Origin of the sequence: Sphingomonas sp. GM_Shp_1, assembly GCF_026540895.1 — a bacterium.
Taxonomy (GTDB): Bacteria; Pseudomonadota; Alphaproteobacteria; order Sphingomonadales; family Sphingomonadaceae; genus Sphingomonas.
In genome coordinates, this window is the sequence record NZ_JALNUR010000027.1 from 1 (window position 1) to 41,316 (window position 41,316).

44 protein-coding genes and 2 tRNA genes are annotated in these 41,316 nt (G+C 67.5%); 8 read left to right on the plus strand and 38 right to left on the minus strand.

What is annotated here, in order from left to right:
- Nucleotides 1-10: 10 nt before the first annotated feature.
- Entirely contained in the window at nucleotides 11-994 is a 984-nt protein-coding gene (locus tag OXQ33_RS13115; protein WP_267435143.1) for an NADP-dependent oxidoreductase, read from the minus strand.
- 103 nt (nucleotides 995-1,097) lie between these two features.
- A complete protein-coding gene (locus tag OXQ33_RS13120; protein WP_267435144.1) occupies nucleotides 1,098-2,351 on the minus strand; it encodes a DUF2171 domain-containing protein in 1,254 nt (417 codons plus the stop codon).
- Between the two features lie 249 nt (nucleotides 2,352-2,600).
- Here OXQ33_RS13120 and OXQ33_RS13125 point away from each other — a divergent pair.
- The 3 genes from OXQ33_RS13125 to OXQ33_RS13135 all read left to right on the plus strand — a co-directional run bounded on the left by OXQ33_RS13125 (nucleotide 2,601) and on the right by OXQ33_RS13135 (nucleotide 4,263).
- Nucleotides 2,601-2,676: transfer RNA gene (locus tag OXQ33_RS13125), tRNA-Ala, on the plus strand.
- A gap of 97 nt (nucleotides 2,677-2,773) precedes the next feature.
- Nucleotides 2,774-3,532: an NUDIX domain-containing protein gene (locus OXQ33_RS13130; RefSeq protein WP_267435145.1), complete on the plus strand. Its 759-nt coding sequence runs from the start codon at nucleotides 2,774-2,776 to the stop codon at nucleotides 3,530-3,532.
- Nucleotides 3,533-3,561: 29 nt separating this feature from the next.
- Nucleotides 3,562-4,263 (plus strand): extensin family protein, encoded by a 702-nt coding sequence (locus tag OXQ33_RS13135; RefSeq protein ID WP_267435146.1) that lies wholly within the window; start codon nucleotides 3,562-3,564, stop codon nucleotides 4,261-4,263.
- Nucleotides 4,264-4,282: 19 nt separating this feature from the next.
- On the opposite strand, the gene OXQ33_RS13140 is transcribed toward OXQ33_RS13135, so the two are convergent.
- The 4 genes from OXQ33_RS13140 to OXQ33_RS13155 form a co-directional block, all read right to left on the minus strand.
- Nucleotides 4,283-4,840 carry a hypothetical protein gene (locus tag OXQ33_RS13140; protein ID WP_267435147.1) on the minus strand — a complete coding sequence of 186 codons (558 nt, stop codon included), beginning with the start codon at nucleotides 4,838-4,840 and terminating at the stop codon, nucleotides 4,283-4,285.
- A gap of 285 nt (nucleotides 4,841-5,125) precedes the next feature.
- On the minus strand, nucleotides 5,126-5,392 hold the full coding sequence (locus OXQ33_RS13145) for a hypothetical protein (protein ID WP_267435148.1): 267 nt from the start codon (nucleotides 5,390-5,392) through the stop codon (nucleotides 5,126-5,128).
- 65 nt (nucleotides 5,393-5,457) lie between these two features.
- Nucleotides 5,458-6,237 carry a transglutaminase family protein gene (locus OXQ33_RS13150; RefSeq protein ID WP_267435149.1) on the minus strand — a complete coding sequence of 260 codons (780 nt, stop codon included), beginning with the start codon at nucleotides 6,235-6,237 and terminating at the stop codon, nucleotides 5,458-5,460.
- A gap of 77 nt (nucleotides 6,238-6,314) precedes the next feature.
- Entirely contained in the window at nucleotides 6,315-7,061 is a 747-nt protein-coding gene (locus tag OXQ33_RS13155; RefSeq protein ID WP_267435150.1) for a Bax inhibitor-1/YccA family protein, read from the minus strand.
- 123 nt (nucleotides 7,062-7,184) lie between these two features.
- Here OXQ33_RS13155 and thpR point away from each other — a divergent pair, with 123 nt between their 5' ends.
- The 3 genes from thpR to OXQ33_RS13170 are packed head-to-tail and all read left to right on the plus strand — an operon-like array spanning nucleotide 7,185 to nucleotide 9,031.
- Nucleotides 7,185-7,736, plus strand: coding sequence for an RNA 2',3'-cyclic phosphodiesterase (thpR, locus tag OXQ33_RS13160; protein WP_267435151.1), 552 nt, complete (start codon nucleotides 7,185-7,187; stop codon nucleotides 7,734-7,736).
- 44 nt (nucleotides 7,737-7,780) lie between these two features.
- Nucleotides 7,781-8,317: a superoxide dismutase family protein gene (locus OXQ33_RS13165; protein ID WP_267435152.1), complete on the plus strand. Its 537-nt coding sequence runs from the start codon at nucleotides 7,781-7,783 to the stop codon at nucleotides 8,315-8,317.
- Between the two features lie 51 nt (nucleotides 8,318-8,368).
- Nucleotides 8,369-9,031, plus strand: a complete 663-nt coding sequence (locus OXQ33_RS13170) for an HAD-IA family hydrolase (RefSeq protein ID WP_267435153.1) — start codon at nucleotides 8,369-8,371, stop codon at nucleotides 9,029-9,031.
- 286 nt (nucleotides 9,032-9,317) lie between these two features.
- Here the strand turns inward: OXQ33_RS13170 and OXQ33_RS13175 are convergent, their stop codons facing one another.
- The 22 genes from OXQ33_RS13175 to OXQ33_RS13280 form a co-directional block, all read right to left on the minus strand.
- Complete coding sequence (locus tag OXQ33_RS13175) at nucleotides 9,318-9,671, minus strand: iron-sulfur cluster assembly accessory protein (protein ID WP_267435154.1); 354 nt, start codon at nucleotides 9,669-9,671, stop codon at nucleotides 9,318-9,320.
- Nucleotides 9,672-9,673: 2 nt separating this feature from the next.
- The gene (locus OXQ33_RS13180; RefSeq protein WP_267435155.1) at nucleotides 9,674-10,132 is read right to left on the minus strand and encodes an SUF system Fe-S cluster assembly protein; all 459 of its coding nucleotides are present in this window, start codon (nucleotides 10,130-10,132) and stop codon (nucleotides 9,674-9,676) included.
- A complete protein-coding gene (locus tag OXQ33_RS13185) occupies nucleotides 10,129-11,334 on the minus strand; it encodes a cysteine desulfurase (RefSeq protein WP_267435156.1) in 1,206 nt (401 codons plus the stop codon). Before OXQ33_RS13185 ends, OXQ33_RS13180 begins: the two co-directional genes overlap by 4 nt.
- Nucleotides 11,335-11,479: 145 nt before the next feature.
- The gene (locus tag OXQ33_RS13190; RefSeq protein WP_267435157.1) at nucleotides 11,480-12,559 is read right to left on the minus strand and encodes a SufD family Fe-S cluster assembly protein; all 1,080 of its coding nucleotides are present in this window, start codon (nucleotides 12,557-12,559) and stop codon (nucleotides 11,480-11,482) included.
- Complete coding sequence (gene sufC, locus OXQ33_RS13195) at nucleotides 12,556-13,308, minus strand: Fe-S cluster assembly ATPase SufC (RefSeq protein ID WP_267435158.1); 753 nt, start codon at nucleotides 13,306-13,308, stop codon at nucleotides 12,556-12,558. The genes OXQ33_RS13190 and sufC overlap by 4 nt, the downstream gene beginning before the upstream one ends.
- A gap of 2 nt (nucleotides 13,309-13,310) precedes the next feature.
- Nucleotides 13,311-13,814, minus strand: a complete 504-nt coding sequence (locus tag OXQ33_RS13200) for a GNAT family N-acetyltransferase (protein WP_267435159.1) — start codon at nucleotides 13,812-13,814, stop codon at nucleotides 13,311-13,313.
- A complete protein-coding gene (gene sufB / locus OXQ33_RS13205; RefSeq protein ID WP_267435160.1) occupies nucleotides 13,811-15,274 on the minus strand; it encodes a Fe-S cluster assembly protein SufB in 1,464 nt (487 codons plus the stop codon). The genes OXQ33_RS13200 and sufB overlap by 4 nt, the downstream gene beginning before the upstream one ends.
- Nucleotides 15,274-15,729, minus strand: coding sequence for an SUF system Fe-S cluster assembly regulator (locus tag OXQ33_RS13210; protein WP_267435161.1), 456 nt, complete (start codon nucleotides 15,727-15,729; stop codon nucleotides 15,274-15,276). The genes sufB and OXQ33_RS13210 overlap by 1 nt, the downstream gene beginning before the upstream one ends.
- Before the next feature lie 262 nt (nucleotides 15,730-15,991).
- On the minus strand, nucleotides 15,992-17,038 hold the full coding sequence (locus OXQ33_RS13215) for a Glu/Leu/Phe/Val dehydrogenase family protein (RefSeq protein ID WP_061781159.1): 1,047 nt from the start codon (nucleotides 17,036-17,038) through the stop codon (nucleotides 15,992-15,994).
- Nucleotides 17,039-17,169: 131 nt separating this feature from the next.
- Nucleotides 17,170-17,246, minus strand: a tRNA-His gene (locus OXQ33_RS13220).
- A gap of 48 nt (nucleotides 17,247-17,294) precedes the next feature.
- Nucleotides 17,295-18,005, minus strand: coding sequence for a type II secretion system protein N (locus tag OXQ33_RS13225; RefSeq protein WP_267435162.1), 711 nt, complete (start codon nucleotides 18,003-18,005; stop codon nucleotides 17,295-17,297).
- Nucleotides 18,006-18,016: 11 nt separating this feature from the next.
- The gene (gene gspM, locus OXQ33_RS13230) at nucleotides 18,017-18,490 is read right to left on the minus strand and encodes a type II secretion system protein GspM (RefSeq protein WP_267435163.1); all 474 of its coding nucleotides are present in this window, start codon (nucleotides 18,488-18,490) and stop codon (nucleotides 18,017-18,019) included.
- Complete coding sequence (gene gspL, locus OXQ33_RS13235) at nucleotides 18,487-19,569, minus strand: type II secretion system protein GspL (protein WP_267435164.1); 1,083 nt, start codon at nucleotides 19,567-19,569, stop codon at nucleotides 18,487-18,489. The genes gspM and gspL overlap by 4 nt, the downstream gene beginning before the upstream one ends.
- Entirely contained in the window at nucleotides 19,569-20,558 is a 990-nt protein-coding gene (gspK, locus tag OXQ33_RS13240; RefSeq protein WP_267435165.1) for a type II secretion system minor pseudopilin GspK, read from the minus strand. Before gspK ends, gspL begins: the two co-directional genes overlap by 1 nt.
- Entirely contained in the window at nucleotides 20,551-21,327 is a 777-nt protein-coding gene (gspJ, locus tag OXQ33_RS13245) for a type II secretion system minor pseudopilin GspJ (RefSeq protein ID WP_267435166.1), read from the minus strand. Before gspJ ends, gspK begins: the two co-directional genes overlap by 8 nt.
- Before the next feature lie 53 nt (nucleotides 21,328-21,380).
- Nucleotides 21,381-21,734, minus strand: coding sequence for a type II secretion system minor pseudopilin GspI (gspI, locus tag OXQ33_RS13250; protein ID WP_267435167.1), 354 nt, complete (start codon nucleotides 21,732-21,734; stop codon nucleotides 21,381-21,383).
- Between the two features lie 160 nt (nucleotides 21,735-21,894).
- Complete coding sequence (locus OXQ33_RS13255; protein ID WP_346015354.1) at nucleotides 21,895-22,488, minus strand: GspH/FimT family pseudopilin; 594 nt, start codon at nucleotides 22,486-22,488, stop codon at nucleotides 21,895-21,897.
- Nucleotides 22,485-22,940, minus strand: coding sequence for a type II secretion system major pseudopilin GspG (gene gspG, locus OXQ33_RS13260; RefSeq protein ID WP_267435168.1), 456 nt, complete (start codon nucleotides 22,938-22,940; stop codon nucleotides 22,485-22,487). Before gspG ends, OXQ33_RS13255 begins: the two co-directional genes overlap by 4 nt.
- Before the next feature lie 12 nt (nucleotides 22,941-22,952).
- Nucleotides 22,953-24,176, minus strand: coding sequence for a type II secretion system inner membrane protein GspF (gene gspF / locus OXQ33_RS13265; RefSeq protein ID WP_267435170.1), 1,224 nt, complete (start codon nucleotides 24,174-24,176; stop codon nucleotides 22,953-22,955).
- A gap of 324 nt (nucleotides 24,177-24,500) precedes the next feature.
- Nucleotides 24,501-25,988 (minus strand): type II secretion system ATPase GspE, encoded by a 1,488-nt coding sequence (gene gspE / locus OXQ33_RS13270; protein ID WP_267435171.1) that lies wholly within the window; start codon nucleotides 25,986-25,988, stop codon nucleotides 24,501-24,503.
- 118 nt (nucleotides 25,989-26,106) lie between these two features.
- A complete protein-coding gene (gspD, locus tag OXQ33_RS13275; RefSeq protein WP_267435173.1) occupies nucleotides 26,107-28,335 on the minus strand; it encodes a type II secretion system secretin GspD in 2,229 nt (742 codons plus the stop codon).
- Complete coding sequence (locus OXQ33_RS13280; RefSeq protein WP_267435174.1) at nucleotides 28,332-29,174, minus strand: type II secretion system protein N; 843 nt, start codon at nucleotides 29,172-29,174, stop codon at nucleotides 28,332-28,334. The genes gspD and OXQ33_RS13280 overlap by 4 nt, the downstream gene beginning before the upstream one ends.
- 94 nt (nucleotides 29,175-29,268) lie before the next feature.
- Between OXQ33_RS13280 and OXQ33_RS13285 the strand changes: the two genes are divergently transcribed.
- Entirely contained in the window at nucleotides 29,269-29,952 is a 684-nt protein-coding gene (locus tag OXQ33_RS13285) for a 2OG-Fe(II) oxygenase (protein ID WP_267435175.1), read from the plus strand.
- A 249-nt stretch (nucleotides 29,953-30,201) separates the two neighbouring features.
- On the opposite strand, the gene OXQ33_RS13290 is transcribed toward OXQ33_RS13285, so the two are convergent.
- The 9 genes from OXQ33_RS13290 to OXQ33_RS13330 form a co-directional block, all read right to left on the minus strand.
- Nucleotides 30,202-33,042: a TonB-dependent receptor gene (locus tag OXQ33_RS13290; protein ID WP_267435176.1), complete on the minus strand. Its 2,841-nt coding sequence runs from the start codon at nucleotides 33,040-33,042 to the stop codon at nucleotides 30,202-30,204.
- A gap of 112 nt (nucleotides 33,043-33,154) precedes the next feature.
- Nucleotides 33,155-34,801, minus strand: a complete 1,647-nt coding sequence (locus OXQ33_RS13295) for a hypothetical protein (protein ID WP_267435177.1) — start codon at nucleotides 34,799-34,801, stop codon at nucleotides 33,155-33,157.
- A gap of 590 nt (nucleotides 34,802-35,391) precedes the next feature.
- Nucleotides 35,392-35,553 carry a hypothetical protein gene (locus tag OXQ33_RS13300; protein ID WP_267435178.1) on the minus strand — a complete coding sequence of 54 codons (162 nt, stop codon included), beginning with the start codon at nucleotides 35,551-35,553 and terminating at the stop codon, nucleotides 35,392-35,394.
- 93 nt (nucleotides 35,554-35,646) lie between these two features.
- Nucleotides 35,647-36,015, minus strand: a complete 369-nt coding sequence (locus tag OXQ33_RS13305; RefSeq protein ID WP_267435179.1) for a DUF4440 domain-containing protein — start codon at nucleotides 36,013-36,015, stop codon at nucleotides 35,647-35,649.
- A gap of 34 nt (nucleotides 36,016-36,049) precedes the next feature.
- The gene (locus OXQ33_RS13310; protein WP_267435180.1) at nucleotides 36,050-36,214 is read right to left on the minus strand and encodes a hypothetical protein; all 165 of its coding nucleotides are present in this window, start codon (nucleotides 36,212-36,214) and stop codon (nucleotides 36,050-36,052) included.
- A 104-nt stretch (nucleotides 36,215-36,318) separates the two neighbouring features.
- Nucleotides 36,319-36,558 (minus strand): hypothetical protein, encoded by a 240-nt coding sequence (locus OXQ33_RS13315; protein ID WP_267435181.1) that lies wholly within the window; start codon nucleotides 36,556-36,558, stop codon nucleotides 36,319-36,321.
- Between the two features lie 42 nt (nucleotides 36,559-36,600).
- Complete coding sequence (locus OXQ33_RS13320) at nucleotides 36,601-36,783, minus strand: hypothetical protein (RefSeq protein ID WP_267435182.1); 183 nt, start codon at nucleotides 36,781-36,783, stop codon at nucleotides 36,601-36,603.
- A gap of 23 nt (nucleotides 36,784-36,806) precedes the next feature.
- Nucleotides 36,807-37,307: a metallophosphoesterase family protein gene (locus OXQ33_RS13325; protein ID WP_267435183.1), complete on the minus strand. Its 501-nt coding sequence runs from the start codon at nucleotides 37,305-37,307 to the stop codon at nucleotides 36,807-36,809.
- Nucleotides 37,304-38,395, minus strand: a complete 1,092-nt coding sequence (locus OXQ33_RS13330) for a spore photoproduct lyase family protein (protein WP_267435184.1) — start codon at nucleotides 38,393-38,395, stop codon at nucleotides 37,304-37,306. Before OXQ33_RS13330 ends, OXQ33_RS13325 begins: the two co-directional genes overlap by 4 nt.
- 103 nt (nucleotides 38,396-38,498) lie before the next feature.
- Here OXQ33_RS13330 and OXQ33_RS13335 point away from each other — a divergent pair, with 103 nt between their 5' ends.
- The gene (locus OXQ33_RS13335) at nucleotides 38,499-39,368 is read left to right on the plus strand and encodes a type 1 glutamine amidotransferase (protein ID WP_267435185.1); all 870 of its coding nucleotides are present in this window, start codon (nucleotides 38,499-38,501) and stop codon (nucleotides 39,366-39,368) included.
- Between the two features lie 7 nt (nucleotides 39,369-39,375).
- Here the strand turns inward: OXQ33_RS13335 and OXQ33_RS13340 are convergent, their stop codons facing one another.
- Nucleotides 39,376-41,283: a BCCT family transporter gene (locus OXQ33_RS13340; protein WP_267435186.1), complete on the minus strand. Its 1,908-nt coding sequence runs from the start codon at nucleotides 41,281-41,283 to the stop codon at nucleotides 39,376-39,378.
- Nucleotides 41,284-41,316 lie beyond the last annotated feature (33 nt).

Here is a 41,316-nt window from a genome sequence, read left to right on the forward strand (position 1 = left end):
TCCATAGCCCTTACAGCTTCACCAGCATCTTGCCCTTATTACCGCCCGAGAACAGCGCCAGAAACGCTTCCGGCATCCGGTCCAGCCCTTCGAAGACCGTCTCCTCCCGCTGCAATTTCCCCTCGCCCAGCATCGCGGCCATGTCGCGATAGAAGCCCTGGTGATCCTTGAAGTCGGAGACGATGAACCCCTGGATCCGCACGCGATTGCCGATCAGGCGGGCGAGATATTTCAGGCTGGTCGGCTTGGCGTCGTTATAGACGTCGATCATCCCGCAAATGGCGAAGCGCGCACCCGGCCGCGCATGGGCCAGCGCGGCGTCGAGATGGTCGCCGCCGACATTGTCGAAATAGACGTCGATTCCGTCCGGGGCCGCTTCGCCCAGCGCCTCGACCACCGGCTTGCCCGCCTTATAGTCGATGACCACGTCGGCCCCCAGCGAGCGCACCCATTCGCCCTTGTCCGCGCCGCCCGCCGACCCGATGACCGTCATCCCTTTGGCCTTGGCGATCTGGACCACGGTCGATCCGACCGCGCCCGCCGCCGCCGACACGAACACCGTGTCGCCCGGCTTTGCCTCGGCGATGCGAAGCAGGCCGTAATAGGCGGTCATGCCCGGCATGCCGAACTGGCCCAGAAAGGCCTGGGGATCGACCGGCAGATCGGGCAGCGGCTGGACTTGCGACGCCGGGATCACCGCCTCGTCGCGCCAGCCCGCCATATGGCTGACCAACGTGCCGACCGCGAGGCCGTCCGAGCGGCTTTCCACCACCTCGCCGATCGCGCCGCCCTGCATCGGTTCGCCTAGTTGGAACGGCGGGACATAGCTTTTCACGTCGTTCATCCGCCCGCGCATATAGGGATCGACCGACAACCAGCGGTTCGCCACCCGCACCTGTCCGTCTGCCAGTTCGGGCAGCGCCTGCTCGATCAACGCGAAATCCTGTGGCTTCGGCATCCCCTGCGGGCGGTTTGCCAGCGTCCAAGCTTTCATGATCCTATCCTTTTCATCGTCTGTGGCGGACATGGGAGAGGGCCCGGGTGAAGTCCACCCGAGCCCTCCAAGAAAAGTCACCGGTTGGTGACGTTTTTCTTTATCAGTAACCCCGATTGGTGTCCGAGGTGCTGCCCGTGGTCGTGCCGCTCGTGCTGGTCGACGCCGTCGAACCGCCGGTGGTCGAGGTCGTACCCGTACCGCTCTGGCCGGTGGTGCCGGTCGTGCCCTGGCCGGTCTGGCCGTAGCTGCTCGACTGACCATAGGCGTTCGACTGGCCGTAGCGGTTCGATCCGGTCTCGCTGGTGCGATCGCCGAACATGGCGCGGGCATTTTCCTCTTCGCGCCAATGACTCTTGGCCTCTTCGGCGGTCTTGGTCAGCGTGACCTTGTCCTCGACCGACTTCAGCCAGCGCGACGGGATCGAGTGGTGCTGGCCGTCCGCATCGCGGTCGCTCTTGGTCAGCAGGATGCGATCGCCGCGCACCTTGTCGACCGTGCCGACATGCGCGCCGTCCGAACCCAGCACTTCCTGATGCTCGGTCACCTTGGACAACAGGCCGCGCTGGCCCTCGCGCTCGGTGCGCCAGCTGCTGAACTCGTTCTCGAACTTGGTGCGGTTCTCGCTGCGATACTCGTCATAATCGCGATCGAGCGCGGCGATCTGGCCCGAGCGCCAGCTATTATAGTCGTGATCCTGCGCGGCATAGTAGCGCTCGTCGAAGCGGGCATCGGCCTCGCGGCGGCGCTCCGCATCCTCATCGCCGAACCACGAGCGGACCTCGTCCCCTGCGCGAGCGAAGAAGCCGCGATCCTCGTAGTCATAGCCCTGCGGCTGGCGACCATAGTCGCGGCCCGACTGCTGGCGGCCATGATCGCCGCGACCCTGGCGATCGTCCCGGCCATAGCGATCGCCGGTATAGCCATAGCCGCGCGAGGAATCGCCGTAACCGCGTGTCGTGTCGCTATAGCCCGAGGGTCGATAGCCTTCGCGGCCATAGTCGCGCTGGCCACCGCGGTAGCTGTCACGGCCATAGGAGCCGTAGTCGCCCGATCCCGAACGCCCTTCGCCATAGCGGCCTTCGTTCTGGCGACCGCCGAAATCCTGGCGCGAACCGCGATAGCTGTCGTCCCGATCATAGCCCTGGCGGCCATAGCCCTGATGGCCATAGTCGCGCGCGCCGTAACCGCGGCGGCTGTCGTTGCGGCTGTCATCGCGATCGTCGTCGAATGCGCCCGCCGCTTCGTAATCGCGCGCGCTGGAATAGGTGTAGTCCCGCCCCGAGCCGTAATCCCGGCCATAGTCGAAGTCGCGACCGCCACGATTGGCGTCGCGGGAATAGCGATCGTAAGCCATCCTAAACCCTCCTGAAAATCGGTCCTGCGGGGGCCGACGCCGCTCGTCCGGCGGGCCGTGCCATCCGATGGTTTCAATGAGGAAGATCAAGACATTGTTCCGTGGCCGCGGCGCTCCGCACGACGGAATGCCCGATGCGAAAGGCCGAAAGCGGCGGAAAAATTTTCGCGGCCCGCCGCTTTGGAGTGTTGCGTCGCCCCGGATCACCGGCTAATGGCGTCGCTCCCGACCACGGTCGGGATATGGGGCGGGGCTGTAGCTCAGATGGGAGAGCGCTGCAATCGCACTGCAGAGGTCAGGGGTTCGATTCCCCTCAGCTCCACCACCCCTTTCACCGGAACGATATGCCGGTGCTTTTCTCCTCCCATCGCTGACGCCGTCCGGTCCTTGCCCGATCCCGCATGCCATGCGTTGACGCCGCGATGATCCCCGATCCCATTCCTGCCGCCACCCTGATCCTGATGCGCGAAGGGGCGGCGCGCGACGCCCTTCCCGAAATTCTGCTGGTCGAACGCGGCGCGGCGCTGGCCTTTCTGGGCGGGGCGATGGTCTTTCCCGGTGGTCGGGTCGATCCCGGCGACCATGCGATGGTGCCCGCCGGTGCCACCGATCCGGACGACAGCGCCGCGCGCATCGCCGCCATTCGCGAGACGATCGAGGAAGTCGGTCTGGCGGTCGGTCTGATGCCGCATCCCGATGAAACCGCCGTGGCGGACTTGCGCGCCGACATGCTGCGCGGCCAGTCCTTCGCGGCGGCGTTGGCCGAACGGCGCCTGCGGATCGACGAAGCCGCGCTGACGCCCTTCGCCCGCTGGTGTCCCGAACATGTCCCCGTGCGCCGGTTCGATGCACGCTTCTATATGGCGGAGGTGCCGCGCCACGCCTCCACCCCCATCATCGACGGGGGCGAAACCGCCGCCGCGCGGTGGATGACGGCGCGGGCCGTCCTGTCGGCGGCGGACCGGGGGGATATCCATATCATCTTCCCGACCCGTCGGACGCTGGAACGATTGGCCCAGTATCGGGATTTCCCCTCTGCCATGGCCGATGCCCGCGCCTGGCCGGTCCGGCGGATCGTCCCTTTCCAAGCGGAGCGTGACGGCGTGCCATCGATCTGCATTCCCGACGATATGGGCTATCCGATCACCTCGGAACCCGTCACCGCCGCCAGACGCGGGTGATGCGCGCGCTCCGGCGATGGACGACCGTCATGGTCCTGATCGCCGGAGCGGCGATGCTGGCGCTGCTGATCTGGACGCTGGTGCGGCAGCGGCCGCAGGACGTGCCCTGGGCTCCGCTCGATCTCGGCCAGCCGGTGGGGCTGTTCACGGGACGCAAGCTGACCGCGCTGACCCAGTACCGGGCGGCGTGCCTGGCGCTGCTCGACAAGGCGGGGATCGCCTATACCGCCTTGCCCCCGCGCTCGACGGGCGGACAGTGCGGCTATGACGATGGGGTGCGCTTCGCAACCGGCGGCGCGCGGTCGGTCGGTTATCGCCCCGCCTCGCTCGGCGTCTCCTGCCCGGTCGCCGCCTCGCTCGCCTTATGGGAATGGAACAGCGTCCAGCCCGCCGCCCGCGCGCTATTGGGGGCGGAGGTCGTCGCGATCGATCATTTGGGCAGCTATAATTGCCGCCGCATCAACGGGCGCAGTTCCAGCGACTGGAGCGAGCATGCGCGCGCCAATGCGGTCGATATCGCGGGGTTCCGCCTGAGCGACGGTCGCCGGATCAGCGTGTTGCGCGACTGGCGCGACCAGGGAAAGGCCGGGCAGTTCCTGCGCCGGGTCCGCGACGAGGCATGCGATCTGTTCGCGACCACCCTCTCACCCGACTATAACGCCGCCCATGCCGACCATTTCCATCTCGACCAGGCCTATCGCGGGTCGATGGGCTGGCGCGCCTGTCGCTGACCGGCGCGCGCTTCGGCGATCAGCTGGCCAGCGAAGTGCCGTTGGTGTCCACCTTCTCCACCCAATGCGGGAAAAAGGCGGGCTGGCGGCTCGACCAGCCTGCCGCGGTCGCCGCCGCCTCGCTGATCGACTGGAGCAGCTTGCGCCGCAATTCGGGATGCAGATGCGGCAGCGCCGCCGCCGAACAGAAGACCGCCGGCAGCCACGGCCGCACCTCGGCCCCGATCAGCCGCTCGTACAGGAAGCGAAAGGCGGAGAAGCTGGTCAGCCGCCCCTGCCCCAGATCGAACGCCGCGATCGTCACGAAGGGGGCCATGAACGGCTCCAGCGATTCCAGGCCGCTATCGACCGGGATCAGGTGCCGGATTTCGGGCAGGTTGCGGTACAGCCGGGCCTGGGCGCGGATGCTCGCCGCCTCGACCACGTCGCGCGACCAGCGGGCCATCGCATCCTCGCGGTCCAGCCCGATGTCGAGCGACCGGCGGATGTAACGCTGGGTCGCCGCCGCGAAGCCCGCAAATTCCTTCATCTCGGCCAATGTCATCGTGCCTTCGGCCGGTCTGTTCCTCGATCCCATATCCTTTACCCCGCCCATCGAAACTGCCCGATCATCATGCGCCGATTTGGTTAACGCAACGCTGAACGGGCCGAAGACAAACGACCATGAAATCCGCCGCGCCGCAACATTGATTGCGACGAACGGTGTTCTGGGCCATCATTTTCCGGATATTGTCCGCAGACGGGACAGAAAGAGTCGTTCGGCGACATCTGGGTTTCCGCATCGATCGCGCGGCCCGGAATGCATCGCAACGAACCCATCGGGCGAGGCGGCGCGGTCACGCCTCCCCACCCGGATCGGCGATTATTCCTTGTAACCCGACGACTCCGCCGGACCGTCGCGGCCGGGCTGGGTGATCGAGGGCGGATCGCTGGCGTCCATCGATTCGTCGAGGCTTTCGTCGAGCTGCGCCTCGACATCCTCGGGGTTCTTCTTCAAGTCGCCGGTGATCTCCGGGTCCTGTCCGGCGTCCTGTTCGGGCGGACGCGGACGGTTGCCCTGCTCGGCCTGTTCGCCGCCCGGCGCCACCGACACGCTGTCCAGCGCGCGGTCGTCGATGCTGTCGTTCATGTCACTTCCCCATCACGAGTGGACAGGATCAACGAGCCAGCCCGCGCAACCGTTCCTGCCCCGCCTCAGTCGAGACGGCGAACGCTGACCCGCTGATCGCAAAGCTGCGCCTCGCCGAAGACGGTCATGAAGGCGATGTCGGTGGCATCGCGCCCGACACACACCCGCGCGATCTCGTCCGCACGCGCCATGCCGGTCGCATCGACCAGATGCCAGCTTCCCTCCAGCCACAGCTCGGCGACGGCATGGAAGTCCGGCGGATCGACGCCGGGCGCATAGGCCGAGACGCAGCGCGCCGGGATCTCCGCCGCCCGCGCCAGGGCGACCAGCAGATGGGCATAGTCGCGGCACACCCCGATGCGCATTCCGAAGGTATCGAGCGCGCTCGTCACCCCGCTGGAACTGCCCGACCGATAATCGAGGCGGGTCGACACCCAGTCGAGCAGCGCGGTCGCCATCGCGCCGCCCGACAGGCCGGCAAAGCGGCGTCGCACGAACCCCTCCAGCCGGTCGGACTCGCAATAGCGGCTGGGCAACAGATAGGGGACGAGATTACCGGTCAGCGCACGCGCCGGGGTCGCCTGCATCCCCTCCAGCCGCAGCACCGGCCGGTCGATCGCCACCACCGCCTCGTACCGCGCGATCAGGGCATGGTCCGCCCGTACCCAGCATCGCTGTCCGATCCCGTCCTCGCCGGGCACCGCCGTCACGCCATGATCGGTCCGGATGGTCAGCGCCTGATGCTCCAGCCGCTGGTCGGCCATCGCCGCCACCTCGACCTGCAACAGGATGTCCGCCGGTTCGCGAAGGCCATAGTCCAGCGTCACTTCTATCGACAGGCGCATGGGCCGTGTTCCTTCCACGAAAAAAGGGCCCGGCGGACACTCCGCCGGGCCCCATGTCTAAACCCGTTATCCGACGATTAGTCGCGGCTGGAGCCGAACAGACGCAGGATGAACAGGAACATGTTGATGAAGTCGAGGTACAGGCTGAGCGCCGACATGATGACCACCCGGTCCTGCATCGACGTGCCGCGCACCTGATAATACATCTCCTTGGTCCGCTGCGTGTCATAGGCGGTGAGGCCAGCGAACAGCAGCACGCCGACGAAGCTGATGACCAGCGCCATCGTGCCCGACTGGAGGAAGACGTTGATCAGGCTGGCGACGATCAGGCCGACCAGACCGACGATCAGGAAGGTGCCGAACGCCGACAGGTCGCGCTTGGTGGTGTAGCCATAGAGGCTCAGCGCCGCGAAGCCCGCCGCGGTGGCGAAGAACGCGCCCGCGATCGACGAACCGCTATAGACCAGGAAGATGGTCGACAGCGACAGGCCCATGACGACCGCAAACGCCCAGAAGAGCAGCTGCATCGTCGAGGTCTTCATGCGGTTGACGCCCATGCTCAGCGCGAACACGAAGCCGAGCGGCGCGAACATGATGACATATTTCAGCGGACCGCCGTTCAGGAAGACGTTCGCGGCCATGCTGTCCCGCCCGCCCCATGCGAAGAGCAGCGCGACGATACCCGTCAGCAGCACGCCCGACGTCATGTAGTTATAGACGGACAGCATGTACGAACGCAGACCCGCGTCATAGGCGGTCGAGCCCGTGGTGGCGGTGGTACCGAACGGCGCGGCGCTCGGCCGTGGATCAGACCAGTTTGCCATGGTGAAACATTGCTCCTTTGCCCGGCCATATGCCGGTTATGGGAAATATCGCTCTGTTGGGGACTCATTTCAAGCGGGAGAGGTTCCCGTGACGGCCACAGAATGCGATAGACATGTTTTGTCATGGTCCGCCTGTTCGTCGCCCTTCGCCCGCCCCCCGCCATTCGCGACAGGCTGGCCGATGCCATGGACGGCGTACCCCATGCCCGTTGGCAGGATGACGACCAGCTTCACTTGACCCTGCGCTTCATCGGCGAGGTGGATCGCCCGGTGGCGGAGGATATCGTCGCCGCGCTGGGACAGGTCCACGCCCCCGCGCCGGTGGTCCGGATCGCCGGGGTGGGCGCCTTCGACCAGCGCGGGCGGGTCGATACCCTATGGGCCGGGGTCAGCCCGCACGACGCGCTCGCCCATCTGCATCGCAAGGTGGACCAGGCCTGTGTGCGTGTCGGCCTGCCGCCCGAAGCGCGCGCCTATCGCCCGCATATCACGCTGGCCCGCCTGCCCCGATCCGCCGGGACCGCGCCCGAGATCGAGGGGTGGCGCGCCGTCCATGCCGGTCTGTCGAGCGACCCTTTCGCGATGGAGCATATCCTGCTCTATCAAAGCCACCTCGGCCATGGCGGCGCATCCTATGAACCGGTGATGCGTTGGCCGCTGGATACCGGCGGGTGACAAGCCGGGCCTTATTCGTTTCGTTCGATCAGGGAGCTTCCGACATGAAATATCTCGCACTCACGACCGCTGCGATCGTCGCGCTGGGCCTCGCGGCCTGCGACCAGGCCAAGATGGAAACGGGCTCCCCCGTCCCCGGCGGCCCGAGTGCGACCGCGAGCCTGCGTACCGGCACCGGCGTCGAGGCCGGTCGTGCGACCGCGACCGAGGTGGCGGGCGGGCTTCGCATCACGCTGGACGCGATGAACGTGCCGGCGGGCATGCACGGCGTCCATATCCACACGGTCGGCCGCTGCAACGCGCCGGACTTCACGACGGCGGGCGGCCATTGGAACCCCACCCAGCGCCAGCATGGCAGCATGAATCCGCAAGGGCCGCATGAGGGCGACATGCCCAACATGACCGTCGGCAATGACGGTCGCGGGACGCTGGGCGTCGTGTTGCCGGGGGCGACCATGGCGGGGCTGCTCGATGCGGACGGCTCGGCGATCGTGATCCACGCCGCCGCCGATGACCTGAAGACCGACCCCAGCGGCAATAGCGGCGGCCGCATCGCCTGCGGCGTGTTCCAGGCCAACTAAGCCCCTTGCCCCGCCGCCGATCGGGTGGCGGGGCCCCGATCCGGAGCATCGATGACCCACGCCTTGCCGACCCGCGCCTTTGGCGGCTTCCTGTTCGACATGGACGGAACGATCCTGAGTTCCATCGCCTCCGCCGAACGCGCCTGGACCCGCTGGGCCGAGCGGCATGGACTGGATGTCGAGGCGTTCCTGCCCACCATCCACGGCGTCCAGTCGGTCGAGACGATCCGGCGGCTGAACCTGCCTGGCGTCGACCCGGTGGCGGAGGCGCATGCGCTGACCGAGGCGGAGATGCTGGACGTCGACGATGTGGTGCCGATCGGGGGCGCGGGCGAATTCCTGGCGGCGCTGCCGGCTGATCGCTGGGCGATCGTGACCTCGGCGCCCAAGCGGCTGGCGGAGGTGCGGCTGAAGGCGGCGGGTCTGCCGCTACCGGGCGTGTTCGTGACGGCGGAGGACGCGGAGCGGAGCAAGCCCGCCCCCGACGGATTCCTGCTGGGCGCCGAACGTCTGGGCGTGGCACCGGAAGATTGCCTGGCGTTCGAGGATGCCCCCGCCGGAATCGCGGCGGCCGGGGCGGCGGGGATGACGGTGGTCGTCATCACCGAGACGCATCGGGGCATGATGGATACCACCCATGCGATGGTCGCCGACTATCGCGATCTGGCGGTGGAGTGGGATGGTGCGAGTTTGAAGCTGGACCACCGGGTTTAAATCATGGCCGTACCCCGGCGGAGGCCGGGGTCCAGTTGCGGTGCGGTTCCGTTGGCGGGGGATCGCTGCCTCCCACGCGCCGAGGACCCGCAATCTCGACCAACAAGAAACTGGACCCCGGCCTTCGCCGGGGAGCAGGAGTTGGGAGGCACCTTACCCCCCGACCTCCGTTCAGCCTGAGCGAAGTCGAAGGGCACGGGATTCCGGGCCGAGGTTGGGGACATGCACTTCGACTTCGCTCCGTGCGAACGGAGGCAAAGCGTGGGGCAAGGAACGCCCCCTCACCTCAAACCGTGAAGCTCTCTCCGCACCCGCACGCGCCCTTGGCGTTGGGGTTCTGGAACACGAACCCGGCGGTGAAGTCGTCCTCGACCCAGTCCATGGTCGACCCGATCAGATACAGGATCGACCCGCCATCGACGAACAAAGTCCCACCCGGCGTATCGATCTTCTCGTCGAACGCCTTGGCCTCGGTCACGTAATCCACCGAATAGGCCAGCCCCGAACAGCCCCGGCGCGGGGTCGACAGCTTGACCCCGATCGCCCCTTCGGGCGCGCGGCCCATCAGGTCGGCAATCCGCGCCTCGGCCGAAGGTGTCAGGTTCAGCGCGGCGGGACGCGGACGCAGGGTGGTCGCCATGGTCAGAGCATCCCCAGTTCGAGCTTGGCCTCATCCGACATCTTCTGCGGGTCCCAGGGCGGGTCCCAGATCAGGTTGACGTCGGCCGTCGCGATCCCAGGCACCGCCGAGACGCGCAATTCGACCTCGCCCGGCATCGACTCGGCGACCGGGCAATGCGGGGTGGTCAGCGTCATGGTGACGACGGCATGGCCGCCCTCGGTCACTTCCACGCCATAGATCAGCCCCAGGTCATAGATATTGACCGGGATTTCGGGGTCGTAGATTTCCTTCAGCGCGTCGATGATCCCGTCATAGAGCGCGCCGCCCGGCTGGGTCGGATCGTCACTGGTCGGCTTTTGCGAGAGGAAGCCCGACAGGTAATCGCGCTGCCGTTCCACTGGAGCCTCGACGACATCCTGCACGCGCGCCTTGGGCGGCGACGCGACGCTGTCCACTTGCTCGACCTTGAAATCGCTCATCCGAAAATCCTCGTGACCCGCCGGACGCCATCCACCAGCGCCGCGACGTCATCGGGTCCGTTATACACGCCGAAACTCGCCCGCGCGGTGGCGGGCAGGCCGAGTGCGTCCATCAGCGGCTGGGCGCAGTGATGGCCTGCGCGGATCGCCACCCGGCTCTCGTCCAATATGGTGCCGATATCGTGGGGATGAACCCCCTCGACCGCGAAACTGACGATTCCCGCCGAGTCTTCCGGGCCGAGCAGTCGCACCGAGTTGATCGCCGACAGCCCTTCGCGCGCCTGCGCCACCAGCGCCGCCTCATGCGCATGGATCGCGTCCAGGCCAATGCCGGTCACATAGTCGATGGCGGCATGGAGCCCCAGCGCACCGACGATATGCGGCGTCCCCGCCTCGAACCGGCCGGGCGGCGGGGCGTAGGTGGTCTTCTCGAACGTCACCCGGTCGATCATCGACCCGCCACCCTGATAGGGCGGCATCGCCTCCAGCAGTTCGGGCCGCGCCCACAGCACGCCGATGCCGGTCGGGCCGTAGAGCTTGTGCCCGGAAAAGACGTAGAAGTCGCAATCCAGCGCCTTCACATCGACCGCGATGCGCGGCACCGCCTGGCACCCGTCGAGCAGGATCTTCGCCCCCACCCGATGCGCCAGATCGGCCGCGCGCCGCCCGTCGAGGACCGAGCCCAGCACGTTCGACACATGGCCCAGCGACACCAGCTTGTGCGCCGGGGTCAGCATGCGCTCCATCGCGTCCAAGTCGATGCGGTGATCGGCGGTCAGCGGCAGCACGTCGATCGCGACGCCCAGCCGCTCAGCGACCATCTGCCACGGCACGATGTTGGAGTGGTGTTCCAGCATCGACAACAGGATGCGATCGCCCGCCTTGAGGTTCGTCGCGGCCCAGCATTGCGCGACCAGGTTGATCCCCTCGGTCGCGCCGCGCGTGAAGACGATCTCGTTCGCGGACCCCGCGCCGATGAAATGCGCGGTCGCTTCCCGCGCCTTTTCATAGGCGACCGTCATGTCAGCCGAGCGCTGATAAACGCCGCGATGCACGGTGGCATAGCTGGTGTCATAGGCGCGGGTAATCGCGTCGATCACGCTTTGCGGCTTTTGCGCAGTCGCGGCGGTGTCGAGATAGGCCCAGCCTTCCGGGATCGCCGGAAAATCCGACACGCGGTCGAGAGGAAACGCCGTCACCATCAAATCCTCCCCATCTTCGATGGGGAGGGGGACCGCCGCGAAGCGGTGGTGGAGGGGCAAGCCCCTCCGGCCCCTCCACCCCTCGGCTGACGCCGAGCGGTCCCCCTCCCCGCGCTACGCGCAGGGAGGAATTGGGTGGTCAGACTCAAAGCGCCGCCTCCAGCCAGGCATCCGCATCCGCCGCAAAGGCCTCGCGCACCACTTCGTTGCCGATCCGGTCGATCGCATCCGCCACGAAGGCGCGGGTCAGCAGCGCCTGCGCGCGGGGCTTCGGAATGCCACGGCTCTGCATGTAGAACAGCGCACGCGCATCGAGTTCGCCCACCGTGGCGCCATGCGCGCATTTCACGTCGTCGGCGAAAATCTCCAGCTCGGGCTTCAGATTCACCGTCGCCGTCCGCTGGAGCAGCAGGCCGCGAAGCGACTGTTCGCCATCGGTCTTCTGCGCATGACGCGCCACCTCGACACGAGCGGCAAGGCTCGCCTGGCTACGGTCGGCGGCGACCGCGCGCCACAGTTGGTGGCTCTGGCCGTTCAGCGCGGCATGGCGCAAGGCCACCGCGCACTCCTGCTTCAGTTCGCCCTTGGTCAGCAGCGCGCCGCCAAACTCGGCATAGGCGCCGTCGCCGGTCTGGGTGATCCCGCCATCGATCCGCGCGCCCATGTTTCCCGCCGCCAGGAAGGTCGCGGTCAGGCTCGCGCCCTCGCCCAGTTCGGCTTCCTCGCGCAACGACACGAAACCGTCGTCCTGCAACAGCCGCACCGCCCGCATCAGCCGCGCCGAGGCGCTCAGCTTCACCCGCGTCAGCCGGTTGGTCCAGCCGCGCCCGACATAGGTCTCATAGACCTGCGCCGCCGCATCCTCCGCCAGCACGATCTCCGCGGGCAGGTGATTGGCCGCACCGCTGGCGACATGGACGATCTGCACGGGCTCTGCGACCGCATCGCGCTCCAGCCGCAGCGACCAGCCAATTCCCAGCGCTTGGCGACCCAGCGGATGATCGCTGGCGTCGATCTGGGTCAGTTGGACCGGGCCGAGGGTGCTGGCGCTCTCGTCCAACGCACCGTCCACGAACAGCAACCGCGCGCCGGGCAGGTCGAGGAAGCGATCCGCTCCCACCACGGCTTGCGCCCGCTCGCTCTCCGCCGCGCGCCGTAGCGCATCGAGATCGGCCCAGCGCCACGCCTCCTCGCGAGTCGAGGGGAGTTCCAGCGTGATCGTCACGCCACGGCTCCCTCGACGCCCGCATAGCCCTCACGCTCGAGTTCATGCGCCAGTTCGGGGCCACCCGACCGCACGATGCGGCCATCGGCCAGCACATGCACCCGGTCGGGCTGCACATAGTCGAGCAGCCGCTGATAATGGGTGATCAGCAGCACCGCCTTGTCGGGGGCGCGCATGATCCGGTTGATGCCGTCGCCGACGATGCGCAGCGCGTCGATGTCGAGGCCGGAGTCCGTCTCGTCCAGGATCGCGAACTTGGGGTTCAGGATGCCCATCTGGACCATCTCGTTGCGCTTCTTCTCGCCGCCCGAAAAGCCGACATTGACCGGACGCTTGAGCATGTCCTGGTTCAGCCCCAGCCCATCGGCCTGCGCGCGGGCGAGCTTCAGGAACTCGGCCCCCGACAGCGCGGCTTCCTCACGCTGCGCACGCTGCGCATTCAGGCTCTCGCGCAGGAACTGGACGTTGGACACGCCGGGGATTTCGACCGGGTACTGGAAGCCCAGGAACAGCCCGGCGGCGGCGCGCTCGTTCGGCTCCAGTTCGAGCAGGTCGACCCCGTCGAACGTCACCGAACCCTCGGTCACCTCGTAACCCGGACGGCCGCCCAACACATAGCCCAGCGTCGACTTGCCAGCACCGTTGGGCCCCATGATCGCATGGACTTCGCCCGCATTCACCTCGAGCGTCAGGCCCTTGAGGATCGGCTTGCCGTCGATTTCGGCGTGGAGGTTTTCAATTTTCAGCATAGTCATCCGTCCAGGGAATAGCGCTTGCAGATGCGACCGACCGAGCTTCCGTCCGCAAGCGGCACGGGCGGTTTCACCGCGTGATCAATGAATCCCATCTTTGCATAATATGTCTGCCCGCCGACATTATCGGCTCGAATGGTCGCGTTTAAGGCCTTGATCCCTGCGGCACGCGCCTTGTCGCACGTCGCTGCGAAGAGCGCCCGCCCGACGCCACGCTGGTTTCCGTCGATCCGGGCGTATGTGCCGATGTCAGCGACACCATCGGGCAAGACATCTCCAAAATCGCCAAGGATCTGGAAGCCTTCCAATCGGCCGCTCGCAGGATCGACGGCGACCACCGCGGAAATCATGTGCGGCCCGATAAGATACGCATCGCGCAACGCTTCAGCGGTAAAGGGCTGCTGAAAGGCGGTCGTACCACCACGCTCGATGATCGCGTTGATCAGATCGGCCAGTTCCTGTGCGTCCTCAGGCCGAACGTCACGAATTTCGAGGTCGCTCACCCCACGCTCCCTTCCAGCGAGATCCCGAGCAGCTTCTGCGCCTCGACCGCGAACTCCATCGGGAGTTGCTGCAAGACCTCACGCGCAAAACCATTGACGATCAACGCGACGGCCGCCTCCTGGTCCAACCCGCGCGACATCGCGTAGAAAAGCTGGTCCTCGCTGATCTTGCTGGTCGTCGCCTCATGCTCGATCTGCGCGCTGGGGTTCTTCACCTCGATATAGGGCACGGTATGCGCGCCGCACTGGTCGCCCAGCAACAGGCTGTCGCACTGGGTGAAGTTGCGGACATTCTCGGCGGTCGCCGCCACGCGGACGAGCCCGCGATAGGTGTTGTCCGAACGCCCGGCCGAAATCCCCTTCGACACGATGGTCGAGCGGGTGTTCTTGCCGAGATGGATCATCTTGGTGCCGGTATCGGCCTGCTGGCGGTTGTTCGTCACCGCCACCGAGTAGAACTCACCCACCGAGCCGTCGCCCGCCAGCACGCAGGACGGGTATTTCCACGTCACCGCCGAGCCGGTTTCGACCTGTGTCCACGACACCTTGCTGTTCTTGCCCTGGCACAGCGCGCGCTTGGTGACGAAATTGTAGATGCCGCCGACGCCATTCTCGTCGCCCGGATACCAGTTCTGGACGGTCGAATATTTGATCTCCGCATCGTCCAGCGCGACCAGCTCGACCACCGCCGCGTGCAACTGGTTCTCGTCGCGCATCGGCGCGGTGCAGCCCTCGAGATAGGAGACATAGGCCCCCTTGTCCGCGACGATCAGCGTCCGTTCGAACTGGCCGGTATTCTCCGCATTGATGCGGAAATAGGTGGACAGCTCCATCGGGCAACGGACGCCCTCGGGCACATAGACGAACGTCCCGTCGGAGAAGACCGCCGAGTTGAGCGTCGCGAAATAATTGTCACGCTGCGGCACGACCTTGCCCAGCCACTTGCGGACCAGCTCGGGATATTCCTTGATCGCCTCGGAGATCGAGCGGAAGATGACCCCCGCCGCTTCCAGCTCCTTGCGGAAGGTCGTCGCGACCGAGACGCTGTCGAACACCGCGTCCACCGCGACCCTGCGCGCGCCCTCGACGCCCGCCAGCACTTCCTGCTCGGCTATCGGGATGCCCAGCTTCTCATAGGTCCGCCGAATCTCGGGATCGAGCTCGTCCAGCGACGCGATCGTCTTCTTCTGCTTCGGCTCAGCGTAGTAATACGCGTCCTGATAGTCGATCGGCGGGATGTTGAGCTTGGCCCAGTCCGGCGTCTCCAGCGTCTGCCACAGACGGAACGCCTTCAGCCGCCAGTCGAGCATCCATTCGGGCTCGCCCTTCTTGGCCGAGATATAGCGGACCGTATCCTCGCTCAGCCCCTTGGGCGCGAAGTCCTGCTCGATCTCGGTGGCGAAGCCCCACTCATATTTCTTGTTGGCGGCGGCAAGCGCCTCTGCATTCTTCGTGGCCATCAGGCGAATACCCCCGGACGCGGCGACGCGCCCATCACTTGCGAATCAACAGGATCGGCGGCGAGCGTCGCGAGCGTCACCCCGGAAAAGGCGGCGCGTACCGCCTGATTGACGACATGCCAATGCGGCCGGACGCGGCATTGCATTTCCAGGCCGCAGTCATGTGCGGCCCCCTCGACACAGGCGGTCAGCGCGATCGGGCCGTCCACCGCCTCGACGATATCGGCCAAGCTGATCGTGTCGGCCGCACGGGCGAGGCGGATGCCACCGCCGGTGCCGCGCGTGCTTTCGATCAGGCCCGCGCTCGCCAGACGGCTGACCAGCTTCTGCGCGGTGGGGAGCGGGACGCCCGTCTGCCCGGCCAGCAGAGTCGCATTGCTCCGCCCGCCCACGCCTTCGCGTGCGGCGGCGGTCATCATCACGACCGCATAATCGGCTAGGCTGGATAGGCGCATGATCTCCCAATCGGATGGATTTGATCCGATTGGCAAATGGGCGCGGGGGGACGGTTCGTCAACCGCGAATGCGTACGGGAATTTCGATGGGTGTGAGTGAGGAGTGAGGCTTGCCCCTCTCTTCCTTCTTAAGCCCCTCCCGCAGGCGGGAGGGGTTTGGGGAGGGCATGGGGTCTCATGGAGCCTGTCGCCCGTGGCTTGGCCCTCCCCCATCCCCTCCCGCTTGCGGGAGGGGCGTGGGACTCAGCAGCGTGAGACTGCCTTACCGCCCGATCAGGCCTTGCGCGATTTCGTCCGCGACATCCGACGCCGGGTGGCCCGTCTCCGCCGAACGCTGCCACACCTGTTCCAACCGCTCGGGGATCTTGGCGATGCGCGCCATGACCTCGGCCTCGTCGCCCTGGCCCAGATATTCCAGACCGACATTGATGATCCCACCCGCATTGATGACATAGTCGGGCGCATAGAGGATGCCCGCCTCCGCCACACGTGCACCGTCTTCGCGGGTCGCAAGCTGGTTGTTGGCGCCGCCCGCCACGACCTTGGCCTTCAGCCGCTGGATCGAATCCGCCGTCAGCACCGCGCCCAGCGCATTGGGGCTCACCAGATCGACATCGGCGAACAGAATCTCGTCGGCCGGGGCAACGCTGGCGCCCAGTTCCGCTGCCATCGCTTCGGCACGTGCCTGGTTCACATCGGCGATGGTCAACACCGCACCGTCCTTGGCCAGCAGCTTGGCGAGCCCGCCGCCGACCGAGCCGACGCCCTGGATCGCGACGCGCACGCCCTTCATGTCGGTCGCGCCCAGCCCGCGCTTGGCGGCGGCCTTCACGCCCAGATAGACGCCATGCGCCGTGTACGGGCCGGGGTCGCCGCCTGCCGCCCCGCTCGCCACCGGCAGGCCGGAGACATAGCGGGTCTGGGTCGCGATGACCTTCATCCGCTCCTCGGACATGCCGACATCTTCCGCCGTGACATAACGACCGCCGAGCGACTCGACCGCGCGGCCGAACGCTTCCAGCTGCGCGGTGGTGATGACATCGCCCGGCTTGGCCGCGAGCACCACGCCCTTGCCGCCGCCTAGCGCGAGGCCCGCCATCGCATTCTTGTAGCTCATGCCGCGCGACAGGCGCAGCGCGTCGGTGATGGCGAGCGCGGGCGTGGCATAATGCCAGAAGCGCGCCCCACCCGCCGCCGGGCCGAGATGCGTCGAGTGCACCGCGATCACCGCCTGCAATCCCGAGGCGGGATCGGTGAACAGGTGCACGCCCTCATGCGCGTCGAAATCGGGAAAGCCCCAGTTCGTCATGCTCGTCCTTCGGTCCGACAAATGCGGAACCGGACCGAGACTGCCGACCCGGCCACCCTATCGGTGAGGATTGAGGGGGGACACGGGCGTGAGTAAGGCCGGTGCCGTGGCCATGATATGGCCGAAAAGAATGGGGCGACCGACGGGACTTGAACCCGCAACTTCCGGCATCACAAGCCGGCGCTCTAACCAATTGAACTACGGTCGCCGCGAAGGATTGCGCCCCTAAACGGGTTGAAGCCCCTTCGTCAAGCGGTCAAAAGCGGCCCTCTGCCGAAAGTCGATATCCCCCGCCCGAACCGGCGACGAAGCCCAGTTGCTCCAGCTTCGCCGCCGCCGCCGGATCGCCGGGCGTCAGGACCAGGTCGGCGGTGTAGCGGCCATCGGGGCGGATTCGCAGATTGACCGCCTCCGTGCCGCCCTGCCCGGTCATGGGTAGCAGCAGCGCACCCGCCTCGCACCGCGCATTGCCCATCATCGTCGGCGGGAGCGGCAGGCCGCCCGCATCGCCCGTCACCGTCGCGCGGACACGCCCGCCGGCTTCCTCGCACACGCCGTCGCGGAACTTCACCGTCACGTCTTCCAGCGCCAGGGTGGTGACCGGCAGGGGAGTGAACAGCGCGGCGGCGGGCAGGCTGGCGGTGACGCCGTCGATTCCCATCGCATGGCGGCTGATCGTTGCCGCGCCCATGATCGGACGGCCATCTGCGCCCGCGCCCTCGAAAGCGAGCTTCGCCCGCCCCACCAGCAGCGCGAAGGGTGAAAGCGACACGCGCAAATCGCCCAGCGCGACGTCGCCGAACCGTGCCTCCAACAGGCTGCCGCCCCAGATGGTGCCGCCGACCCGGCGCGCGCTCAGCCCTTCCTCGGCTAGGCCCGTCGCGCCCAGCGCGAGCCGCATCGGCAGGAACACGATCAGCGCCATGACCAGCATGGCTGCGAACAGCACCGAAGGCCGCGTGGTCATCCGCAACCGCATCACGACACCCGCGTCCGCAGGATCAGCGCCACGCCCACCGTCCGGTCGCCATTGTCGGTCAGTGTCGCCTGTTCGACCAGCACCCCGCCCCGCTCCAGCCGGGCCAGCCAGGGGGTCAGCGCGGACGCCCGCGCCGAGGCGATCTGCGCCCGCACCCGACCGGGGCCGTCCTCGGTCAGCGCGGACAAGGTAAAGCCCGCCTGCTCCGCCGACAGCCGCACCGTATCGGCCAGCGTCCCCGCCAGCGCGGGCGGACGCCGCCGCCCTGCCCGCAGTTCGTCGGCGATGGCCTGTGCGTCACCCAGCCGGATCACCGCATCGGCATGGCGTTCGCGCGCGCTCGACAGGCCGTCGCCCAGCGGCCGCAACAAGCCACCCCAGACGATCGTCACGATCAGCAGCGCGCCCATGACCAGCAGCAGCCGCTTCTCCCGCGTCGAGCGCCCGTCGAACCAGAGTTTCAGCGCCTTCATCGTGCGCGCACCGTAAATTCTCCCGTGATCCGGCCATTGGCCGCGACGAAGGTGCTGGGCTGGACGGTGAAGCCCTGGGTCTCGATCGCCCGCTTCAGATCGGTAGCCAGCGCCTCGCGATCCACCGCGACGCCCAGGCGGATATCGCCGTTCGGCTGGAAATCCATCGCGGTCAGTTCGGAGCCGGGCACGCTGCGCACCGCCGAGAACACCGCCGCCGCCGTCCGGCTGAACCCCTGGCCCGGCCCGCGTATCGCCGCCAGCCGCTCGGTCAATTGCCGGTCGGCATCGACCAATGTCTCGCCGCGCGGCAGGGCGGTTCGCGCGACCTGCTCGATCTTCGCCTCGGTCGCATCGGCGGCAAAGCTGTATTTGGTCCAGCGCACCAGATCGATCGCCAGCGTCACCGCGACGATCGCCAGCCCCAGCCAGCCGAGCCGCCGCACCAGCCGCCAGTCGATCGCAAAGCTCCGCCGCCGCGCGAACAGCCCCTGCCGCAGATCGAGCGCCGGAGCCGCCACCGCCGCACCGAGCGCGGTTTCGATCCCGTCGGCATCCAGATCGGCGAGCGGTTCCTCGCCAGTCACGATCTCGGTCAGGCCGGGTTCGTCGGCGAAGCCCGAGCTGCGCCCGCGCACCACGCCCTGCCCGGCCAGGTCGCCACGCACATAGCCCTCATCGGGGCGCGGCAGCAGCAGCGGGGCCGGGACGACTGCGACCGGATCGATCCCCTTGCCCGCCAACAGGCTGAGCCACCCGGCCATCGCGCCGCGATTGACGATCCCGATCGCGCGCGCGCCCGCTTCCTCCTCGCCGACCGCGACATGGAGTTCGTCCATCGGCGCGGCGCTCACCTCGGCGGCGAGCAACCGCGCGGCGGCGGCGGCCTGTGCGGTCGAGCGGGCAGGAATCTCGGCCCAGTGCAGCGACACCGCATCGGCGGGCGCGACCGCGATGACGTCGCCGTCCCCCTGCGGCAGCCCCTCACCCGCCGCCGCGACCCGCGCATCCTCGATCCGCATCCAGCGATAGTCACCGCCCTCGCCCGGCGGCAGGAACAGGAGGTTGGTCGCACTCATCACTCTTCCCCCCAAATCCGCGCCGCCAGTTGCGGCGGCTGACGCGACGCATCGACCAGCGCACGCTCGTCCACCCGCACGCTGCCCAAGGTCACCGCGATGCGCAGGTTGAACCAGCGACTGGTCGTCGCCACGCCCCCCGCACCGCTCGCCCCCGGAATCTGCGCCCAAAAGGCACCGGCGTCCGCATAGCCTTGCGGCGGGCGGCGCAAAAGGGCCTGGGCGATGGCGGAGGGCGAAATCGTATCGACCTGCGCCATCGCGACCAGGGGTGCCTGTTCGGGGGCGAGGGTGTTGATGTTGATACTGGTCGGCTTGGCTTCGGGCAGCGTGCAGATCCAGGGGCGCAGGGTCGTGTAGATTTCCGGCGTGACGCCGTTCACCATCCGCATCTCGCTGACATCCGCCATCAGGCTGCCGCCGGTCCGATAGGGCGGATCGCGGGCGAGATAGAGCGCGTCCTCCGCACCGCCGCCTTGCGGATTGGGATCGCTGTCGACCCAGTCGGCGGTCCCCGTCGCCACCTGCTCCGCCACCTGGCCCGGAATGCCGATCAGCCGCATCAGCTTGGCGAAATGCGCGATTTCCACCCCGTTCGCCGCATAGACGCCGGGCTGGCCGAGCATCGGCTGGGCCAGGCCGTTGAGGTTGAAGCAATTGCTGCCATCGGTGACCCGCGCCACCGCCGTCCCGCCCCCCGCCATATCGCCCAGCGGCAGCGCGAAGGGCCGGTCGCTCCACCCACCGAGCAGCGAGACCCTGCCCTGTGACCGTTCCAGCAGGTCGCCGATACGGATGATCGCCAGCGCCTCGGCGGCATAGGCGAAGCCGCGTGCCTGCTCGATCGCCACCGCATTGCCGCCGAGCCTGGTCGACAGGCGCAGCTTTTCCAGCGCCGTCGCCGCCATCACCGCGATCACCGCGACCAGGATCAGCACGGTGAGCAGCGCGGCGCCACGCTCGCCGGGACGGGACCGGGGTCTAGCCACCGGGGGTCGGAGTCGGTGTGGGCGTAGGGGTCGGCGTCGGCCCCGAACCCCCTTGCGGCACGGCGACATAGCCGGTGCCGACCAGGAACAACTGGCGGAAGATCATGCCGTCATCGCGCACGATCGTCACCTCGGCGGCTTGGGGCAGCGCGACGCCGGGCTCCCCCTGCCACTGGTCTAGCCAGGCTCCGTTGAAGCGATAGCGCAGGTGCAGTTCGCGGACATGGTCCATCAGCGCGGCGGGCTCCATCGGCGCGGCCCCGTCGAGCAGCGGCCAGGCGACCCGTTCCAGCACATCGCCGTTGAGCCGATAGGCGAGTTTCTGAAGCGAGGGGCGCTGCGCCCCGTCGAGATTGCTCCAGCCCGCCCGGACGAAGCGCATCGCGTCGGGCGCCGCGACCATCGCGGGGGTCTGCACGCCCCCCTCGTCGCGGGTCGGACGGTCGACCGCCTGGGCGAGATCGGCAGAGAGGATCGCAGTCGTCCGGCTGACCGCCGCCATCGCGTCGAGCTTCTGCCCGGTCACTGCCTGCGCCCGGACGCTGAGCGACAGGATCGCCACGGCGGCGGCGGCCAGCATCGCGAAGATGAGCAGCGCCACCATGACCTCGACCAGGGTGAAGCCCTGTTCGGCGCGACGCGAACGGGGGGCGAGGCCACCCCGCCCCGTCTTCAGTCCGCACCCGCCCGTCCCCCTGCGAAGGCGGGGGCCCAGTTTCTGCGCGGATGCAGGGGCGGGGTGATCATCGTCCGGGACGTCGGGCCTCAAAGAAACTGGGTCCCCGCCTTCGCAGGGGAACGGGGCAATATCGGCACGACGCGTCACGACGCCGAGACCCCGACCGGAGGCGCGGCCATCGGAGGTCGGACCATCGTCATCCGACCCGCGATGCTGCCCGCGGCATTGGCCACCGCCACGTCGATCCGCACCACCCGTACGTCACCCGTGCCGCTGACGATCCGGGTCCATTTCCAGCTCCGCCCGCCATTCACCTCGGTCCCGGTCGTCCGGCCCAGCGCGGGGGCCTGGGGATCGGTGACGGCGGCGATGGCGATGTTGCGCGCGACCATCTGCGCGACCACGGTTTCGTCCAGGATCGAGGCGCCCCGGATCGTCGCGCTCTCCAGCCGGACCAGCGCCATCGCCGCCAGGCTGAACACCGCCAGCGCCACCATGATCTCGATCAGGGTGAAGCCATCCTCCCCGGTACGGGGAGGGGGACCATCCGAAGGATGGTGGAGGGGGATAGCCGCAAGGAATGCCCCATGAGGAAGCCCCCCTCCGTCAGGCCTCCGGCCTGCCACCTCCCCGTGCCGGGGAGGAGCTTCGCGCGCCTCACCCATCGACCCGCACCGTACCGTCCGCGCCGATCCGCACGATGCTGCTGGCACGCTCGCGGGTCAGGCGGAGTTCGACCGGGCGGTCGGCCAGCCCGGTCACGTCGAAAGTGATCCGCACCCGCCCGCTGGCATCGGGGATCATCGCCTGGGTGCCGTCCTCCCACTGGGCGACGCGCAGGGGCTTGGCGGTCATCGGGCTCCACGCGCCGCCCGCCCGCTGGTCGAAGCCATAGCCGCCGCGCGTCACCCAGATGCTGACCGGCGACGCCTCGACCACCGCCACGTCATGCGCGGCGCGGACGCGCGCGGCGAAGCGAAGGGCTTCGTCGGTCACCCGGCCCCGCCGGTCGGGCAGCGACCAGACGGCGATCGCGGAGGCCAGACCGATCACGGTGATGACGACCATCAGTTCGACCAGGGTGAAGCCCTTTTCCCGCCCTCCGTTCGCACTGAGCGAAGTCGAAGTGCACGGGGTGACGGCTCCGCGTGGCCTTCGACTTCGCCCAGGCTGAACCGAGGGTGGGGAGAATACCCCAGGCAGGCCCCGCCCGCCGCCGTCACCGGCATCCAGGCAGGGCCCCGTGCTCACTTATCCCAGTTGCCGATATCGGCGTTGATCCCCTCGCCGCCTTCCTTGCCGTCGGCGCCGTAGGTCCAGACATCCGCCTCGCCATGCTGGCCGGGCGCGGCATAGAGATACGGACGGCCCCAGGGATCGTCGGGCAGCTTCTTCAGATACCCGCCCTTCTGGTAACGCGACGGATCGGCCAGCCCGGCGGGCATCGACACCAGCGCCTGCAACCCCTGCGACGTCGTCGGGAAGGTCAGGTTCTGGAGCTTGTACATCTCCAGGCCGCCCTCGATCTGCGCGATGTCGGCCTTGGCCTTCTGCACCCGCGCGGTGTCGCCCGAGGGCAGCACGTTCAGCGCGACGATGGTGGCGAGCAGGCCGATGATGACGATCACTACCATCAGCTCCACCAGTGTGAAGCCGTTGGCGGGCCGCTTGCGACGGATCGGACGGCGATTTTGGGTACGCATCAACATGTCCTCTTATTGACCGGCCAGCGTGTTAAGCTGGAGGATCGGCAGCAGGATGGATAGCACGATCGTCGCGACCACGCCGCCCATCACGACGATGATCGCGGGTTCGAGCAGCGAGAGCGCGGTGGCGGTGAAGCGGTCGAACTCGCGCTCCAGATAATCGGCGGCGCGCTCCAGCATCTCGTCCAGCCGCCCCGCCGCCTCGCCGCTCGCCGCCAGATAGGTGAGCAGCGGCGGAAACACCCCCGCCCGCCGCATCGCCGCCGAAAGGCTGCCACCGCCCCGGATCGCATCGACGATGGCGTCGGAGGCGACTCGCAACCGGCGATTGTGGATCGTGCCCGCCGTCAGGGTCAGCCCTTCGAGCAGCGGCAACCGGCTGGCGACCATCGTGCCGAGCGTCCGCGCCATCCGCGCGGCGTGCAGATCGCGCAACAAGCGGCCGAGCAAAGGCAGCTTCAGCAGCCAGGTATCGAAGGACAGTCGGATCGCCGGCACCTTGAGCGCTCGCCAGAAACCGACGCCGACTAGTGCCGCCAGCCCCGCCATCAGCCACCACCAACCGACCAGCAGGTCCGACACGGTGATCACCATCCGCGTCAGCAAGGGCAGCTCCTGCCCGACCGTGTCGAACTGTTCGACCACCTGCGGCACGACGAACATCATCAGCGCGGTGACGACGCCCATCGCGACCACCGCCAGGATCGTCGGATAGGCAAGCGCGGTGATCAGCTTGCCGCGAATCTCCGCCTGCCGCTCCAGAAGGGCGGCGAGGCGCTCCAGGATGGTCGGCAATGTCCCCGAACTCTCCCCCGCCGCGACCATCGCGCGGTAGAGCGGGGGGAAGCTCTTCGGCTCGCGCGCCATGGCGTCGGCGAGGCGGCGGCCCTCGGTCACGCCCTGATGCACCGTCGCGACGATGGCGCGCACCCGCTCCTGCTCGGTCTGGCGGGTGATGGTCCGCAGGCTCTCCTCCAGTGGCGAGACGCGGTTGAGCGTCGCCAGCTGGCGGGTGAACAGCGTCAGTTGCTTGACCGACATGCGCGCGCGGCCGAGCTTCAGCCCGAAGAGCGGGCGTCGCTCGGCGGTGTCGCCGCTGCCCGGCTTGACCGAGACGACATAGAGACGCTGCTTCTCCAGCGCGGCGCGGGCGGCGTCGCTGGTCTCGGCGGGGATGAAGCCGCGCTTCTCGGCACCCTTGGTGTCGATGGCGACATAGTCGAACCCGGCCATCTCAGCGCCCCATCTTCACCGCCCCGGCGAAGGCCTGGGACAAATTGGGTTCACGCGAAGCCGCGAAGGCGCGAAGGAGAAAAGAATGATGTTCGCGCGGAGGCGCGGAGGACGCAGAGAGGGTGCGCCTGCCGCTCCAGCGGCCTTCCTCTCTCGGCCGGTGGAAGATGCTGTTCGCTGCCGCGGGCCAGACACCTCCGCGTTCTCCGCGCCTCCGCGCGAACAAAAAATCTCCTCTTCGCGCCTTCGCGGCTTCGCGTGAACACAACTGAACCCCGACCCTAGCCGAAGTGGTGCAAGCTATGGAAAGCGCGTGCACCACCCTCACCCCGCGTCGGAATCACGGCGGGACACGCGGATGGCTTCCTCCGCCGTCGTCACCCCGTCCAGCACCAGCCCACGCGCCGCCATGGCCAGCGTCGGCTGCCGGGCGAAGGCATGCGCGGCGATCGCCTGTTCATCGCCGCCTTCGTTGACCAGCCGCCGGATCGTGTCGTCGACCCGCACCGCCTCATATACGCCGGTCCGCCCCTTATAGCCGGTGCCGTTGCACTGCGGACAGCCGACCGCCTCGTACACGATCGCCTTGTTCTCGATGCCGAGCAAGGGCGCGACGGTATGCTTGGCCTTCACCGGCCGCTTGCACGCCGGGCACAGCCGCCGCACCAGCCGCTGCGCGATGACCGCGCGCAGGGTCGAGGCGAGCAGGAACGGCTCGACCTTCATGTCCCGCATCCGGGTGATCGCGCCCACCGCATCGTTGGTATGGACGGTCGACAGCACGAGGTGGCCGGTCAGCGAGGCCTGGACCGCGATCTCGGCGGTCTCGCGGTCGCGGATTTCGCCGACCATCACCACGTCCGGGTCCTGGCGCAGGATCGCGCGCAAACCGGCGGCGAAGGTCAGGCCGACCTTGGCGTTCACCTGGGTCTGCCCCACCCCCTCGACCGCATATTCGACCGGGTCCTCGACGGTCAGGATATTGCGGCTGCCATCGTTCAGCAGGCGCAGCGCGGCATAAAGGCTCGTGGTCTTGCCCGATCCGGTCGGGCCGGTGACCAGGATGATGCCATTGGGCTCGCTGAGCGCCTCGCGCAGCAGCGCGTACATGGCCGGGTTCATGCCCAGCGCGTCGAGGTCGATGCCCGCATTCTCCTTGTCGAGGATACGCAGCACCACCCGCTCGCCCGCCCGGCTGGGCAAAGTCGAGACGCGCACGTCGAGCAGCTTGCCGCCCAGGGTCAGCGCCATGCGCCCGTCCTGCGGCACCCGCCGCTCGGCAATGTCGAGCCGGGCCATGACCTTGATGCGGCTGACCACCACCGGTGCGACATGCGGCGGCATCCGCAAGGTCTCGCGCAGCACGCCGTCGATGCGCATTCGCACGACGAGGCCGGTCTCGTACGGCTCGATATGGATGTCCGACACGCCGTTGCGCGCCGCGTCGGCGATGATGCCGTTGATCAGCCGGATCGCGGGCGCGTCGTCGGCGGTGTCGAGCAGATCCTCGGCGGTCGGGATGCCGTCGGCGAGCATGTCGAGTTCGTCGCCCATGCCCACCGCCGCGATCGCGGTTGCCTGTCCGTCCATCGCATAGGCATCGGACAAAAGGCGGTCGAAGGCGGGCGCCTCGACACGCGTGATCGCGAAGGGACGCCCGATATGGCGACGCAACTCGATCAGCGCGCGCGGGTCGGCGCCTTCGCGAAGGGCTATGGTCAGCGGGTCGGCGGTGTGAACGACCGTGCCGAACTTGCGCGCGAAGCCATAGGGGATGGTCAGGGGGGCGACCAGTTCCAGCGTTTCGGGCACATCATCGGGAGCTGGAAGCGGGAGAGCGGCGGGCCCTCCCCCATCCCCCCCCGCCTGCGGGAGGGGCGTGCCCAGTGGCAGGGGGACCGTATCACCCGTGGGGAGGGGCAGCGGCTCGTCAGTCACGGCGCTTGATCGGTTCGACCGGCTTGGCGACGGGGACCGCGATGCGCGGGTCCTCGATATTGCCGGGCATCGGCGCGTGCGGGATCGGCGGCGCGGCGTTCATGTAATCGCGCACCAGCTCGTCGATGGAGGGCTCGACACCCGGCTGGGCATAGCCCTGGAGCTGACGGAGATAACCGTAACGCTGTTCGGTGACGCGGCGGCTGTCCTCGGGCGTGCGCAAGATGGTCGGGCGGATGAAGACCATCAGGTTCGTCTTCGACCGGCTGCGCGCCTTGGACCGGAACAGCGCCCCCAGGCCGGGAATGTCGCCGAGCAGCGGGATCTTCTCGATGGTGCGACGCTCATTGTCATCGAGCAGACCGCCGATGACCGTGATCTGGCCATCGTCGGGGGTGAAGACATTCTCGAAAGCGCGCTTGTTGAGGATCAGTTCGCTGTTGTTGCTCGACACCGGCCCCGCGATCGAGCTGACTTCGAGGCGGACATAGAGTTTCAGCGAACCGCCCGCATTGACCTGCGGCTTCACGTCGAGCTGGATGCCGACATTCTGGCGCTGCACGGTGCGGAAGGCATTGTCGAAATTGTTCGACAGCGCCTGGCCGGTGGTGACCGGGATTTCCTGACCCACCAGGCTGTGCGCCTGCTGATTGTCCAGCGTGATGATGTGCGGCACTTGCAGCAGGTTCGACGTGGTGTCGCTCTTCACCGCGTTGATGATCGCGCCGAACACCGTATCGCCGATCTGCCCGCCCCAGCCTGCAAAGCCCCCGGTGGTGCCCAGGATCGACTGAACCGCCGACTGGGTGAGCTGGTTATAGGCCTGGTTGGGGACGTTGGTTTCGGTCCGCGTCCCGTCCGGCGCGGTGACGATGGTGCGGGTGCCGCCGATCGTCTGCGCGCCCACCGCGCCCGCGATCTGGAGGATATTGGGCGCGGTATTGCCATAGGTCGAGGCGGCGAACGCCCCACCCGACAGGCTGCCGAGCAGGAACTGCGCGCCCAGCCGCCGCGCGGTCTGGTCGGAGACTTCGGCGACGATCGCTTCGATCAGCACCTGTTCGCGGCGCACGTCGAGTTGGCGGATCACCTCGCCGATCTGGCGCTGGATATCGGCGGGCCCCGCGATGACGATGGCATTCGCGCCGGTGAAGCGGGTGACGACCGCCGCCGTCCGCCCCCCTTGCGTGCTGATCGCGGGCTGCTGGCCGTTCTGGCCGCCCGCGCCGGGGGCGCTCGCCGCCTGGGCTTGCGCGACGGGCTGGATACGCTGGGCGATCGAGGTGCCCGCCGCCGAGCCCGACTGGTTGTTGGTCTGGGTGAAGCTGCCCCGCGACAGAGTGGTTTCCTGTACCGGATCGGGCTGTTGCCCGACCAGTTGCTGGAGCACGGGTAGAAGCTGCTCGGCATCGGCATTTTGCAGGAAGACGACGCGGATCTCGGTGCCGCTCTTGGCCTTGTTGTCCAGGTCGAGCGCGATCTGGGCGAAGCGTGCGACGCTCGACGGATCACCGCGCAGCGCGATCGAGTTGGAGCTGTCGATCGCGACCACCGACACGCCGGTGCCGCCGGGGGCCGCCCCGCCGCCCTGCCCGGCTCCACCGCTGCCGCCACCTGCCAGAGTCTGAAGCGCGGTCGCGATCTCGCGCGCGCCCGCATTGCGGAGAGCGATGACGCGGGTCGAGGCATTGTCGGCGTCGATCCGGCGGACGACCTCGCGGATGCGGCGGATATTGTCGGCGAAGTCGACCACGACCAGGCTGTTGCCCGCGCGATTGGCGGTCACCGATCCTTGCGCGCTGACCAGCGGGCGCACCGTCTCCAAAGCGCTCGGCGCGTCGATGGCGCGCAGGCGGATGATCTCGGTGACATAGGCGTTGCGGTTCGCGCCCGCCGACCCGATCCGGCTGGGCTGCGATGCGGCATTGTCGACCGGCTGCACCCGGAACGCCCCGCCCGAGGTCGGCACCGCGACCAGCCCGTTAGAGCGCAGCGTCGACAGGAAAATCTCGAAATATTCGGACCTGGACAGTGGCCGGTCGGTCACCACCGTGACCTTGCCGTTGACCCGGCTGTCGATGATGAAGGTCCGCCCCGTCACCTTGGCCGCATCGGCGATGAAGGCGCGGATATCGGCGTCGCGGACATTGAGCGTGGTCTGGGCCTGCGCCCCCGCCGCCAATGCCAGCGCCAGAACCGAACCGAGGACGAGCTTCTTCATGGCCGTGGTGCCGCAATCTGAAGGGAGAGCGGCAGCGTCTGATCGCCCCGCTCGACCGTGATGGAAAGAGAACCGCCCTGTGCGAAATCCGCCGCCAGACGGTCAAGGTCGCTCGCCCCCGTGACGGGTCGCCCGCCGAGTGCGGTGACGATATCGCCCTCGCGAAGCCCCGCCGCCCGGAACGCTGCGCCCGAACCCTGCGGTCGGACGACGAGGCCCGAGACGCGCCCGCCGTCGAGCCGGGGGATGAAGCCGATATCGGTACGCAGCTGCGCGATGGCGACCCCGCCCTGCGGCGGGACCGGGCCGGACAGCGGCACGGACGGACCGCCGGGGGCCGGTGCCGGTGTCGTCGTGGCCGGGGCGTCCGACTGATCGAGATACAGATCCTCGGAACGGCCGCCGCGATCGATGGTGATATGGTCGAACGCCACGGCCTTCAGCATGACGCCGGGCTGGATTTCCTCGCCGACCGATACCGAGCGCTGGACGCCGTCCGGCCCCGCCACGATCGCCGATCCGCGCCCCGACGCCTCGTCGATCCGCGTGCCGAACAAGGTGAGTTGCAGGCTGGTCACGGCGGCGGGCGCGGCCTGTGCCCCCTGGAGACGGAAAAAGGGATCGAAGCCTTCGAGGATCGCGCCGGGCGATCCGGCGACGACGGGCGCGACGGGGCGCCACTCACCCAGGGGCGATATGGGGGTGATGATCACCCAAAGCAGCCGCGCGCCCTGAACGGCGAGCACCGCCATCAGGGCCAGCTCGGCCACCGAATAGACATTCACGACCGGCAGACGCCGCAACAACCGGCGCCCGCGCGCGTCGAGCTTCAACCGCATGAAACCAGACCCCATCCGCTTTTTCGGCCACTAGGCATGGCATGTTACAGTCCCGCGTCAAAGTGCCGAAACATGTTCGTCATATTGGTTTCACATGGACGATCCGATGAACCCCGAATTCGCCGACCCGCCCGCACTGGGCAATGGCCTTGATCCGACGCCGATTATCGCGCGGCTGATCGCCACGCCGGGGGTGCAGCGGCTCCCCAATCCGAAGCTGACGCTGTTCGTGAAGCGCGACGTCCTGCCCCCGACGCTCTGTACGGACCTGATGGCGCGAATCGATGGGGTCCGCCGCCCCTCGACCATCGCCGACGCCAATGGCGACGCCGCCTATCGCACCAGCGAAACCGGCGACCTGCCCGCCGACGATCCGGCGGTGATCGAGACCGAGCGGCGAATCGCCATGCTGACCGGCCTGTCCCCCGATCATGGCGAGCCGATCCAGGGCCAGCGCTATGCCGTGGGGCAGGAGTTCAAGCAGCATACCGATTATTTCGAGCCCGAGGGGCTGGACTATCACCGCTATTGCGCGCTGTCGGGCAACCGGACCTGGACGGTGATGCTGTATCTGAACGCACCGGAAGCGGGCGGCGCGACCCGGTTCAAGGTGGTGGACAAGATCATCCAGCCCGAGCCCGGCAAGATGGTCGCCTGGAGCAACCGCCGCGCGGACGGCTCGCCCAATCCGGCGACGCTGCATCAGGCGATGAAGGTGCGCGCGGGGGTGAAATATGTGATCACCAAATGGTATCGGGAACTGCCCTGGCGGGGATAGCCCTCTTGCCTCCCCCCCTACATCCGTTCGCGCTGAGCGACGTCGAAGTGCACGCCCCGAACCTTGCCACCGGGCGGGATTCCCTTGGCCTTCGACTGCACTCAGGCTGAACGGAGGGTGGGGATAATCCCCGGTCCCAACTTCCGTTCGCGCTGAGCGAAGTCGAAACGCACGCCCCGCCGCTCGCAAAAAAGGGCCGCCGCCCGGACACCCGGACGACGGCCCTTCGCTTGGCAACCCCGGAAAGGATCAGAAGGTCGTGCTGATCCCCAACGAGAAGACACGGCCCAGATTATAGCGGTTCAGATAGACGAACCGGCCATTCCCGAAATCCTGCCGCTCATTGTAGCGGGTGCGCGTCAGGTTGCGGGCCTCGGCCTTCAGCTCGAACTTGCCGCCCGCCAGCTCGAAGCCCTGGCGCGCGACGAGGTCGAGGCGGATGCCCGGAACCTCGACGATATCCGGCTGGAAGCCGGTGCCCGACAGGTTGGACGGACCGCGATTGGTCACGCGGTTGCTGGCATAGTTGAACAGCAGGGTGACCTGCGACAGCGCCGCGGTATCCTCGATGCCCAGTTGCAGGTTGACCAGGTGGTCCGACTGGCCGGTCAGCGACGCGCCGTCGCGGAACAGCAGCCGCGCCGGGCCGAAGCCCGAGGCGCAGCCCGCCAGACCGGGCGAGCCCTGCGCCGCCGCCGGGTTGGGCACGCAAGTCGCGTCCGCGTTGATCTGCGACTTGGTGTAGGTGTAGTTCGCGATCGCGACGAGGCGGCGCGTGGCGAAGAAATCGCTGCCCAGGCCCGCCAGGGGCACATATTTCTGCAACTCGACTTCCGCGCCGTACAGCTTGGCCGAGGGCAGATAGGTGAAGCCCGTCTGCAACCGGTCGTCCGCGCCGGTGTAGAAGCCGACCTGCTCGATCGGGTTCTTGATCCGCTTGTAGAAGCCCGCCAGCGTGAAGCGCTGGTCGCGCGCATAGAACCATTCATAGCGCGCTTCGAGATTCCACAGCTCGCTGTCGCGCAGGTTCGGGTTACCGAAGAACAGACGGTCCGAGTCCGGGTCGCGGAACTGCTGCGGCGCGAGTTCGCGGAACTGGGGACGCGAGATGGTCTTCGCACCGCTCGCCCGCAATTGCATATCGGCGGCGAAATTCCAGGTCAGCGTGCCCGCCGGCAGGAAATAATCGTTCTTCAACCGCGTCGTCGCGCTCTGCACCGGCGTCACCGTCTCGACGGCGGTTTCGTAGCGGACACCCGCCACCGCGCGCAGCCCGTCCATCACCTCGGCCTCGGCCTGGACGTAACCGGCATGGACGTTCAGCTTGGCGTCGTACGCATAGGCACCCGCCTGGGTCGAGAATTGCAGCTGGAGCGTACACTCCCCCTGCCCGCGCAAGGGGCAGGCGTTGTTGATGACGTCCGGGCTCAGCAGATAGTCGGGGCGATAGAGATTGTACGGGAAGCCCGGAGCGGTACCCGCACCGTCGCTGGTCTGGTAATTGAACTGGATACGGCTCGAATAACGATCCGTGCCTTGGTAGAAATAACCGGTGCTCAGCGTGATCGGGCGGTCGCTGTCGATCTTATAGGAAAGATCGGCCTGGCCGGTCCACAGATTCTCGTTCAGTTCCGAGAAGATGATCGAGGCGAAGGGGGTGAAGCGCTGCGTCACCTGATAGGCGCCGTTGCACTGGAACCCGCCCGCACCGTTCGCGCCGTCATAGCTGATGGGCAGGCCGTTGCTGGTCCGCGCCGAGCATAGATAGTCGAACTGGCGCTCATAGGGGGCGTTGCGCTTGGAGTTGGCGAAGGCGCCGCGCGCGTCGAACTTCAACGCGTCGGTCAGCTTGAACTCGCCGACCAGCTGGCTTTCGATCAGCTGACGCTCGAACCAGTTCGTGTTCTGCTGGAAGCGAAGGCCGCTGGCGTTGTTGTAGACTTCCGCCGCCGATCCGCGACCCTGCTTCAGCGTGTCGTGGATATAGACGTTGGTCCAGCGCACCGTGTTGTCGCCGAACTCATAGCCAAGGCCGACCAGCGCGTTGGCGACGATGCGGTTGTCGGTCAGCAGGGTGCGGAAATCGTTGCGGATCGTGCCGTCCTGCGACACCGAGTCCTGCTGGATCGCCGAGCGGGTGCGGAAGGTGTTGGAGAGGCTGAGCGACGAGATCACGCCCAGCCGGTCGCTGCCGATGTCGAACACCGAGCCTGCGGACAGCTCGCCCGACCAGTTGGCGGGCAGCTGGTTGTTGCGCTGGAGCAACGTGGTCGAGGCATTGGACAGCTGCGCCACCTGCGCGGCGGGAACGATGCCCGAGCCCTTGCCCGCCTGCACGTCGCGCACGAACTGCGGCACGCCGCGCGTACCGTCGTCGAAGCCGATCCAGTCGGCATCGCCGCCGCGATAGGTATAGCCCAGCTCGCTGGTCGTCGCATCGTCGGCGGAGATGGTCGCGCCGCCCGAGATGAAGCTCTTGTTTGGGATCGCCTTGGTCGTCAGGTTGATGACGCCGCCGCCGAACTCGCCCGGATAATTGACCGAATAGGTCTTCTGGACCAGCGCCGATCCGACGATGGTGGTCGGGAAGATGTCGAGCGGGACCGAGCGGCGCAGCGGCTCGGGGCTGGGCAGCGGCGAGCCGTTGAGCAGCGACGAGGAATAGCGGTCGCCGAGACCCCGGACATAGACGAAGCCGCCGCCCACGACCGACAGGCCGGTGACGCGGGTCAGCGCGCCCGCGATATCGCCTTCACCCGTGCGCGCGATATCGGCGGCGGACAGGACCGAGACGATCTGCGGCGTGGCGCGGATCGTGTTGGGGATGTTGCGGCCGACGACCACGATCTCGCTGCTGGACGACGCATCGACGCCGGGGGCGGAGATTTCCACCGGTTCGTCGGTCGACTGGCCGTCCTGGCCGGTCGGGGTCTGGCTTTGCGGAGTGGCCTGCCCGTCGGGGCTGGTCGCGGTGGTGCTGGTCTGCGCGGGCGCAGGCGTCGCCCCGCCCGTCGTCTGCGCGAGCAGAGCGGGCGCGACAAGCTGCGAGGTCAGCAGAAGGAGGGAGGCATAAGCGAGGCGTCGCTGCATGGCCGGGTCTTCCCGTATGAATAGCTTATGGAGGAAAGCCGGGGCGGCGATGATCGCCACCCCGGCCTGCCGAGAGCGCCCGATCAGGTCCGGGCGCATGGTCAGCGGGGCCTTAGCGGCCGTTGCAGCTGAAATAGACCGAGGTGAAGACCGGCGGACCCTGATCCTGAAGGTCGGCATTGGCGGCGCGGATGGTGGTGCGATCGGCACCCGAACCGGCGCCCGCGATCAGGTTGACGCAGGCCACGCCGCTCTGCGTCGACTTCACGATGCCGTTGATGAAGGTCATGTCGGCACCACCGCGCAGGCGGATCGCGGCGGGCGCGGTCGCGGTCTGGACGAAGGTGAAGTTGGCGTAGCGGCCGAAGGTGCGCGGCAGCAGGTCTTCGGCATTGTTCGAGTCGATCTCGGTCGAGAAGCTGTCCGCCGTCGCGCCGATGGTGCGCTGTGCCGCGACCAGGAACTGCATGAAGCCGCGATAGCCGTTGTCGATGTCGAAGCCATCATCGTCCGCGCCGGTGATCGCGATATACTTCAGGTTCGAGGTGCCGCCGAAGATCTCGATGCCGTCATCGGCCGAGTTGTGGCTCTGGATATGATCCAGAACCGTGCCCGAACCGGTACCGCCCAGCGTCAGGCCCTGAAGCTCGTTGCCGTCCGAGATGGCGATACCCGAATAACGGATCTGGACATAGGACATCTGGCCCGAGGAGTCGGCCTGGTTCGCACCGCCATAGAAGCGGCCGGTCACGCCCTCGATCGCCAGCTGGCAGGTGGTCGAGGTGCCGCCCGCATTGTTCGGGCCGGTGCCGGTGGCGCAGACGGCGGTCGGCGCGCGGCCGAGCAGGATGATGCCGCCCCACTGGCCTTGGCTGGCGTCCGACACGCCGTTGCTGACCAGATTCTGCTGCGAGGTGAAGATGATCGGCGCGTCGCGGGTGCCGACGGCCGAGATCTTCGATCCGCGATTGACGAGCAGCAGGTCGTTGGTCGCCTCGGACGAGTCGGCCGCGATCACCACGCCCGGCGCGATGGTCAGCGTCACACCGGCGCCGCCGGTCGAACCCAGGTCGGTGCCGACCTCGGTCTGGCCGCGCAGGCGGTAGACCACGCCCGCGATCTTCGGCAGCGTCACGTTCTGGGTGGTGGTGATCGTGTTGTCGATGCGGCAGAAACGATAGGAGGGCGCCGACGCGCCGCTCGGCGTGACCGTGCCGTCGTCGATCGTGCCGGTCGGGCAGACCGAGGTCGCGGCGGCATAGGTGCCGATCGAGGGAACCGCGGTACAGCGCGCGCCCGAGCCGCCGAATTCGGCCGAGGTCGAGTTACAGGTCCAACCCTGGAACGCGGTGTCCGACGGGCCGTTGAGCGCGCCGACATAGTTGGTCGAGGTGAAGAAGCTGTTCAGCGTCGAGGGGTCCGTCGCGGTGGTCAGCGAGGTGGCGCTGGTCGGGTAGATGCCGTTCAGCGCGGCGCCGGTGCCGTTGACGTTGTTGTTGGTGCCCGCATTGACGAGCGCCAGTTGCTCGTCGGCGGTGATCGACACACCGTTGACCGCGGTCACGGCGGCGAACTGCGCGGCGGTGATGTTGGCGGTCGGCGTCGGAGTGGGCGACGGGGTCGGCGTCGGCTGGGGCTGGACGATCACGACACTGCCCGCGCCGGGCGACGCGACGCTGTCGGCACCGCCGCACGCGCTGAGTGCCGCACAGGCCGAGGTCGTCATGAGAAGGAGGCCGAAGCGCTTGAAGCTGCCCATCGCCGAAAAACTCCCGATCTTTATCGTTGCAAAAGCCGGGCGAACGCCGCCCGATGACCGACTCAAGACAAGTCCCCCTGTCGATCCCGGACCGGGCGTTAGGCGCGTCTCATGACGCCAAGATGCATTTTGGAAGAATCTTTTGTGACATATCGGCGTCGTTTCGATGACACGACACGGGCGAGCACAGGGCCGCAGGAATATTTCCGCCCCACGATCCAACCATGGCAGCTTTTTCGGCGAAAGGTCGTTAGAAGGGGGTGAGGTCGAGCTTCCGCACGTCCTTGGCGCCCCGTCCATCATCGTGTCACTACGGACTGGACGGGGCGTCTCTCATGCACCGGCCCGCTTCATGTCCCCAGGTGTCCGCCCCATTCCTCGCCCGCAAGCAGAGGTAAAGCGATACTACGGCTGATCGACATCCCATTCCTCCCCTTGCAGGGGAGGTGGCAGGCCGTCAGGCCTGACGGAGGGGTGTCGCGCTCTTGAGACGGGGGACACCCCTCCACCATGCTGCGCATGGTCCCCCCTCCCCTTGCAGGGGAGGAATGATGCCCCTTCCGCCTGAATGAAGATCGGGCTGCGCTTGCTTATGTCAGCGAGGATTTGCGCTTCGGCGCATCCCGCCCCTCGCTGCTCCCCTGCCCGCGGTCGAGCGTATCGCTGGGGCGGCGGGCGTCGCCATCCTTCTGATGCTCGGTCGACAGATTGGGGTCGCGGGTTTCGGTGGTGGGTTTGATCGGGTCGGTCATGGCGTCTCTCCTGACCGACCCAATGCACGCGGCACCTCGGACGTTCCGCATGCCAAGGGGTCGGAGCATGGCGGCCCCGATCCCATCGCGTCATCAATCCCTGGTCAGCGCCTTGGCCAGCAGCGGCGTCTGCTGATGCTGGACGACGCGCCAGACTTCATGTTCCAGGCGCCGGATGACGGAGGTGCAATGCGCCTGATATTCCTCCTCGCCCCGGCTGGCCGCGACATGATAGCCGATGACGATCAGCCCCTCCTGCGGGCGGGACACTTGACGTTCGGTCAGTTCGGCACGGTCCCAGACGGGGGTATCGGCCACCGCGTCGATCGCGGCGCTGCCGGCCAGGACGAAGGGCGGGCGCGGCAGCACCATGACCACTTCGGGATCGACCTTTTCCCGGTAATTGTCGGGCCCTTCCGTCCAGAGGCTTTCCTCGAAGCTCCAAAGGCGTTCGTCTTCCATCCTGTCTGCTCCCGGTGTGAAATGGGGTTGGGCGTCAGGCGAAATCGCCCAGATCGGCGGCCTCGTCCTCGGCCCGCTTGGCGATGGTCGCATCGGCGGGCGGGGCCCGGTCCGTGGCCGCCGCGTCCGCCTTGGCCGCCGCCTCGTCATCCTGCAGGATGGCGGGCGGATGGGGGACGGGGCTGGGCGTATCGGACATGCGGGCTCCACTGGCTTGGCGTCGGCCATGCACAGAACGTCCCGCAACGCCGCCGGAGCCGTGCCCAGCGACGGAATATATTTCAGGTCAATCCTGGGAGCCGGTCAGCCCTTGGCCGTCACCGGCACCGAAGCCCGTGGCACCGGGGGCGGTGCCGCACTTCGCTGCCCCGCCCCGTCATGCCGCGTGGCGTGGAGGTGGCGCAGGATCAGTGCGAGATCGTCTTCGCTGAGGTCGGAGGCGGGATCGATCGTCACGCCCTGCGGCAGGGTCTCGACCCAGGCCGCCAGGCGGTTGCACGCCGCACCCAGGGCGGGATCGGAACTGTCGTCGAAAGCGGCCATCGCGTCAGCCTATCCCATGGCCCGAAGCACGCAAGACCCGCGTCACAGCGAAATCCCCCGCTTCGCCATCTCGGCAAAGGCCATGTCGCCCAGCGGCGAGCGCGGATCGCGGTTGAAGATATCGGCCAGGTCGAGCAGATCCTCGTTGCTCAAGGCGGTGATCGACGCCTCGATCAGGGCCACCGTTTTTGCGGTCGTGGCCTGACGATCGGCGATGCGTTTCATTCGGGTCTTGAGCATGGCGCTGTCTATTGCACATTTCCTGGCGTTGTCAGAAGTCGTTCGAGCGTGACGGGCATAAAATCATGCGCATCGACGCCGACATCGAACTGGCGGAGCATCGGCTTCAGGCGACCATGGCTATGTCCATGAAGATTGATCGCCCGCCTGTGTTGCCCGTTCCAGCTTCGAAACGGATAATGACACAGGATCAACCTGTGTCCATCCACTTCGATTTCGGCATAATCCCCGGTGCTGGACCAGCCATCGGCGAGGACGGTGGCATCGGGATCGTTATTGCCCCGCAACAGATGCTTGGTGCCGTGAAGCCGCGCCAGCAGATCGGGCACGTCTCCCGCACGGCGCGCGACATCGCCCAGGTGCCAAACCACATCCCCCGGCGCAACGACCGCGTTCCAGCGCGCGATCAACAGCGCGTTCATCTCGGCGACGCTGGCGAAGGGGCGCTTCTGGATATTGATGGTCCGGTGATCGCCGAAATGCGTATCCGCGGTGAAGAAGATCGTCATGTCCAGTACAGGATGCGTGCGGACGGCAGGGCCGATGCGATCCCCTCCTCGAAAAAGCCGCGCAACGCGCGCATCGTGGCCACGTCATAGACCTGTTTTTCGGTGCCGAACTTGGTCCGCTTGGTGACGCGGTTCGTGCCCCCCATGTCGAGCGACGAGCCGGGGTACCAGCTGTCCAGCACCGCCTTCGACCCCGATGTGAAGCGGTGGGTGATCAGCTCGATCGTCAGGTCGAGCCCCGGCACGCCCCGAAGCGCCGCCCCCGCATCGGCGAGCAACTCGCCATAGGCCTGCCGCCAGCCGTCCGCCGCGATGATCGGCGCGATGGTCAGGCCGACGGGATATCCCGCCTCCGCCATCCGCCGCAGCGCCGCCAGCCGCCCGGCGACCGGTGAGGTCCCGCCCTCGAACCGCGCGAACAGGCGCGGGTTGATCGAGGCGCGCATCCGTGTCCGCCGCTGGTGATCGATTCCCAGCAGGGGGCCGACATCCGCGAATTTGGTGGTGAAGCGAAGCTGCACCGGCGCCTCCCAGTCGCCGAACCGGGCGATCGCGGCGGAAAGCGATCCGGTGATCGGCTCCAGCGCGAGCGGATCGGTGTAGCAGGACGCCTCGAACGTCGTCCCCTCATGCACCCGGTCGCGGTTGCGCGAGGTGATCGTCCCCTGCCCCAGATAGGCGGGAAGCCCGTCGAGTATCTCGTCCAGATTGGCATAGACCCGCGTGATCGGCGGCCCCTTCAGCGACCCGGCCAGATAGCAATAGCTGCAATGCGCCGGACAGCCTTCCGCCAGATCGACCCGCCAGTCGGCGCTGGGGGCGATGGGCTGCAACCGGCGTTTCGACGGAGGCGCGACCACCACTGCGAGCGTCGACTTGGCCGCCGCATAGGCGCGGCGCGGATCGTCGGGCAGATCGAGCGCCAGCCGGTCGCCGGGCAGCGCCACGACCTCGACACCCTGCGCCTCGGCCCGTTGGACGATGGCGCGGCCATGCGCGAAGGTCATCGCCGACCGGGTGACCAGCAACCGCCTCGGGCGCCATGCCGCTCTGTCGTCCGTCACCACGGGGTTCGCTGCGCTTGCCATCCCGCCTGAACGATCCACACCGCCGGATGGTCCGCCAAATCGGCGGCGATGCGCACGCAAGACTTTTGATGCCATTTTCGAAACTTACGACATTCGGCGCGTTATGCGGCCTCACCATCGAAAGTCGAGCGTGCCCCATTATCTGATAGCCCAGAGCGAATTGCCGCAGGAACGCGAGGCGCGCCGCCGGCGTGCGGGCAAAAGCTCCGGCGAAACCTATGCCGCCACGCTTGGCCAGATGCGGCCGGGTGCCGAGACCGATATCGTCTCCCCGGCGGACGACGACGCGGCAATGTCGGTCGAGCGGCTGGCGCATTATGATGCGGTGTTCCTGACCGGCTCGCCCATGCATGTCTATGACGACACGCCCGAGGTCCGGCGGCAGCTCGACTTCATGCGGCGCGTCTTCGCGGCGGGGGTGCCATCCTTCGGCTCCTGCGCCGGCCTCCAGATCGCGGTCGCCGCCGCCGGCGGGCAGGTACGCAAGATGCCCGAGCGGATGGAGGCGATGATCGCCCGCCGGATCAGCGCGACGGAGGACGGGCGCTCCCATCCCCTGCTGGCAGGGCGACCGGGCAGCTGGGACGCGCCCGCGATCCATGGCGACGAGGTGCTGGAGCTACCGCCCGGCGCGACCCTGCTGGCCAGCAACGCCGTCACGCGGGTACAGGCCGCGGAAATCCGGTTCGATCGCGGCGTCTTCTGGGGCGTGCAATATCATCCTGAACTGGCGCTGCGCGAAATCGCCGTTGCCGTCGCCGCGCAGGCCGCCGATCTGGTCGAGGCGGGTCTGGCCGATCATGAGGATGAGGTGAAGGCGCGTGCCGCCGACCTGGAGGCGCTGCACGACGCACCGGACAACCGCGCGCTACGCTGGCGGCTGGGGGTGGATGGCGAGTTTGCCGAGGAAGGGCTGCGACGACGCGAGATCGCCAATTTCCTCACCCATCTCCCCCATCTTCGCGCGCGCTGAGCCCCCCTCACCGCCGCTTCCACCGCTCCAACTGGCTCAACACGTCGCTGGCGATCTGCTCGGCGGAGAAACCGGTCACGTCGCGGCCGCCGGGCACCCCGATGGTGCTGGCGGACAGCGTCCAGGTGACGCTGCGCCGTCCCTCGGGCGCGTCCATCGCGGTATAGGCGGCGAGCGGGCGCGATCGGGGCGCGACGCGGTACACCATGACCTGATCCGGCCCGTGCATGATGGTCAGCGAGGCGCTGTCCGCATCATGCTCGACCCGGCTCTCCGCCCAGCCCTCCTGCACCATCGCCTCGCACACCGTGCGGAAGGCGGGGACGGCGTTGTCGTTCATCTGGCGCAGGATCTCCGCCTTGCTGGCGGGGACGAAGAGACGCTTCAGCCGCTCGCCGATCGCCGCACCGTCCTCGGCCAGCGCGACGCCCGCCAGATCGGCATTGGTCTGTCGGATCAACCCGAAGGCGAGCATCAGCATGATGAAGCAGAAGGGCAAGGCCGCCAGCAACGTCGCCGCCTGAAGCGCGCCCAGCCCGCCCGCGACCAGCAGCAGCGCGGCGGTGACGCCTAGCAGGATGCACCAGTACATACGCTGCCAGCGCGGCGTATCCTCTTCCCCGCCCGAGGCCAGCGTATCGATGACCAGCGCTCCCGAATCCGCCGAGGTGATGAAGAACACGCCGACCAGCAGGATGGCGAGCGCCGAGGTGACGCTGGTGGCGGGCAGATATTCGAAGAATTTGAACAGCGCCGTCGACAGGTTCGCCTGCACCGCCCGCGCGATACCGCCCGCCGCGCTGCCCAGGTCGAGCGAGATGGCGGTGTTGCCGAATACCGTCATCCACAAAAAGGTGAAGGCGGTCGGCACGAACAGCACGCCGATGACGAACTCGCGAATCGTCCGCCCGCGCGAGATGCGCGCGATGAACATGCCGACGAACGGCGACCAGGCGATCCACCACGCCCAATAGAAGAGCGTCCAGTCGGCCATCCAGGCGCGCGGCTCATAGGCGTAGAGGGTGAAGGTGCGCTTGACGAAATGGTCGAGGTACAGGCCGAAATTCTGCACCAGCGCGCGCAGCAGGAACAGGGTCGGCCCCACCGCCAGCACGAAGAACATCAGCAGGATGGCGAGGATCAGGTTCAACTCCGACAACCGCCTGATCCCCCGGTCCGCGCCGCTCAGCACCGACAACGTCGCCGCGCCCATGACCAGCGCGATGAGCGCGATCTTGACCGTGATCGTGTCGGGCACCGCATATTCATAGGCCAGCCCCGCCGTCATCTGCGACACGCCGAAGCCCAGCGAGGTCGCGACGCCGAACACCGTGCCGCAGATCGCGAAAATGTCGATCGCGTCGCCGATCGGCCCGGTGATCCGCTTGCCCAATATCGGCGACAGCCCCGACCGCATCGTCAGCGGCAACCCCTTGCGATAGGTGAAATAGGCCAGGCTGATCCCGACCAGCGCATAGATCGCCCAGGCATGGACGCCATAATGGTGGAAGGTGATCGCCATCGCCTCGCGCGCGGCCAGGATGGTGCCGGGCTTCACATCGGGCGGGGCGATATAATGCTGGATCGGCTCGGCCACCGCGAAATACATTAGGCCGATCCCCATGCCCGCCGCGAACAGCATCGCCAGCCACGAGACATAGGGAAAGTCGGGCTCGGCATCGTCCGGCCCCAGCTTCAGCTTGCCCGCCGGGCCGAAGCCCAGCGCCAGCACCACGACCAGGAATATCGCGACCGAGGCGATATAGAACCATCCGAACGTGTCGATGGTCCAGCTTTGCGCGGCCTTGAAGGCATGATCGGCGGTGCCGGGCATCAGCAAGGTCGTGACCAGCATCGCCGCGACGACGCCACTGGCACCCCAGAAGACGCGGGCGTTCATACGAGTTTCCAACATGATGGGATCTTAACCCCGATCAGCGCGAAAAGC

Excerpts from the sequence above, each read along its gene's own strand:
- OXQ33_RS13155 (WP_267435150.1), bottom strand. The coding sequence starts at position 7,061 with ATGGCAAACTGGTCTGATCCACGGCCGAGCGCCGCGCCGTTCGGTACC.
- gspM (WP_267435163.1), bottom strand. The coding sequence starts at position 18,490 with ATGAAGGCGCTGAAACTCTGGTTCGACGGGCGCTCGACGCGGGAGAAG.
- OXQ33_RS13140 (WP_267435147.1), bottom strand. The coding sequence starts at position 4,840 with ATGGGATCGAGGAACAGACCGGCCGAAGGCACGATGACATTGGCCGAG.
- OXQ33_RS13290 (WP_267435176.1), bottom strand. The coding sequence starts at position 33,042 with ATGCAGCGACGCCTCGCTTATGCCTCCCTCCTTCTGCTGACCTCGCAG.
- OXQ33_RS13145 (WP_267435148.1), bottom strand. The coding sequence starts at position 5,392 with ATGAACGACAGCATCGACGACCGCGCGCTGGACAGCGTGTCGGTGGCG.
- OXQ33_RS13210 (WP_267435161.1), bottom strand. The coding sequence starts at position 15,729 with ATGCGCCTATCCAGCCTAGCCGATTATGCGGTCGTGATGATGACCGCC.
- OXQ33_RS13315 (WP_267435181.1), bottom strand. The coding sequence starts at position 36,558 with ATGGCCGCTTTCGACGACAGTTCCGATCCCGCCCTGGGTGCGGCGTGC.
- OXQ33_RS13185 (WP_267435156.1), bottom strand. The coding sequence starts at position 11,334 with ATGGTGACGGCGTTTCCTCTCGACCGCGTGTCGGATTTTCCGGCGATC.
- OXQ33_RS13135 (WP_267435146.1), top strand. The coding sequence starts at position 3,562 with ATGGTCCTGATCGCCGGAGCGGCGATGCTGGCGCTGCTGATCTGGACG.
- OXQ33_RS13225 (WP_267435162.1), bottom strand. The coding sequence starts at position 18,005 with ATGACCACGCGGCCTTCGGTGCTGTTCGCAGCCATGCTGGTCATGGCG.
- OXQ33_RS13285 (WP_267435175.1), top strand. The coding sequence starts at position 29,269 with ATGGACGATCCGATGAACCCCGAATTCGCCGACCCGCCCGCACTGGGC.
- OXQ33_RS13305 (WP_267435179.1), bottom strand. The coding sequence starts at position 36,015 with ATGGAAGACGAACGCCTTTGGAGCTTCGAGGAAAGCCTCTGGACGGAA.
- gspG (WP_267435168.1), bottom strand. The coding sequence starts at position 22,940 with ATGCGTACCCAAAATCGCCGTCCGATCCGTCGCAAGCGGCCCGCCAAC.
- OXQ33_RS13165 (WP_267435152.1), top strand. The coding sequence starts at position 7,781 with ATGAAATATCTCGCACTCACGACCGCTGCGATCGTCGCGCTGGGCCTC.
- OXQ33_RS13170 (WP_267435153.1), top strand. The coding sequence starts at position 8,369 with ATGACCCACGCCTTGCCGACCCGCGCCTTTGGCGGCTTCCTGTTCGAC.
- OXQ33_RS13180 (WP_267435155.1), bottom strand. The coding sequence starts at position 10,132 with ATGAGCGATTTCAAGGTCGAGCAAGTGGACAGCGTCGCGTCGCCGCCC.
- OXQ33_RS13130 (WP_267435145.1), top strand. The coding sequence starts at position 2,774 with ATGATCCCCGATCCCATTCCTGCCGCCACCCTGATCCTGATGCGCGAA.
- sufB (WP_267435160.1), bottom strand. The coding sequence starts at position 15,274 with ATGGCCACGAAGAATGCAGAGGCGCTTGCCGCCGCCAACAAGAAATAT.
- OXQ33_RS13120 (WP_267435144.1), bottom strand. The coding sequence starts at position 2,351 with ATGGCTTACGATCGCTATTCCCGCGACGCCAATCGTGGCGGTCGCGAC.
- OXQ33_RS13325 (WP_267435183.1), bottom strand. The coding sequence starts at position 37,307 with ATGACGATCTTCTTCACCGCGGATACGCATTTCGGCGATCACCGGACC.
- OXQ33_RS13215 (WP_061781159.1), bottom strand. The coding sequence starts at position 17,038 with ATGACGAACTGGGGCTTTCCCGATTTCGACGCGCATGAGGGCGTGCAC.
- OXQ33_RS13330 (WP_267435184.1), bottom strand. The coding sequence starts at position 38,395 with ATGGCAAGCGCAGCGAACCCCGTGGTGACGGACGACAGAGCGGCATGG.
- sufC (WP_267435158.1), bottom strand. The coding sequence starts at position 13,308 with ATGCTGAAAATTGAAAACCTCCACGCCGAAATCGACGGCAAGCCGATC.
- OXQ33_RS13335 (WP_267435185.1), top strand. The coding sequence starts at position 38,499 with ATGCGGCCTCACCATCGAAAGTCGAGCGTGCCCCATTATCTGATAGCC.
- gspL (WP_267435164.1), bottom strand. The coding sequence starts at position 19,569 with ATGAGTGCGACCAACCTCCTGTTCCTGCCGCCGGGCGAGGGCGGTGAC.
- OXQ33_RS13320 (WP_267435182.1), bottom strand. The coding sequence starts at position 36,783 with ATGAAACGCATCGCCGATCGTCAGGCCACGACCGCAAAAACGGTGGCC.
- gspF (WP_267435170.1), bottom strand. The coding sequence starts at position 24,176 with ATGGCCGGGTTCGACTATGTCGCCATCGACACCAAGGGTGCCGAGAAG.
- gspI (WP_267435167.1), bottom strand. The coding sequence starts at position 21,734 with ATGGTGGCGCTGGCGGTGTTCAGCCTGGCGGCGATGGCGCTGGTCCGG.
- OXQ33_RS13295 (WP_267435177.1), bottom strand. The coding sequence starts at position 34,801 with ATGGGCAGCTTCAAGCGCTTCGGCCTCCTTCTCATGACGACCTCGGCC.
- gspD (WP_267435173.1), bottom strand. The coding sequence starts at position 28,335 with ATGAAGAAGCTCGTCCTCGGTTCGGTTCTGGCGCTGGCATTGGCGGCG.
- OXQ33_RS13340 (WP_267435186.1), bottom strand. The coding sequence starts at position 41,283 with ATGTTGGAAACTCGTATGAACGCCCGCGTCTTCTGGGGTGCCAGTGGC.
- OXQ33_RS13115 (WP_267435143.1), bottom strand. The coding sequence starts at position 994 with ATGAAAGCTTGGACGCTGGCAAACCGCCCGCAGGGGATGCCGAAGCCA.
- OXQ33_RS13280 (WP_267435174.1), bottom strand. The coding sequence starts at position 29,174 with ATGCGGTTGAAGCTCGACGCGCGCGGGCGCCGGTTGTTGCGGCGTCTG.
- thpR (WP_267435151.1), top strand. The coding sequence starts at position 7,185 with ATGGTCCGCCTGTTCGTCGCCCTTCGCCCGCCCCCCGCCATTCGCGAC.
- OXQ33_RS13175 (WP_267435154.1), bottom strand. The coding sequence starts at position 9,671 with ATGGCGACCACCCTGCGTCCGCGTCCCGCCGCGCTGAACCTGACACCT.
- OXQ33_RS13310 (WP_267435180.1), bottom strand. The coding sequence starts at position 36,214 with ATGTCCGATACGCCCAGCCCCGTCCCCCATCCGCCCGCCATCCTGCAG.
- OXQ33_RS13150 (WP_267435149.1), bottom strand. The coding sequence starts at position 6,237 with ATGCGCCTGTCGATAGAAGTGACGCTGGACTATGGCCTTCGCGAACCG.
- OXQ33_RS13300 (WP_267435178.1), bottom strand. The coding sequence starts at position 35,553 with ATGACCGACCCGATCAAACCCACCACCGAAACCCGCGACCCCAATCTG.